We start from the raw sequence: 57,671 nt of genomic DNA, 5'->3' as shown, positions 1-57,671 counted from the left end.
AGCTATGATTCTCGTTCTACGAAATATTCAAGTGACCTTGCAAAAGGTTTCGATATTCCGATTGTTCACGTGAACGCTGATGATCCAGAAGCTTGTCTTGCTGCTGCTAACCTTGCGATTCAATATCGTACATTGTTCAAAAAAGACTTCTTAATCGATTTAATTGGTTACCGCCGCTACGGTCATAACGAAATGGATGACCCAGCAGTTACGCAACCACAAGTGTACAAAAAGATTAAAAATCACCCAACTGTAAGAGCGATTTATGCAGATCAATTACAAGCTGCTGGTGTTCTAAATGCAGATGAGGTTGAAACAATGACTCAGTTTATACAAGAGCAATTAAAATCTGACTATGCACAAGTACCGCCAGCTGATACGAGCGCTGCAACAATTGACGTTAAAGTGCCAGATGTTGTTGCAAAAGGCATTCAGCCAATTGATACTGGTGTTGAGATTGACTCACTTCGTGCAATTAATGAAGGTCTACTATCTTGGCCAGAAGGCTTTAACGTATATCCGAAAGTAAAGAAAATTCTTGAACGCCGTAAAGACGCTCTTGAAGAGAACGGTAAAATTGAATGGGCACTTGCTGAGTCATTAGCATTCGCTTCTATTTTACAAGAAGGTACGCCAATTCGTTTAACTGGTCAAGATTCACAGCGTGGTACATTCGCGCACCGTCATATCGTATTACACGATACTGATACAAATGAAACATATTCACCATTACATCGCTTACCAAACATTAATGCATCCTTCTCTGTTCATAACAGTCCGTTATCAGAAGCTGCTGTTGTTGGTTACGAGTATGGTTATAACGTATTCGCTCCAGAAACTCTTGTTATGTGGGAAGCGCAATATGGTGACTTCTCAAATACTGCGCAAGCATTATTTGATCAATATGTTTCAGCAGGAAGAGCAAAATGGGGTCAAAAATCTGGTTTAGTTCTTCTATTACCGCACGGTTATGAAGGTCAAGGACCAGAGCATTCTAGTGCACGTCCAGAGCGATTCTTACAGTTAGCCGCTGAGAATAACTGGACAGTTGCAAACTTAACGAGCGCGGCACAATACTTCCATATTTTACGTCGTCAAGCATCTATCTTAGGAACAGACGCTGTTCGACCATTAGTATTGATGACGCCAAAGAGTTTATTACGTCACCCACTTACGCTTTCCACTGCTAGTCAGTTAAGCGAAGGACGTTTCCAACCTGCTCTAGAACAAGAAAACCTTGGCATGAAACCAACTAAAGTAAAACGTCTTGTTTTAAGCACAGGTAAAATGGCGATTGACTTAGCAGCAGAAATTGAGTCTGGTAAACATGAGTATAACTTAGATGAAGTTCATGTCGTTCGTATTGAACAGCTGTACCCATTCCCTGCTGAGAAAGTTCAATCTATTATTAAACGCTTTAAAAACTTAGAAGAAATTATTTGGGTTCAAGAAGAACCTCGTAATATGGGCGCATGGCATTACATGGCTCCAATTCTGTTTGAACTTGCTGGAGATAAAGTGAAAACAGGTTACATTGGACGCCCAGATCGCTCTAGCCCATCTGGTGGCGATCCATTCGCTCACAAAGCTGAGCAAGAACTAATTGTTGCACACGCTTTAGATGTGAAGTATAACTTCCGTCAAGATAAACAAGAAATTGAAGTTTTCAGCAACTGAAAGTAATAATGAAGGTTTCTAGCTTGCTCCCCGGACAGATATTCTGCCCGGGGGCAGGCTAACAAATGGAGATTACCGAAGACAAAAGAAGAAAAAACACACCGTTAGGCAAATAAGGGGAGGACATTTAAAATGATCGAAATTAAAGTACCTGAGCTTGCAGAATCTATTACTGAAGGAACTATCTCACAATGGCTTATCAACGTAGGCGACAAAGTTGAGAAAGGTGGCAGCGTTGTTGAGCTTGAAACTGATAAAGTCAATGTAGAAATCATTGCAGAAGATTCAGGTATTGTATCGAAGTTACTAGGCGAACCTGGGGATACAGTTGAAGTTGGTGCAACTATCGCAATTTTAGATGCAAACGGAGCACCAGTTGCAGTAAGTACACCTGCACCGGCTGCTGAACAGCCAAAACAAGAAACAACTGAAGCACCGAAAGCTGCGGCACCAAATGCTGAGCAAACTACAACTTTACAAGGTTTACCGAATACGAACCGTCCTATCGCATCACCAGCTGCTAGAAAAATGGCTCGTGAATTAGGTATCGACTTAAACGACGTACGTAGCACAGATCCACTTGGACGTGTGAGACCACACGATGTACAAGCTCATGCTGCCGCACCAAAAGAAGCACCAGCTGCTCCAAAAAGTCCAGCTCCTGCTCCAGTTGCAAAAACGGAATTCGAAAAACCAGTTGAGCGCGTGAAAATGTCCCGCCGCCGTCAAACAATTGCAAAACGCCTTGTAGAAGTTCAACAAACATCTGCAATGTTAACAACATTTAACGAAGTTGATATGACTGCAATCATGGAATTACGTAAAGAGCGTAAAGATGCTTTCGAGAAAAAACATGATGTACGTCTTGGCTTCATGTCATTCTTCACAAAAGCAGTTGTTGCAGCATTAAAACAATTCCCGTTATTAAATGCTGAAATTCAAGGCGATGAGCTTATCATTAAAAAATTCTATGATATCGGTATTGCAGTAGCAGCTCCAGATGGATTAGTTGTTCCAGTTGTACGCGATGCTAACCAATTAAACTTCGCTGAAATCGAAAGCGAAATTCGTAATTTAGGTATGAAAGCACGCGATAACAAACTTTCATTAAAAGAGTTACAAGGTGGTACATTCACAATTACAAACGGTGGTGTATTCGGTTCTCTAATGTCAACACCAATCCTAAACAGCCCACAAGTAGGTATTTTAGGAATGCACAAAATCCAAGTACGTCCAGTTGCAATTGATGCAGAACGTATGGAAAACCGTCCAATGATGTACATCGCTTTATCTTACGATCACCGTATTGTTGATGGTAAAGAAGCAGTTAGCTTCCTTGTTGCTGTTAAAGATATGCTTGAAGATCCAAAATCATTATTATTAGAAGGTTGATAGATTAATAATCTATTACAGGCTGTAGAATGAATTATTCTACAGCCTTTTTTTATTGCATTCATATGGGACAAATTTCATAACATAAGCTAATAATGTATGCCTAAAACGTAAGGAGGATTAAAATGAATAACCTTCCAATTGATGCAAAACTTAAAGCAAATAAGGATACTTTTTTCCTCCCCGACTCAAACGGGGGTGTCTATTTTCGAAATAATGCCAGTTCATTTCGTATGGACGGTGATGGAATTTACAACTGGATTGAAAAATTAATGCCAATGTTTAACGGGAATTATTCTTTAGCAGAAATAACCGATGGTCTCCCTCTCCCCTATCAAAATCGTGTATTTGAAATTGGAGAGATTTTATATGCAAATGGTTTCGTTCGGGATGTAAGTCAAGATGCACCTCATGAATTAAATAGCGCATTACTTGATAGATACGCTTCACAAATTGAATTTTTAGAAGCTGATTCTCATTCAGGCGCTCTAAAATTCGAAACGTATCGCGCGGCAAACGTCCTTATAATTGGTTCTGGAGATATGCTTACTTCCTTAGTTTCTTCTTTATTAGAATCAGGATTACCTACCTTTCATTACCTTGTTACAGATTATGAGGAAACAAATTACAATCGCATTCATGAGCTAGTAGAACTTGCACATGAAGTTGATGATCATGTCCTTGTTCAGGAAGTAGATACGACAATTGATCGTCCCCTGCATGAAGTGTTCGAGCCTTTCGACTGGATTTTGTATGTTTCTCAAACTGGAGATATTGAAGGCCTAAGAGCAGTTCACACGATTTGTAGAGAAGTAGGAAAGAACTTCATACCTGCCGTCTGTTTATCAGCACTTGGTATAGCCGGCCCTATCGTAACAGCTAATCGTGAAGAATGCTGGGAATCCGCATGGCATCGGCTACATGAAACGACTTTACAAAATGAACATTCATCAGCATCATTTTCACCACTTCCATCTGCAATGTTAGCAAATATAATCGTATTTGAATTACTTAAGCATGTCGCTGATGATTCTTACCGAGAAAAAGAACCACAATTCTTTTTATTAAATTACGAAACACTCGAAGGAGCATGGCATCCTTTTATAAAACATCCTCTCGCAACTGATGAAAGTTTTACAATTGATACGATAGAAAATCTTTCTGAACAACTTGAGCAGCGGTCCAACCAACATACCTCAACTGATTTATTCCGCTTTTTCGACTCATTAACTTCTAAAGAAGCTGGTTTATTCCATGTATGGGATGAACAAGATTCATATCAATTACCGTTATCACAATGCCATATTCAAGTAGCTACTCCACTATCAGATGGTCCTGCTTCCCTCCTGCCTCTTATGACTTGTGGTGGTTTAACTCATAATGAAGCGCGCCGAGAAGCTGGTTTAGCAGGAATTGAAACATATGTAGCGGAAATTATGCACCGCCTTATTCCTGAACATAATGATATCGGTATTGGCGCTGGAGAAACGATGACAGAAGGTGTATACCGGGCGCTACAACAACATTTAAATAATAAATTGTATGAGCGGCAGTCACATATGCTAGAAGAAATTACGACGATTGATTTAACTGCAATTCATGATAAACATTGTAGATTTTATTACGATGCTCTCTCTACAATTCATGAACCTCCTAAAATAGCAATGAGTGAAGAGATTCTCAGCTTTCCTGTCGTTTGGGTTGGTATAAATGATCGCTGGTACGGTGCATCTAATATTAATATGACGTTAGCCTTACGAAACGCACTACAACTATCACTACTTCATATTCAAAATGAAGAGACTCCTTACAGAGCTAATATCTTGCCTGAATCCTCTATTATTTTATATGACACGGATTCTTTTAGAGTGGAAATACAAGCGGAAGAAGAAGTTCCAGGTGTGCAATCTGTGCAGCTTGCCTTGCAACATTTAGAAGAACATAATTTTTATCCATTCGTGTTTGATTTAACCATTGAATCATTTTTGAAAGAAAACTTAGATGGTGTGTACGGTGTATTAATTGCAAAGGAGGACAGTCTATGACTCAAAATATATTGCTTATAGGAGATGGCTTACTTGCAAACTATGTACATGATCAACTATGCAAACAATATTCTATCATTCGCCAACATAACCTTACAGAAGAACTCCCTGAAAATATTCATCTCGCTCTCGTATTACATGATGGCTCTCCTTCTACTATTCATCATGATGCCGAGCTAATGTTTCGATCGAATCATATTCCATGGCTACGTGCATTCACTTCATTTGGTGAAGGTATTATCGGTCCTTACATTCATCCTCTTGCAACTGGCTGTTCCAACTGCTCTGATGGACGCCGATTTATCGCTGGATTTGATCAACAAGAAATGTGGGCACTACAGCGGAAATATGCGTTAAAGGCAGATAATGTAACAAGGCGTGATGTACGTGCCACCCAAAATGGTATGTTACAAATGTGCCATCTTATTCGTGCAGAAACAGAGAAAATATTAACTCATAACCATTCTTCTTTAGAAAATGAACTCATTTTACTAAACTTACAAACACTGCAATGTACGCGGCATTCTTTTCTTCCCGATCCGCTCTGCCCTGTATGTAGCAATTTGCCTGATGATACGGCAGATGCAGCAGCGATTTCGTTACAACCGAGCTTAAAAACAAGCGAAGCAGCATATCGCTGTCGTTCCATTCATGAACTAAACACATTTTTAACGAGAGATTATTTAGATTATCGCGTCGGTATGTTGAACGGAAAAATGCAGCATTCTTTATTACCATTTGCTGACGTTATTATAAACATGCCATTAATGTTTGGAAATGAAGGTGTTGCAGGCCGAACTCATTCATTTGCAATGAGTGAAGCGACTGCTATTTTAGAAGGTTTAGAACGATATTGTGGTATGTCACCTCGAGGAAAAAAGACAAATGTACACGGCAGTTTTCGTGAGTTAGAGGATCATGCACTTAATCCCCTCTTGCTCGGTGTACATACAAATGAACATTATAATCGTAATAGTTTTCCGTTTAAACCGTTTGATCCTGACTATGAACAAAACTGGGTATGGGGCTACTCTTTATTACAAAACCGGCCACTTTTAGTTCCTGAATCAATTGCTTATTATAGCCTCGGTCATCGAGATGCTTTCGTGTATGAAACATCAAATGGATGTGCAATTGGTGGTAGTTTAGAAGAAGCAATTTTTCATGGCATTTTAGAAGTTGTAGAGCGTGACGCCTTTTTGCTCACTTGGTATGCCGAATTACCTCTCCCCCGCCTTGATCTTAGTTCAGCAAATGATACGGAATTACAATTAATGATTCAGCGGCTGTACACGATTACTGGGTATGAATTACATGCTTTTAACGCAACGATGGAACACGGTATCCCAAGCTTATGGGTAATTGCGAAAAATACGCGTGAAAATGGAATGAACGTTGTTTGTGCGGGAGGCTCTCATTTAGACCCTGTCCGCGCTTTAAAGAGTGCCATCCATGAAATAGCAGGCATGTTACTAATAGCAGACGATGAACTCGAACAAAAAAGAGAGCACTACGAAAACTGCTTACAAGACCCTTATCTCGTAAATAAAATGGAAGACCATAGTATGCTGTACGGATTAAAAGAAGCAGAAGAACGTCTTCACTTTCTTTTACGTGACGATGCCCCGGTGCAATCGTTCCAAGAAATGAATGCATTACAATCAGTTGATCTAGATTTAACATCCGATCTTCATCAACTTTTAAACCGCCTGCAGCAATCTGGACTTGACGTAATCGTTGTAGATCAAACAGTACCTCTTATAGAAAAAAACGGATTACATTGCGTAAAAGTCATTATTCCAGGCATGTTACCGATGACGTTCGGTCACCATCTCATTCGAGTTACAGGACTGGATAGAGTATATACTGTGCCGATGACACTTGGATATACAAACGAACCTTTAACGAATGAACAATTAAATCCACATCCGCATCCGTTTCCATAGTAAAGGAGAGGATTTTATGCAGCTGGATACTTTTTTACATCATCTCCATTTTTCTATCGATGAAATTATGCCGAATCATGAAGTGGACTGGGAAGATGCACCGCTTCCTTATAAATTATACCGAAATGTACCTATCATTCCTCTCTCTTTAGAAATCCCATTATCTTTACCTAACTCTTCTACTACACCTACTTTGAAGGAGATTGGTCATTACCTTTGGTCCTCATTTGGTTTAACACAGTTATGTCAGCTAAATAGCGAAAAAATTTTATTCCGAAGATCTATCCCTTCAGGCGGCGCTTTATATCCAAATGAATTGTATATATATTTAAAGATCGATGATTATCCAGACGGTATTTACCATTACGACGCTGCGCACCACCGACTTATTTTACTTCGCGAAGGAAATTTCGATTCTTACATTACAGAAGCACTTGGCAACCGTTGTAACATACAGTCTTGTTTTGGCGCTGCATTCGTATCCACTATGTTTTGGAAAAACTACTTTAAATACAATAATTTTTCGTATCGACTTCAAGGATTAGATAGTGGTGTTCTCATCGGACAATTACTTGCATGTGCCAAACAATTCGGTTACACAAATGGCGTATACTTTCAGTTTCTAGACCGTGCAATCAATCATTTACTCGGACTGTCAGAAGGCGAAGAAAGTGTGTATGCTGTCGTTCCTTTAAGTACAGAACCGCAAACAAATTGGTTTCACAATGATTACCGTGAAAATAAAACAGTTACTTCTCATGAGTTGTTACAGCAAATTCCGCCGTTAGCACACGAACATTTCGTTCGCTCAAAACATGTAAATGAATATCCAATGTTAACAAAAATAAATGAAGCTTCTATGATTGAATCGACAGCACACTTCCAAACACTACATCATGAAGAGCACTATCAACATCATGCGTACGCTGTACAGTTGCCGCAAGTAGAACGGTTATCGTATGATTTCTTACAACTTTGTAAAGAACGGTATTCCCCTGATGCTGACTTTACTTTCACGAAATGGGATACAGCCGAGCTCGCTACTTTACTACAAGAAGCGAGTCTCTCCTTCCCTTATTACAACGACCTTGATGGTCAGTATGTAAATGAAAATGCACGGGTCTCATTATATGGATGTTTTTATAACGTAAAAGATATAGAGAACGGTGCTTATTCTTATAACAGTAAAACACATTCCATACAGCCACTTCGATATGGAGACCTTCGTTATCCCCTTCAATCCAGTATGACGATGGATAACGTAAATCTTTTTCAAGTACCGCTTTGCCTACATGTAGTCGGAAAGAAAGATTACTATACAAATGCATTAGGCTATAGAGGATACCGTATTCACCAAATGGAAGCTGGCATACTCGTTCATAAACTCGTTTTCGCCGCAACCGCGATGGGGATGGGCGGGCATCCATTACTAAGTTTTAATACAAATTCATGTGATCAGTTATACGGGATAGATACTGGAAATGAAACGTCTCTCATTCAAATTCCTGTTGGGGCGTATCGAGCGCGGAATTGGTTAAAAGGGGATTTGCGTAATTAGAAGCACGCCGGTGGACGGCGTGCTTTTTTACTAGATTAATTTAAAAATACTCTTAATTTGTCTCGCGAATAACCAATTTTTCGTACCGTAGTTATCATTTAAACTATCTAGATTGATAGATTGTCCGTTAGCAAACTTTAATTCTAACGTTGTATTTTTGTCATTTGTTTTTAAGTTGCTATGTGTAATTGCTTCATACTTTAATTTTTCGATTTCAACATATTCATCTTTTTCTTGTCCAATCACGACATGATCTTGGAAGAAGAACAATACTTCTACTTTCTTACCGAAACAAAATACATTTTTCGTATAAATTAATGTCGCATTATCAAGTCCGACGCATACTTCTTTCATTTCTTCAACAACGTTTCCAAAGTCTTCTTCTTGTCTTGCGTTTGATTCAGCAATCCATTCTTCGATTGTTTTCATGTTAATTGCCATACTGTGCCCCCTGGTTCGATCATTGCTTTATTAAAAAATAAATACTATATGAAAATATAAGCGATAAGTACTATGTTTTCAAGGGCGAACGGTATATTCGAAATAAAGTGAAACTTTAATTAGTGGGGGTTTTCTTCATCCCCCACTGATTATCAGCCTTCACCAATCGGGCTTTTACGGGCAGCCCGCCCCCCACTTAGCTTCTTTGCTTTCGCTGAATTTTGAGGTGGGGGTCTTACTGCCCGTTAATGCAGGATAAAGTTAAATTTCAAATTAATCTACTAGAGGCACCGATTTCATTATATTTTAAACGTTTGAACGAGACATTCTTCATCATCGATTAACTGTGTTTTTTCATCAAATTCGATGTTTAGCTCCCTATATACTTTCTTCCAAAAAGAAACAGCTGGTACATTTTTCACAAGTTCGATAACGAAATATTCTCCTCGTTTCTCTTTTAGTACATTCTCAATAACTTGTTTACCGATTCCTTTTCCCTTGTACTGATTCAATATGAAAATGTCATTAATACAAAAGTCATTTTCTTTTTTCAAAAATGGACGTTCCAGTAGTAATAAAAATCCTACAATATCATTATTACTTTTAATAAAATACGGAGTGATTCCGTCATTTTCCCAAAACATGTACAAATCTTCGTATTCAAAAAATCCATTTGCCCCAATCTTTATATTAGGAGTGAATGTAGAGAGGTCATGAAGATATAGTGCATATAAATTACGTAATATTTCTTTTTCTGATTCTTGAACTGTTTGAAGTGCTACAAACATTTTTAATGATCCCCTTCCCTATATACAACTTTTTCCAATTCGCTTCTTTCGCCAAAAATAATGATTCCCCTTTAACGAAAAAAAATAGCACTTAAAAAGTGCTATTCTGCTCGCCTTGCCGCTTGCTGAATTGGATCCCAAACGCTGTTATATGGTGGTGCGTAACTTAAGTCGACATCTTCTAAATCGTGAATGCTCATTTTATTGAAAAGTGCCATTGCGATCACATCAATTCGTTTATCTACACCTTCTTCTCCAATTACTTGTCCACCTAATAATTGTTTCGTGTCAGAACGATATAATAATTTCAAGTAAAGTGGTTTCGCATTAGGATAATAGCCCGCCATATTTGTGGAGTCTACTTTAACTGTTTTATACGGAATATGTAGCCCTTTTGCTTCTTTTTCATTTAAACCTGTTCTTGCAAGCGTCAAATCCATAAATTTAATAATACCTGTACCTAACGTACCTTTAAATGCTCTTCGTTTATCAAGCATATTCAGTCCAGCAAGTCGCCCTTGTTTATTGGCAGTCGTTCCGAGCGGGATATGATCATGAATTTCCTTTATAACATGGTAATGTGTTGCGCAATCACCAGCTGCATATACGTCCTGCACATTCGTTTGCATATATGCATTTACTTCAATTGCCCCTTTATGATTTTTACGTATATTTGTTTCTTCAAGAAAATCAGTATTTGGCTGCACTCCAACCGATACTAAAACAAGATCTGCTTTATACGTACCTTTATCCGTTTCAATTTGTTCCACTCTTTCATTTCCTTTAAATGCTTTCACATTTTCATTCGTTAAAATTTCAATATTGTGTTTATCTGCTTCTTTATGTATATATTCAGCCATATCTGCATCATAAATCGTACCGATATGATCATTTCGCTCAATCATTCTTACTTTCTTACCAAGTTCGACGAATGTTTCTGCCATCTCCAGTCCAATCGCACCACCGCCAATAATGGTTACATCTTCAACTTTATTCGTTTCTAGCGTTTTTAATATACGCTCAGCATCAGGAATTGTTTTTAAAAGATGAACGCCTTGCAAATCTCGACCTTCCCATTCTGGCATAACAGGACGTACGCCAGTTGCAATTAATAAACGATCGTACGGAAATTCAAAAACATCTTTCGTCTTCGTATGCTCTGCGTACACAATTTTCTTCTCCGTATCTACTTTCGTTACTTCATGTCGTACTTTCGCATCAATTCCGTATTTATCACGAAATGTCTTTACATTACGCGCGACTAATTTTTCCGTTGAAGCAATAGCACCACTAATGACATACGGCAATCCACACTGCGCGTACGAATAAATTTCACCTTTTTCTAACGTTACAACATTTGCAGTTTCATCGTTTCTAACAATTTGCATAGCTGCGCTCATACCAGCTGCATCTCCGCCAATAATGACATAGTTCACTTTACCACTCCTTCTTTTCTACATACTCTTTACGTTTTCCATATTTTTCAGAAATAACACCTACTTCCATTGTAAAGAAAGAGCATTTCATCTTCAAATTTGGTGCACAAACCTATGCCTGAATAGGTAGCCGTCGTGTCTTATAAACAACATGTTTAATATGCTATAACAGTAACGATCGAAAGTAGGTGAAACATACATGTGCGCCGGCCTTCTCGCCCAGCTTCCAGAAGAACCGCAAGAACCAAAAGAACCGAAACCCGCCCTTTCACTTGACCAAGAATTTTCTATTAATGCAACAATCTACAGCGCTCGTGCTTGGTTATCTAGCGATGATACGTTTGCACAAGATATTTGGAAAGCTACCCAATTTGCTTCAGCATCACATGCTGGCAAATCCATCTTTCCAGTCGGTTCCGTTAAAATTTTGAACTTTTCTGATGATACAATAACTGTTACTGCTTCGCCAAATTCGGATCATGCGCTCAAAATAGTCGTACCACCCCATTCCGAGGCAGCTATAACGTCTGGTCCTTTATCACATATACAAGCTAGTACATCAGGAGGATCAAGTAAAGTCACATTTCTCTTTCACATCTTTTTCTCAAGGGATCCTGGTTCAGATAAATAACCATAAAAAAGGTACAGTTATGCACTGTACCTTTTTTACGTATTTATTCTCTTGATTTGATCAATTCAACATTATAAGTTTCAATATCTGTTAGCTTTCCTGTAAAATACGGATTTTCTCTATACCAAGACTGTTTTGAAAAGTACGCTTGCATATCTTTCGTTTGAAAAATATTTCCATGTCTTGCGTATATTTCATTTCTAGCAATTTTCAACTGTTCTTTCGATAAATATGTTAATTCTGCACTCGTTAGTTTTCGAATATCACTATCCGGGAAGATGAAACCATTATATACATACCGAGTCGTAGGCGGCGGAGTAACTGGTTTTTGATTCACATACAATGTTGCACCAGGCACGTTCGTTTGAACCGTAATATATTGTCCTTGCAACGTTAAATCTATCATTACGTTATTTTGACCTTGTTTCATAAGTACAACCTTTTCTTCACGTAATAGTTTCACATAATCATTTTTATATTCTGCTTGAAACACTTGAGTTCCTGGAAGAAACGGTCCATATTGCTTCTCAAACTTTTTGTCATCTGTTTTATCTATTTCTTTTCCGTTCATTTTTAAAGATGTACCTTTTTCATTTGTAAGCAATGTCGTATAATACGTCTTCGCTTTCAATTTATACCGATCAAATAAAAAGAAATACTTTCCATCTTTCGTTAACGAAAAGTCTGCTCTTTCGATTCCGTTCCCTTGTTTTTCACCTATCTTCAACTGTTCTTTCAATTCATTCACATAAGATGGATTTTCTTTTATATACGAAAATAGTGGCATTAGACTCTCTCTCGTTACAGTAACTGATGGATCATCTGCCGTGACGATTTCAGCTAACTTCTCCCCGTTCCTCTCTTGTAAAATAGTAATGATCCGATCTACTTGTGCCGCCTGCTTATAATACGATGATCCGTACAAATACAGTCCAACAATCACTACAGCAAGTAATGTTAAAATTGTAATGCCAACCTTTGTACCGCTGCTCATTTTCTTCTTTACTGCAAGACTCTCCCTCTTCCTCCCGCAGCTTTGACAAAATTGCACACCGTCTTCAAGCTGAGTCCCACACTTTGTACATACATTCATCCATTCAACCACCTTTTCTTTAGAGGCCCTTTAATCCCTGTGTAAAGGTTTGAATTATCGTGCTAATGTAAGACCACAGTACAATAAATGTTGCAATTCCAATGAAAATATTTGCGATAAAAAGAGTGTAAACAAGATCTAATCCACCGTTATCTAGTTTTACTGTAGCTACAATTATACTAATTCCCATATATGTTGTAGCCAGCCCTAATAAAATTGGTAAGAAAAAGATTAATAAAAAGCTAAACAGAAAAGAAAGCACTAATATAGCAATTACCGGAGTTGCTATCGTTCCCCATATTCCAAATACTTCAAGAAACGAAAAAGATGATTTCATCATCTTCCCACTGACAAAAATAATAAATCCGACAAATAAAGTTAAAATGAGTAAAAATAAAAAGACCGTTACAGAGTCCAAAAAGAATGTAGGAGTAGATATATCTGGTGCAAATGTTTTCGTAACAGCTGCTGCAGCACTCATCATTCTATAAAAAATACATGCCCCTAAAAAACAAATAAGAACAAGACTTACAATTCCATTTCGTACTTCAACCTTGCCACTTTTCATAATAGCTGTCGGTGCTTGTAATGCGTGTTTAAAAAACTGAAAGTAGCCACTTGCAAACCGCTTCGCTTGCTCTACCGTTTCATTTGATCGAGTTTCCTCTGCTGGTGCTACGCGTGCTTGTTGCTCACCTTCCTCCTGTGCACCACTCGCTACGGCTTCCTCCGTCAACGAATGTCCACAATTCCCGCAAAATTTTGCCTCTGCTGTATTTTCCGTATGACACGCCGGACATTTCATTCTCGCATTCCCCCCCTTAAGCAGATACCATATAGGGTGTTACAAATTCAATATATGACTTTGTACATAAAACATGACTACAAGAAAAAGATTATGAAATCCTTCTTTCAAATGAAAATATATGTGCTAGCAATCTTGAAAAATAATGCTATTATGAAACAGAACAAATAACATTTTTAACAGATTGGATGACTGGCAATGGAATTAGTAAACTCAATTTTTCAAATACTCCTTACAAGCGTAATCCAATTATTTTCTTTAATTGGCGTTATCATTGTAATTGGATTTCTATTAGGTTATTTAGAATCTCTCACACGCATGTATTGGTCAAGGGCTTTCGGAAGAAAAGGATTCCTTTTAACGGCGTGGATTGGTGTTCCTATTCATGAACTTGGACATGCCATTATGTGTGTACTATTTCGTCATAAAATTGTAGCAACGCAGTTTTTCCCAACAGATACAAGCCAAGGTGCTTTAGGCTACGTACAACATCAATACAATCAAAAAAGTGTATATCAACGAATTGGGAACTTCTTCATTGGAATCGGTCCTATTATTTCTGGTATTACTGCGTTAATCCTTTTAATGCGCTATTTCGTACCAAATTCATATTTCTTATTTAATACAACCCTCGAAAAAACAATCGCTTCTACTTCTATTAATATAGAAATGGTTCAAAACATGCTTTTATCGACGTTTGTATTATTGAAAAGCTTATTTACAATAAGTAATTTATTAAATCCTTCTTTTTGGTTATTTTTATTTATCGCCATTTGTATTTCTGCACATATCGCTTTAAGTAAACCAGATATTAAAGGATCAATAGACGGTGTTATCGTCATGTTTATCCTATTATTTTTATTCAATATAATAGCAGGACTATTTCAGTACGACAGTAACCAGCTAATCGGCAAAGTGATGAAGTATAATATGTACCTCATCGCATTTTCTAGTGTGGCACTACTATTTTCTTGTATTTCTACACTTGTTAGTTTTGGGTTTTATAAAATAAGAGGAGGGCGTTCGTTTTGAACGCTCTCTTCTATTTTCAGATGACTATTTATCCGATTTAATAAGCTATTGAATTGGAATAGATGGCCCAATTACTTCGTTTTCTTTCCCCGAATACGGTACAAGTAAATATTTTCCTACCGATACATTAATTCCATCGAATCTACTAAAAGAAATGTCTCCTTCTTTATTCGATGCAAATGCCTCTTTACATATATATGTTTTTCCAGATTCTGATTCAATTTTAAAATAAATATCTTCATTTGTACTTTGTGTTACATCATAATAAATTGTTGTAGAAATCGGTGTTGAAACTACTTTTTTAACATTTACTTTATTGCCATCGGATAAAACAATTGTTTCATTTAAATCAAACGTCTGCTTCTCTTTCATCAACTGAGCTTGCGATACTTCAATATCAAATATCCATGGTTGCTCAATTACAGTATCCCTGTTGAGTGTATCATAAGTAATTTCGATTTGAAGTTCGTCAGTTTTTGGCATTTCACTTAACTCAACACCACCGTAGATTGTATACATAGAATGATTTACTTCAATTGATTGTGCATCCTTTGTACTAGAAAAGTCACGGCCATTTATTCGTACCTGTGGGATTAAATATGTTTGATAATCAAATTCCACACCCTTCGCTGGCTCAAATGTTGAACTGATGAGTAGTTTATTATCATCAACTAGTACCTCGTTTAAAGTCAGTTTACCGTATTTATTTTCAGCAGTTTTTCCAATAGCTGTTTTATAGGGAGAATAGTCCCGCGGTTGCTGTTCATCAAGATATTTTTCAATCAATCCAGCAATAAATGGAGTATTTGCTAAAGAAGATTGTCCAAGTGGGACTGTAATACTGACCATTAACATGCAAGCTGCTGCAACTCCGAACCATCTTTTTGACTGTTTGTTTTTCCGGAGCTTATTTTTCACACGTTTTCCCCACTTCTTTTCCTCTAATTTGGTTAAGGGAATCTCTTCAAACTCTGTGATGTCCAGCTGAATATCATTTAACTCTTTATAAATAGACATGCCCTCACACTCCATTTTTAAAAATAAAAATCTGTTTGAGCTTTTTTCTTCCACGTGACAGTTTGTTATGAATCCATGACTCTTTCACATTAAGGTGGGATGCAATTTCACGAGACGGTACACCTTCTAGATAATACTTTTCAAAAATGTTCCGCTCCGTTGCTGACAGTTCACTGAGCAATTCTTGTACGTCTAAGAAATCGTTTTGTCTTCTTTGTTCTTGATACAGACGATCATTAATCTCCGTACAGACAGTTTGTTGCCGATTTCTCGTATTTTTCCGCTGATAATCAATTGCTCGATATTTAGCAATGGCTGCTATCCATTGTTTAAACGTATTTTTACTTGGATCGAATGAGTCGACATGAAACCAGATAGCTAGTAATACATCATCTAAACATTCTTCATAATCTTGTTGATTACTCTGTACATATCTTTTAATGATAGCGCTGAGTAAACTGCCGTATGTTTGAATAAAAAACGTAATGCTTTTCTCATTACGTTTTTTTATTTGTTGCACAACATTTTCTTCCGTTATCTTCAAAGCTAGACCTCCTTGTACTGCTAATTGATACCTACTTTCTAATACGAATAAAAATCAATAACTCTATCAAGATTTTTAATATTGCATACATAATCCCACCACTATATACCATTCATGTTGTTTACAATGAGAAGAGCTAGTTCATTACGAACTAGCTCTTCTCATCACTTATTGTTCTTATAATCACAATGCTCAACCGGAACACGAGCATGTCCTTCTTCATCTGTACACCATGACTGCGACTGGAAGGCAAGAAAGATACCAATCCATTCTTCTTCCTTTTCAAAGTGAATGAGTATTCCCCCGTCTTGCCATATACCATTATCACCTTTCCATTTCTCTACATTCCCTTGATTCATGTGAATATCGTGTATCCCGTTTCCTGGTTTGAAATGAAAATAGGAATCTGGTGTATTTTCTTCTGGTCCCCATCTTTCACCGAACGCATAAATAGTTGCCTTTTCTTCTATCGCTCGTTTTATATAACGTTCTATTTTTTCGTTTAAATCATTATCTGTTCCTGCTTTTTCGGGAGGTAAAGGAATCATTTGTTTTGAGTCAAATAGATTTCCTCTTACATAATCTAAAGCCACTTTCGGCTCATTATTTTTTACTTCCGTAAAACCAAATGGTAATGTCGGTAAAATATGAATCGCCTCTGACCTAATATTGTTACTCGCAAAATATAACACCTCTGACGGATAACTTTGCGATTTCACGTTAATTGCAATACGATAATCTACTCCTGCTTCGCCTTGTAAATGAACTTGATAATGAGGTGTTTTCCCTTTTCCAATCTTTGATTGTATAACTGTACCTTTTAACACGCCGTAGTTTTTTAGGGGCATACATTTCATCTCCTATTCATTTAGTAGAAGCTTTTCATACTTAAGGCATTATCCATATAAAAAGAAAATCCTCCTTTCTCAGGAGGATTTCTTATTTTCTCAACAGATACCAAAAAATAACCTCTACCACCACAAGCAACACCGCACCAAAAATCATTAACGTCGTCTTCTTTAATAGTTCATTTTCACGATACGGTATATTACATAAATAAGCACCTAACGTAATCCGTGACGGGCAAGCGATTGTCGCTACTGATGATGCGGTGTTTTGAAGTGTTGTGACGTATTGCCACGGAAGTGCTACGTTTTGCGCAGTTTGCATTTGTAGTTTTATGAACATCGCATTTGATCCTGCGTTACTACCTGTTAAAAAGCCACCGATTCCGCCGATAAACGGAGCAACGAAAACGAAAAACGTTCCAAATGTGTCACCAGCTGTTTTTGCCAGTAATGAATGCATGCCAGATGCACCCATTAGTTCTGAAATGGCGATAAACATCGTCGTCGTAATCGCAAAAGGAATCCATTGTTTTATCGTTTGCGAGAGTGATTGTTTCATAATATGAGATGGAATGCGGAAGAAAATAATAGTAAATAGGCAAGTCATACCGAGCCAAAATCCTGGTGAATATAGTAGCTCCAGTTTATAAGAGTATGATTTTAAATCAAGGACTGCATATGATCTGAATACATCATGTAATGCTGGTACGAGGCGAGAAAGTAAAATACAAACTGTTAGGAATATATAAGGGCTAATAATTTTTATAATAGATACTTCTCTCTCCGTTGCCGCAGCATGTTCTGTTATAAGATTTTGTTCATTTTTCCCTTTTAATTTAATGATAAGAAAGCCAAATGCAATTGTAACGATGGAACTCAATATACCTGCTAGTTCAACACTTACGTATGCGTTAGAAAGATAAATTCCGAGAGAAAATAATAGAAAGAAACCGAATCCTTCTTTCCACTTTTCAATAACAGCCTGCCAACCACCAACAACGTGTAAAGAAAGGATGACGAAATAAGCAAACATCGGAATGCTTAGTAGTGCCGTATTCGTGCCAAGTGTTGTAAGCGGCATATTTATAAGCTGCGAACCGATAATCGTACCAGTTGCCATTGCGCCCCATGAACTAGCTAGTAAACCAATAAATGAAAGTAGTACAGCTTGAAACGGTTTATAGCCTAATGATAGAAAGATAGGTGCTGCAACCATGAAGCCAATTCCGAATCCACTTACTGATTCGATTAGCGGACAAATACCAAAACACATAAGGAGCATTTGTAATAAACGATCGTGCGTCACTTCTTCTAGAAAACGTGCTACTTGATCGATGTACCCCATTTTATTCATGAGGTGAAATAAAAAAATACCGAAAAACAACACGTACCCGACAATAAAACAAATTAACCAACCTTTAATCGTTGCGTGCACAGTTTCACTTATCCCTAGTTGAAACGTTGGCGAGAGTAAAACGATTCCAACAGACACAACGTAAGCAATTAAAGAGGACCTTAATGACGTTTGTTTAAATAAAAATAAACAAATGAAAATCATCATAATTGGGATAAGTGCCAACAATATGGCCATGTTATCATCTCTTTTCATTAAAAATACAATTTTTAACTATTATATAACAGATGTCATAATTTTCAATTGTTTTTACTACAGATTCAAAAAAGGAGCCATTTAGCTCCTTTTTTGAATCACTCCCATTTTCTTTTATCCTGAAAAACGCTCTGCTGTCCAACTATTTTGTCTAATACAACAAACACAATATAAGCACATATTACTTGCAATACAACATTTCCAAATTTCATTAATTCAAATGAGTGGATCCAGCGAAATAATTCGTTTAATAATACAATCGAAACGATACTAAATAGTTCTATACTAATCGAAAATATACATATTTCTAAAATAGATTGCTCTTGAATGCGATTTAAGTTGGAAAAGATGAATACATATCCTAAAAATAGAGCCATCACCTCTATTTTCGTCATGCTAATAAGCCAAGCGTATAATGGTACAGTTAGAAGAAGATATAGTAGTTTCCGTCTTAGCATGCTTTCTCACCCTCTAAGTTATATGTATTTTCTGTATATTTTAACATTTATTACGTAAAACAAAAAGAAGAGACTTATGCCTCTTCTTTTTGTTTTGTTGCCTGTATTAATTCACATATTTCTTCTCGCTTTTCATTTTCTAACAGCTCGATGACTTTACTTCCAACGACTACTCCATCACATATTGTAATCATTTCTTCTACATGTTCCTTCGTTGAAATACCGAACCCTGCTACTACCGGTAAATGTGTATGTGATTTTACTTTTTCTAAGTAACTATGAATCTCACCTTTAAAGTTTTGACGTACTCCTGTTACGCCCGCTACTGTAACAGCGTAAACGAACCCTTCTGATTCACTCGTAATTTTTTCAATTCGCTCAATTGGGCTCGTTACTGTAACGAGTGGAATTAGCGCAATGTTTGCCTCTCGAAGTAACGGGGCAATAATATTTTGTTCTTCATACGGTAAATCCGGAACGATCATACCGTCTACACCTGCTTCTATACAGTTTTCGATGAATCGTTCTTTTCCGAATGCGAGTACTGGATTTAAATATGTCATGAGTACAAACGGAATTTGTACTTTTTTCCTTACCTCTATTAATGCTTGAAAAATACCTTTTACTGTTACACCGCTATCTAGCGCTCGTTTCCCTGCTCTTTGAATCGTTGGACCGTCTGCGACTGGATCTGAAAACGGAATGCCGATTTCAACGATACTCGCTCCTGCTTCGTCTAGAAAACAAATTCTTTCTTTTAATTTTTCAAGGCCACCATCTCCGCCCATTACGTACGGAATAAATGCTTTCTTACCATTTTCAAACGCTGCTTTAATTTTTTCTACTCCCATTTTTTACACCTCTTCCATATAACGTTTTATACTCTCTACATCTTTATCCCCGCGGCCAGATAAACAAATGACAAGTCCTTCGTCTTTCTTCATTTGCGGCGCTAATTTTAATGCGTATGCGATAGCATGTGAGCTTTCTAACGCCGGAATAATCCCTTCTTTTTTCGTTAATAATTGAAATGCTTCTAACGCTTCTGCGTCTGTTATCGAATGATAAGAAACGCGGCCAATATCTTTTAGCAAGCTATGTTCTGGCCCAACACCTGGATAATCAAGCCCCGCTGAAATAGAATGCGCTTCTTGAATTTGTCCTTCTTCATTTTGCAGAAGGTACATCATCGATCCGTGTAAAACACCAACGCTTCCTTTCGTTAAAGTAGCTGCGTGCTTTTCTGTATGAACACCTTTCCCAGCTGCTTCTACGCCGTAAAGAGCGACTTCTTCATCGTGTACGAACGGATAAAACATGCCCATCGCATTACTACCACCACCAATACATGCAACGACTGCCTCTGGTACTTTCCCTTCTAACGCTTCATATTGTTTTTTCGTTTCTTTCCCAATTACACTTTGAAAATCACGGACAATTTGCGGGAATGGATGCGGTCCGAGAACAGATCCCATAATGTAGTGCGTATCATGCACGTGTGAAACCCAGTAACGAAGCGCCTCGTTCACCGCATCTTTTAATGTGCCGCTACCTGCTGCTACACTTTCTACTTTCGCTCCGAGTAATTCCATTCGGAACACATTTAATTTTTGACGTCTCACATCTTCTTCTCCCATAAAGATGACGCATTCTAATCCGAGTAGGGCACATACAGTAGCTGTTGCAACTCCGTGTTGTCCTGCTCCTGTTTCAGCGACAACTTTTTTCTTGCCCATTCGTACTGCCAGTAGTGCCTGACCGATTGTATTGTTAATTTTATGAGCTCCTGTATGGTTCAAATCTTCACGTTTTAAATAAATCTTTGCACCCCCGCAATACTTCGTCATATTTTCAGCGAAATAAAGCGGTGTTTCTCTTCCGACGTACGTTTTTAAATAATGATTTAATTCCTTTTGAAACCCTACATCTTGCATCGCTTCTTTATATGCTTCTTCTAGCTCTAATACAGATTGCATTAACGTTTCTGGAACGTATCGTCCTCCGTATATACCGTAGTGACCTTTTTCATCTGGATATGCGTAATTCATTTGGAACACTCCTTCGCTTTTTTTATGAATTGTTTTATTTTCTCTACATCTTTCTTTCCTTCTGTCTCCACTCCGCTACTTACATCGACCATGTATGGCTGAATCGTTCGAATCGCTTCTTCTATATTAAGAGCGTTTAATCCACCAGCTAATATCGTTTTCTCTCGTAACTCTTTTGGCATATGCGCGAGTAACTCCCATGAAAATGTCTTTCCATTTCCTCCGTGAAACTTTTCCTTCGGGCTATCAAACAATATATAATCCGTTTCATATGCTTGAGCATTTTTCAAATCATTCTCTGAAGTTACTCCAAGTGATTTTATAGACGGAATATTCAATCTTTTGATTTGGTGATTATCTTCATCTCCATGTAGCTGCACATGTGTTAACCCGCTCTCATCTGCAATTTTCTGTATCACTTCTACTGATTCATTTACGAAAACACCAACCTTTAACACGTTTGTTGGAAGCTCCTGAATGATTTCTTTCGCTAGCACTGGAGTGATTTTTCGCTTACTTTCTGCAAAAACAAATCCGAGTGCATCAGCTCCGTATTCGCAAGCACGTTTTGCCGTTTCAACATCAGTGATACCGCAAATTTTCACTTTCATATGTTCACCTTACAATCTTCAAAAAAGGTATGAATAGAAGATGATGTCATAAGTACTTCTCCAACTAATACACCTTTCGCTCCAGCTTTTTTAACACGGATAATATCTTCCTTTGAATGAATCCCACTTTCACTAACCCAAAGTAATTTCTCCTCGTTTAATCGTTTTCCAAGCTTTTCTGTTTGGCTTAAATCGACTTCGAATGTTTTTAAATTACGGTTGTTAATACCGATAACGTGCGGATTTAATTGAATTGCAATTTCTAATTCCTGCTCATCATGAACTTCAACAATTGCCTCTAATCCTTTTTCTAGTACGTAGCTGTACAGCTCTTTTAATTTTTCTTTCGTTAACGCCGCTACAATTAATAAAATAATATCTGCTCCAGCTTCATACGCCCTATCAATTTGAATCTTATCAATTATGAAATCTTTACATAAAAGCGGAATGTTACTTTCTGCTCTTGCCGTTTGTAAATCGTGAAACGATCCTTTAAAAAATTGACCGTCTGTTAAAACAGATACTGCTCCTGCGCCGCATTCTTCATATATTTTCACTTGTTTTCGTACATCAACGTGTAAATTAATATCTCCTTTTGATGGTGATGCTCGCTTTACTTCTGCAATGACAGTAAACTGCTGTAATGCTTCTACAAGTGAAAGTGTCTTTCTACTTTCTTTTAATGGTGTATACGTTTCATATAATGCCGCAACTTCCTTTTTCTTTTGGTCTACAATTTTATCTAAAATCGTCCCCACGTTAATTCACCCTTTCTAATTTTTCATTACTTGCTGCAATTAATAAGTTTAGTTTGGCTAATGCTTTTCCAGAGTCAATGCTATATGCCGCTAGTGTAATTCCTTCTTCAATCGTTTCTGCTTTTCCATTTGCCAAAAGGGCTAGACCTGCATTTAATAAAACTGTATCGCGGTAAACATTCTTTTCTCCGCTTAATACTCCGAGCGTAATCTTTGCATTTTCTTTCGAATCCCCGCCTCTAATCTCTTCGTTTTTCACTATTGAGAAACCATATTTCTTAGGTTCAATACTCGTTTCTACTATTTCATTATCTTTCAAAATGACAACATAATTCTCTCCTTGTAATGATGCTTCATCTAAAAATCCACTTCCGTTTACGACAAGCGCTTGTTTTCTGCCTAGTTTCTGTAATACTTGCGCAACTGGTAGTAACATATCTCGTTTATAAATGCCGACAAATTGTGTTTCTAAATTTACCGGATTTGTTAAAGGACCAATTAAGTTAAAAATCGTCGGCACATTCAATTCTTTTCTTATTTTCATAATGCGTCTTAATGCTGGATGCATCGCTGGTGCAAATAAAAATGCGATGCCGACATGCTCTAATAAATAATCAATTTCGTTTGGCGTACTGCTAATATTTACACCGAGTTCTTCTAATAAATCTGCACTTCCTGTTTTACTAGAAACAGCTCGATTACCATGTTTTGCAACCTTTACGCCAGCTCCTGCCAGTACAAATGCCGATGTTGTACTAATATTAAACGTTTGGGCACCGTCACCACCCGTCCCACAATTGTCCATCGCTCCTTGTATATGGTTCGAAAACGGTAATGCCTTTTCACGAAGAGCTTGAACAAGACCGTATATTTCTTCTGCTGTTTCACCTTTTGCTTTCAGTAATACTAAGAAAGCTGCAATTTCACTCTCCAATATGTTTTCATTTAATAAAAGAAGCCCTGCTCTATACATCTCCTCTTCTGTTAAATGTTGTCTCTCCACTAATTTACGAAGATAGTTATTCATACTCTTTCCTCCTCCTTCACTTCTGTTAAAAAGGCACGTATTAACTTTCCACCTTCTTCTGTCGCGATTGATTCCGGATGAAACTGTAATCCGAATAGCGGATAATAATTGTGACGAACTGCCATAATTTCTCCATCGTCCATCGCTGTCGCTAGTATGTCAAAACACTCTGGCAAGCTCGTTTGCGCTGCAACAAGGGAATGGTAGCGCATCGCCGTTAATGGCTGTGTTACATATGAAAAGATTGAAGTTCCATTATGTTTTACACGTGATGTTTTACCGTGTTTAATGCGTCCTGCTCTTACAATGTCCCCTCCAAATGCTGATATAATTGCTTGATGACCAAGGCAAATACCTAATATGGGAACGTTCTTATAAAAATGACGAATCACTTCGATACAAATGCCAGCATCCTCTGGTTTTCCTGGTCCTGGTGATAGCACAATTCCTGTTGGATTCATCCCTTCTAACTGTTCTATCGTTATTTGATCATTTCTTACGACAACAATTTCTTCCTCGCATTCACCTAACAGTTGATACAAGTTATATGTGAATGAATCGTAATTATCAATTAGTACAATCATTTCATTACCTCCAATAGTGCTCTCGCTTTATTTAACGTTTCTTCATATTCAGCTACTGGGTCTGAATCATAAACAATTCCCGCTCCTGCCTGAACGTATGCTTTTTCATCCTTTACGACCATTGTTCGAATGGCGAGCGCCATATCAAGATTCCCTGAAAAACTAACGTATCCAACTGCACCTGCGTATACATTTCTTTTTTCATTCTCTAGCTCATTTATAATTTCCATCGCTCTAATTTTCGGAGCTCCCGACACTGTTCCTGCTGGTAGGCAATACGCTAATGCATCAAATCCACTCATTCTTTTTCGCAATATTCCGTAAACTTCAGATACAATGTGCATAACGTGAGAGTATTTTTCTACTTTCATATATTTATCTATCGTCACGGATCCAATTTCACTTACTCTGCCAATATCATTTCGCCCAAGATCTACAAGCATCATATGCTCCGCTCGTTCTTTCTCATTTTCTAACAGTTCTTTTTCAATTTCCGCATCTTGCTCCTTCGTTTTCCCTCTCGGCCTCGTACCCGCAATTGGATTCGTCATCACCTTATCTTCTCTAACTGATAACAAGCTTTCCGGCGAAGAACCGAGTACAACATAATCTTGAAAATCGATATAGAACATATATGGTGACGGATTGGCAATTCGAAGTTTTCGGTATAACGCGAATGGATCCCCAATACATTCACTTTGCAAACGCTGTGACAGTACGACTTGGAATATGTCCCCGGCTCTTATATGTTCTTTCGCCGTTTCTACCATCGCGCAAAATTCTTTTTCTGTTATAGAAGAAGTGAATGATAATGTTGATTTTATTTCAGTTACTTCCGCTTCTTCTCCCCTCAGCACTTCCTCTTTGTATACTTGCAATCTTTCATATACTTCTTCATAATCTGCTGAATCATCTTCCCTGCATACATATACAAATGATAATTTTTGACGTAAATGGTCATACACGATAAACTCACGATATAGTAAAAGGTGTACTTCTGGAATATTTAGTGGATCGTGTAAATCTGCTCCAATGTTTTCATATTGCCGAATGACGTCATAGCCAATATAACCAACTGCTCCTCCGCAAAATGGGAATGGACTGTCTACTTGAGCTGACGCGATTTCTTCTTCTAACACTTGTAGTACGTTACCTTGCAACTCTTCTGCCCGGCCGTAAATCGTTCGTTCTACTTCCGTACCAATACTTTTCACTTCACCATATGGATTACATCCTAAGTAAGAATAGCGTCCTTTATCTTGATGAAGCTGCGAACTTTCTAATAAAAACTTTTTCTTTCCCTTCATACGTCTATATAAAGAAATTGGCGTAATGCTATCTCCTTCTTCTTCAGCGATTACTAAAAATGCTCTTCCCTGTTCTTTTTGCTTCATAAATTCCTCTTTTGTCATCATGCCTTTCACCTCAATCTGAAAAATAAAAAAGTCCCCTACATATCGAAAATATGTAGAGGACGATAAATTTACCGTGGTACCACCTCATGTTGGACGCAAAAGCATCCCGCTTTATTCAGGTACAAAATATATACCTTATCCTTGTAACGGCGGAACCCGGGTTGCCTACTGAAAATAATTGTTCAGCATACCTCTCGTAAGCCCATTCCGTATATGGCACCGCACCGGGCTCCCACCTATCCCCGGTTCTCTGTAACGTCTCCAATATACGTACTCTTCTTACTTCAACGATTTCATTTATTTAATTTTTTGTACACAAAAAGGGAGTACTCATCCTATAGAAAGGACGGGTACTCCCGTGGTGCCACCTTAATTCGTTACGAATGTAACGCACTTTACCGTATCAAAAACAATACGTGTCTCTTGTATCGATGAGATCATGTCGCCAAAGCCTACTTCTTTCGTTTCGGTTTGGAAGCTCCGAAGCCCATTCCACATCAATTCCATACTGATTCGCACCAACCATCAGCTCTCTGACATGTTCATCATGTGTACTCTTCTTCATCAACGCTTGCATTTTTTTAAGTTGCACTCATTATAGACCTTACTTTTTTCATAAGTCAATACTTTTTAAAAAATTTTATTTTTCTCTCCTTTCAATATTATATTGACAAAACAACCTCTTTTTATGTAAATATAATAAATACTCTATTAAAAATAAGGTTTTTTGTATGAATATTATATATTAAAAAAGTAAAATGATATCAAAAAACGCTTACATTTCTGAAAATTCATATTTCTGTATGGATTTTTCAGAATAATCATGATAGATTATAAATATGCATAACGCATCAAAAGACATGACAAAAGGAAGGGGAACTTCATGAGTACGCAGATGTTAACTTTAACTTCAATCTCTATTTACATGCTCGGGATGTTAGTCATTGGCTATTTCGCCTATAAACGAACGTCCAACTTAACAGATTATATGCTTGGCGGGCGTACACTAGGCCCCGCAGTAACAGCATTAAGTGCTGGAGCATCCGATATGAGTGGTTGGCTTTTAATGGGCTTACCCGGTGCAATGTTTAGCGTTGGATTGAGTAGTAGTTGGATTGCGATCGGCCTAACACTAGGCGCATACGCAAACTGGCTTTATGTCGCTCCTCGCTTACGTACCTACTCTGAAATTGCAAACAACTCTATTACTATCCCAGAATTTTTGGAACACCGCTTCCACGACAAATCTCACATGCTACGCTTAGTATCCGGACTTGTTATTATGATTTTCTTTACTTTTTATGTAGCTTCAGGATTAGTTTCAGGCGCTGTATTATTTGAAAATTCATTTGGTATGAACTACCACTTTGGGTTATTCATTGTTGCTGGCGTTGTTGTCGCTTACACATTATTTGGTGGTTTCTTAGCCGTAAGTTGGACAGACTTCGTACAAGGAATCATTATGGTAATTGCTCTTATTCTTGTTCCTATCGTAACAATTATGAATTCGAACGGACTTGGGCCTGCATTTGATACAATTCGTTCTGTAGATCCAACACGTCTAGATATTTTTAAAGGTGCCTCTACTTTAGGAATGATTTCCTTATTCGCATGGGGCCTTGGTTATGTTGGACAACCTCATATTATCGTACGCTTTATGGCGATTTCTTCTGTAAAAGAGATTAAAAGCGCACGAAGAATTGGTATGAGCTGGATGATTTTCTCTGTTGTTGGAGCTATGTTTACTGGTCTTATCGGTATCGCTTACTACTCACAACAAGAGTTAACATTATCTAATCCAGAAACAATTTTCCTTGAACTAGGAAAAATTTTATTCCACCCACTTATTACTGGATTTTTATTAGCAGCTATTTTAGCAGCTATTATGAGTACAATTTCATCTCAATTACTCGTTACTTCTAGTGCTATAACCGAAGACTTATATCGTACATTCTTTAAACGCTCTGCTTCTGATAAAGAGCTTGTATTTGTCGGTCGTATGGCTGTACTTGTTATTGCATTAGTTGGGTGCGCATTAGCGTTTAAACAAAATGATACGATTTTAGCTCTTGTTGGATACGCTTGGGCTGGTTTCGGTTCTTCATTCGGACCTGCTATTTTATTAAGCTTATATTGGAAACGTATGACGAAGTGGGGCGCACTTGCTGGTATGATTTCTGGTGCCGCTACTGTTATTATATGGACTCAATTCGAATTCTTAAAAGATTTCTTATATGAAATGATTCCAGGTTTCGCTATTAGTTTACTAGCCATCGTAATTGTTAGTTTACTAACACAACCTTCAAAAGAAGTTGAAGAGCAATTTGAGAATTTCGAAAAACAACATAGTCATAATCTATAAAGGAAAAGCTCTGCTGTTATCGTATCAGCAGAGCTTTCTTTTTATGAAAGTTCGACAATCTTCTACTCGAATTTAACAATTTCTTTATGTTTCGTTAAATTAAACATAACACTAGTCCTTTATAGTAGTACTATCAGCACTTATACAGGAAGGGGACTCCAACATGTTAGCAGCTTTCCAGCAACAACAAACACGAAAATTTTCACCTATTACAAATACTTCTGCGTCTCGTTTGAACATACAACCTAATCCACCTAAAATTTCAATCGCTCCTTCTGTTATTTCAGTCATTGGTGTTCATATGAAAAAAAATAAGTTGAAAGTAAGAACTGGACAAAGCACTGAGTTATCAGCCTCTGTTTTGCCAGTGCAAGCAACGAATAAAGAACTTATTTGGACAAATATGAATGCTGATGTTATCACAATGTATCCAAAAGGTGATACGGTAACGATTACTGGAAAAAGTGCCGGAAGAGCAGTCATAATTGTCACAACTACTGAAGGAAAGTTCCGTGACCTATGTATTATTCATGTACAACCTTATATGACAAATCCAAAGTAAAAGAGTGGCTTCCTAGCCACTCTTTTACTTGATTTCAATGTTTGAATTTTTACTTGTAACAAGATTGATGAATTGGTCTTTATCTTTAGGAGAAATAACTTCTGTTTTATGTGCGCCGTAAACAATTTCAAGTCGATCCAATGACAATGCATGAGCAGCTATTGGATTTTTCGTATTTGAAATTTGTTTTATATCTCGTATAAATATGCTTTTTTTAACGAGACCTGATCTAATTGTAATTGTTTCTTCTCCGACGATGTATTTTGTCGAAAACCAACTCCACATAAATAATATTGCTAACGGAATTGTAAAAAATAAAAGAAAATACTCTTTTCCTGCAAATAGAGGAGCAAAACACGCTCCAATGACAACGAAAAAAATCGGATATAACCATATATCTTTTTTTGATGGAAATTCCATTAAACTTCCCTTCCTCCCCTATATTTCTGTAAAACAAAAAGAGAAGTATCACAACTTCTCTTTTCTCCTCTAACATTATAATTCCTGTGTATACGCCGGCTCGTTTACTACATTTTTTGCTGTTCGTTTTTGTTGCTGTAGTAAGAAAACAGATACACCAAACAATACGAGCATGCTACCGATAATTTGCATTACATTTAGTCTTTCACCGAGTAAGAAGAACGCTAATATAGATGCTCCAACTGGTTCACCTAAAATACTCATTGAAATTGTTGTTGCATTTACGTAGTTTAATAACCAATTATTAATGACGTGTGAAACTGTCGGCACAACCGCAAGTAAAAGAAAAACGGTCCAGTCCCACTTCGTATAACCTGTAAAAGGCACTTGCAATACTATATTATAAATCCCCATAAAAATACCTGCGAATGCAAAAACTGTAAAGCTATAAATCCAGTGTGATACTTTCTTTACTGTTGTTTGCCCGATAAATAAATAACCAACAACCGCTAGGACACTTAAAAAGGATAATATATCTCCATAAATTGCTTGTTCACTTAACCCTAAATCTCCCCACCCAATACACATTACGCCTAGTATCGCTATTCCCATTGTCGCAATGGCTGAGTATGTTGTTCTTTCTTTAAATAAGAAAAAACCTCCAACTAAAGATACGATTGGTTGAAGCGCTAAAATAATCGTCGAACTAGCAACTGTCGTATGCTTTAAAGATTCAAACCACAAAAGAAAATGAAGCGCTAAAAAGAAACCAGATCCAATTAAAAATCCCCAATCTTTTATTTGAATCTTACTAAACTCTTCCCGTTTTTTCCAAACGATAGGCAGCATAATAAGCACGATAATCCATAATCGATACATACTTAATATTGAAGATGGTGCTGAGGACATCTTTACAAAAACTGCTGCGAATGAAATGGCTATAATGGAAATTGCTAATGGTAGCGCGATTGATCTTTCTTGTTTCAAATTCCGTCTCCCCTCTCACCTGTCAAAAATCCCACTTCATTATATCCGTTTTCTTTCACAACTTAAATACTAATTTTTTAGATTCTTCGTACCATTATGGTAAAATAGAAACGAAAGCACCTATTAGTGAATATTTCTTTCTTTTTCACTACAAGTGTCGCTCTTACAATCATTACAGTAAATTTTTATTTAGGGGGATCTACATGAATCAAACAATAGGGAGAATTGAAGAAATTTCATTTTATAGCGCATCACTTCAAGAAGATGTTACACTTCTCGTTTACTTACCGGTAAATTACACACCACTACACAAACATACAGTTGTAATTGCACAAGATGGTAGAGATTATTTTCAGCTTGGTAAAGCGCACCGTGTAATTGAGCGCCTTCGTGAAACTGAAGAAATTGACCGTACAATTATTGTCGGTATTCCATATAAAAATGTACACGATCGTAAAGAAAAATATTTCCCAAATGAAGTGAAAAACGCTGCGTATATTCGTTTCCTTGCTCATGAACTTGCACCATATATCGATGAAAACTATCCAACGTACCAAATGGGAAAAGGTCGTGTGTTAATTGGTGATTCTCTTGGCGGGACAGTTTCCTTCATGACTGCACTTATGTATCCGCATACATTCGGTAAAGTCGTTATGCAATCACCATTTGTGGATGAAACAGTGATGAACTTAGCAAAAGACTTTAAAAATCCGGAGGCGCTAGACCTTTATCACGTCATTGGGACAGAAGAAACAGCTGTAAAACGCACTGATGGACAAGTATCCAATTTCGTTGGGCCGAACCGTGAGCTCAATACGCTTCTGACAGATAGAAATTTCATCACGCATTACGAAGAATTTGAAGGTAACCACACGTGGAAATATTGGCAAACTGATTTACCGAAAGCTTTCTCTCATATTCTATCAATGAAATAATAGAGAGCAGTATTCAGAATAATTTGATATAATAGATTAAGAGAGTTATTTTCTCAAAATCTAACTAGACTTACAAAGGGAGGAATTGGAACATGAAATTAGGCATTGTAATTTTTCCATCTAAAATGATTCAAGATAAAGCGAACGGATTGCGTAAACGTTATGATCCGCACTACGCATTAGTTCCGCCACATATTACATTGAAAACACCCTTTGAGACGCAAGATGAACAATTAGAATCGATTGTAAAAGAGTTACATACAATCGCAAGTAAAACGAACCCTTTCACCCTTCATGTCGGAAAAGTTGGTTCATTCGCACCGGTTAATAATGTTCTTTATTTTAAAGTAGAAAAAACACCTGAACTTACTTTCTTAAATGAGGAAATGCATAGCGAATTCTTTATACAAGAACGCGAGTACGCTTTCGTACCTCATTTAACAATCGGACAAGGCTTATCAGATGCAGAACATGCTGATGTATTAGGTCGATTACGTATGAAAGATTTCTATTATGAACAACCAATTGATCGCTTCCATCTTCTATATCAATTAGAAAACGGAACGTGGACTGTATACGAAACATTCCACCTTGGAAAGGGGAACAACTAATTTGCACGCACAGATCGTACAAACGGACGAACAACTAAGAGATGCATTCTCTGTACGTAAGCAAGTATTTGTGAATGAGCAACAAGTTTCTGCTGACGAAGAGTATGATGAGTTTGAAGAAACTTCAACACACGTTGTTATATATGATAATGATGTTCCAGTTGGTGCTGGTCGTTTTCGCATACTGGATGGAATAGGAAAAATGGAACGCATTTGCGTACTAGCTTCCCATCGTAAAAAAGGCATTGGAAAAATTGTTATGGATGCACTTGAAGCGTATGCGAATGAAAACTCGCTACCAAAATTAAAGCTGCATGCCCAAACACATGCTGAAGATTTCTATAAGAAGCTTGGATATGTAACGCATTCTGATGTATTCATGGAAGCAAATATTCCTCACATCGTTATGATAAAAGAATTGTAATTTGAAAACAGGAGGTATCCCCTCCTGTTTTTTACATTGCTATTTTCTTTTTCTTCCGCTAAAGTTAAATGTTGATGCTATAGTTTTGAAGGTGAATATATGACACAAGAAAAATTTTCACAAAAATCATTAACGCACGCTGACATTCCGCGTGCAACATATCATATTCCGAAAACATCTACCCATTTAATTATGGAAGAAGATGCAGATGCGGCGTATTTTCGCGCTCTCGAACAACAAAATGTTTTTTTAAATGAAAAACAATTAGAGGCTGTGCGAACGACAGAAGGCCCTGTCCTTACATTGGCTGGTGCCGGAAGCGGGAAAACATCTGTTTTAACAACCCGCGTAGGTTATTTAGTAAATGTAAAACAAGTTCATCCACGAAATATTTTATTGCTTACATTTACACAAAAAGCTGCTGAAGAAATCCGAAACCGTGTAGCAAATTTACCAGGTATGAATCGTGCTGCAAGTAGCTACGTTGTTGCTGGTACATTCCACTCTGTCTTTTTAAAATTGCTTCGTAGTCAAGGATATAATCAGCAAATTTTAGCAAACGAAAAACATAAACAAATTATGATAAAGAAAATCTTGAAAGAATTGCGTCTAAAAGACGATTATGATGCTGAAACAATGCTCGCTATGATTTCACTTGAGAAAAACAAATTGAATCGTCCGAAAGATGTAAAAGCAAAAACACCCGTTGAACAAGAATTTAAAGAAGTATACGAGCGTTTTGAAGAAGTGAAACAACGATATAATTATATTGATTTCGATGACATCTTATTAGAAACATATTATATGTTAGAAAATAACGCTCCTTTGCTTACCCAATTACAACAACGTTTCCACTATATTGAAGTAGATGAGTTCCAAGATACATCGTATGCACAATATGAAATTGTAAAATTGTTAGCCACGCCAAGAAATAATTTATTTATCGCGGGTGATGACGACCAGGCGATATATGGCTGGCGAGGAGCAAGTCACCAAATTATTTTATCTTTTCCAAAAGAATTTGATAACACTACGATTATCGCACTTAATACGAATTATCGATCCAATCCTTTTATCGTCGGACTTGGAAATGAAGTTATCAAACTAAATCAAGAACGTTTTGATAAAGAGCTATATTCTGTGCGTGAAGAAGGTGTACAACCTTTTTACGCAAGACCTGCTACGACTCTTGATGAAGCAAATCAAATTTTGCAGCTCATTCAAGAAAAAGTAGATAGCGGCGAACGCAACTATAAAGATTTTTGTTTACTGTATCGCACACATTCTGTAAGCCGTTCGTTACTTGATCAGCTTACAATTCACAAAATCCCATTTATTAAGCACGGGGCGAGTCAATCATTTTATGAACATTCTTTAATTAAGCCTGTATTAGATCATTTAAGACTGGTGATTGAACCGTTTCGACTAGAATCACTTTCAAATATATTGCCAACTATGTATATCGGGCGTGATGATTGTATTTCATTTATTGAACGTGAACAATGGAAATATGGTGAGGGGCGGTTCCCTTCTCTTCTTCATTTCTTATTATTAAATCCGAGCTTAAAACCTTTTCAAGTAAAAAAGGTAAATGAGCGTATCGATTTTATTAAATTTATAAAAGAATTAGAACCGAAAAAAGCATTAAAAGAAATTATTCATGGTAAAGGAAAGTATTTAGAGTACTTACAAAGTAACGATCGTTCTTCCTTTACGATGCATAAAGATATACAAGAAGAAATGTTAGAAGAATTAATGGAGTCCGCAACTCGTTTCACCGATATTCCAGCTTATTTACAATTTATTGATGAAGCAATTCAAGGTCAAAAAGAAATGGAAGCATTAAAAACAATGCCGGAAAAAAATGCTGTTTCGCTTATGTCTATTCATAACGCAAAAGGCCTTGAATTTCCATGCGTCTTTTTACTTGGAGCGAGCGATGGTATTCTTCCCCATACTTCTTCTTTAAAAGATGCAAATGATCGTGTTACAGAGACTTCTGAAGCTTTAGAAGAAGAACGTCGACTACTTTATGTCGCAATTACACGTGCGAAAGAAGAACTTTACATTTCCTCTCCGCAATTTTTTAGAGGAAAAAAATTAGATATATCTCGTTTTTTATATACTGCGCGAAAAGATTTACCTGAAAAGACATCCACTAAATAAGGATGTCTTTTTTTATATTGCATTATGTACATCCCTACTATATAAATTCCCTGCTTTTATCGTAAGAATTAACGTAATATCAACCATATCTCATTCATATTGTAATAGTGTATGTCAGAACTCACGATAAGGAGTGAACATAATGAGCTGCAATTGTAACGAAGACCATCATCACCATGATTGTGATTTCAACTGTGTATCGAATGTCGTTCGTTTTATACATGAATTACAAGAATGCGCAACTACAACATGTGGATCCGGTTGCGAAGTTCCATTTTTAGGTGCACATAACAATGCATCAGTAGCGAATACACGTCCTTTTATTTTATACACAAAGACTGGAGAACCTTTTGAAGCATTTGCACCATCTTCAAGCCTTACTAGTTGCCGATCTCCCATTTTCCGCGTAGAAAGTATAGATGATGATGACTGTGCTGTACTCCGTGTATTGACTGTAGTTTTAGGTGATGGTACCTCTGTACCACCTGGTGACGACCCAATCTGTACGTTTTTAGCTGTACCAAATGCAAGGTTAGTATCGACATCTACTTGTATTACTGTTGATTTAAGTTGTTTCTGCGCTATTCAATGCTTACGTGATGTTTCTATATAAAACTAAATATTAATTTAAGCATGGATTGGGTGGCAGAGTTTTCTGCCACCCAATCCATGCTTAAAAGCTATTATTATGTATTTTTCATAAAATTGGGAACTTGTCTAGAACATAGAACCTGTCCTTTTCATTAACTGAAAGTAGAAACAGATAAAGGAGTGAAAAACATGTTCTCTTCTGATTGCGAATTTACTAAAATCGATTGCGAGGCGAAACCAGCTAGTACACTACCTGCCTTCGGTTTTGCTTTCAACGCGTCTGCACCTCAGTTTGCTTCACTATTCACACCATTACTATTACCTAGCGTAAGTCCAAACCCAAATATTACTGTTCCTGTAATAAATGATACAGTAAGTGTCGGAGATGGTATTCGAATTCTACGAGCTGGTATTTATCAAATCAGTTATACATTAACAATTAGTCTTGATAACTCACCTGTTGCACCAGAAGCTGGTCGTTTCTTCTTATCATTAGGTACGCCAGCTAACATTATTCCTGGATCAGGTACAGCAGTTCGTTCTAACGTTATTGGTACTGGTGAAGTAGACGTATCCAGTGGTGTTATTCTTATTAACTTGAACCCTGGTGATTTAATTCAAATTGTACCAGTTGAGTTAATTGGAACTGTGGACATCCGTGCTGCAGCATTAACAGTTGCACAAATTAGCTAGTAAAAAGCGGTATTTCTTCATTAGAAATACCGCTTTTTACATGTATAATAAAAAACACTCACAGTAACATGAGTGTTTCATTCTTCATAGTGTTTTATTGTGTTCTTCTTTTTCCCACAATTACATCCCTTTTTCTTCACAAATCCTTGTTGTTGCAATTGTTCTTGATATGCCTGTTGTTGCAATTGGTGTTGTTGCTGTATATGATACCATTGCTGCAGATCATATGAATTTTGCCTTGGATTATTGCTCACAGCAAACATCTCCTCTACTTTAAAATCTGTCAATTTACTATATGAACAACTTCTTATTTCCGTTCCCTCATTCTTTTAAACTCCGCTTTTTCTCGTATTATGAAAATATATTATTCTCCTATAAAATATCCTGTAATTGTTTCAATGATTGCCGCTGCACCTGCAATGGCTAATAATGCAAGTAACGGCTCTGCAACGATAGGAATCCAATTATATACACCTAATAAAAAAGCACTAACCCATACACCTGTACACCAATAACAGCTTAATAATTCACCAACCCACTTTCTTAATCCTTTACCTTTTACTTTTGTAAAGGTTGATACACTTCCATCAGGCTCCGTAATCTCTAGCTCATCAATAAACGGTCTTCGCAAAAAGGCTGTAATTTTATCATAAACAATTAAACGGGTGAGCCTAAAAGCAGCTAACGCAAAAATAAAAAATAAAAGCCAGCTTGTAAACAGCATGATTCCACCTTCCCTTATCTTCTTCCGCCTATTTAAAAAAAAAGGTCTTGAGATTGTGACCAAATCTCTCCGACTCCAATATCTTATTAATGTAAATACAAACAAGAAGATAAGGAGTGACATTAATGAGTTGTAACGAAAATAAACACCATAGCTCTTCTCATTGTGTAGTTGACGTTGTAAAATTCATCAATGAATTACAAGATTGCTCTACAACAACGTGTGGATCTGGTTGTGAAATTCCATTTTTAGGAGCACACAATACTGCAGCAGTAGCGAATACACGCCCTATTATTATATACACAAAAGTTGGATCACCTTTTGAAGCATTTGCACCATCTGGAAGCCTTACTAGCTGTACTTCTCCGATTTTCCGTGTTGAGAGTGTAGATGATGGTAGCTGTGCTGTGCTACGTGTGTTAACTGTAGTATTAGGTGATGGATCCCCTGTACCACCTAATGATGACCCAATTTGTACGTTTTTAGCTGTACCAAATGCAAGACTAGTATCGACATCTACTTGTATCACTGTAGATTTAAGCTGTTTCTGTGCGATTCAGTGCTTACGCGACGTTTCTATCTAATAAGTTAAGTAAACTAAAAAACTATTGGGGTGGTAGAAGATTTTCTACCACCTTTACATATTTAAAAACCTGCCATACTAATCGATTGGATATCATCTATAGATAACCGAATATCTCTCATACTATTTGGCGGCATAATGGCTACAATGCCATTACGATACGATATGATCGATCCAACATATGAGACTGTAGCTGTTTTTATTCTGCACCTTACTTTCGGAATGTAATGAGGGCGGTTTAATAAAAAATGAATTTTCTCTTCATTATTCATATCCTTAAATGATTTATTATACGGGACAGTTCTCACTGGCTCTTGCTGTTCTTTCTGTTCTTGTTGCTCTTGTACTTGTTCCTCTTCTTCTATTGTTTCTTCTACTTGTTGCTCTTCTTGCTGTTCTATTACCTCTTCCACAGCACTACTTACAACATTTTCGTTTCTATTACTTTCCTCTTTTCGATCCTCATTTTCAAAGTTTGTTAAGATAATTCTTTTTATTTTCGGTGCAGCAAGTTCCAAATTTACTTGCGCAATATATAACAACGGTTTTCCAACTGTTGAACTTTTATTTTTATTCTTCACACTCGTCCCTCCCACTTCCATACGTAGCTGAATAAATCGTGTACTATTATAGTTATATTCATAACGTGGTAAGAACTTTCGTTAAAAATCGTTCTTTCTAAGAACAAATAAAAAGGACAATCTCAACATGTAGAGATTGTCCTTTAAAAATTAATATTATATTTATCCTAGGATATGATACCCTGAATCAACGTGAATGTTTTCTCCTGTTACGCCGCGTGCTAAATCACTGAATAAGAATACTGCTGTATCCCCAACTTCTTCTGGAGTTGTTGTACGACGAAGTGGTGCGCGCTCCTCAATTTCTCTTAAAATTGAGTTAAAGTCGCCTACGCCTTTTGCAGATAACGTACGAATTGGTCCTGCAGAAATAGCGTTAACGCGAATGCCGTGTTGGCCTAAATCGTTAGCTAAATATTTTACGCTCGCTTCTAATGAAGCTTTCGCAACACCCATAACGTTATAGTTTTTCACAACGCGCTCGCCGCCAAGGTATGTTAACGTTAAAATATTTCCGCCTTCTGTCATTACTTTCTTCGCTTCTCTTGCTACAGCTGTTAAAGAGAATGCACTAATATTTTGTGCAAGTAAAAATCCATCGCGAGAAGTATCTACAAATTCACCTTTTAAATCATCACGATTTGCAAAAGCAATACAGTGTGCAACACCGTGAATTGTACCAACCTCTTGCTTGATTGTTTCAAAGCAAGCTGTAAGTTCTTCATCATTTGTTACATCACAAGGTAATACAAGTGATTCTTGTCCTTCTAATGTGTCCGCTAATTCACGAACGTTTCTTTCTAAACGTTCTCCTGCATATGTGAATATTAATTTTGCACCTGCATTATGCAAAGAGCGAGCAATTCCCCACGCAATACTTCTTTGGTTCGCAACGCCCATAACAACAAATGTTTTCCCTTGTAATAGTTCCATGATATATCCTCCCAGAATTGCTTATACTTGTTATTAGTACCTGATACTATAATTATAGTACCATAAAACCTCTTAAAGGCAAACAAAAAAGTCATTAACTTAAATTTTGTTAATGACTTTTTGTTTCTATAAAAAACCGCTCTAATCCTTCTTCCCAAGAAGGCATTTGTGAAAAACCATTTAATCGTAGCATGTTATGTTGGAAAACAGAATATTTTGGTCTAGCTGCCGCCGATCCAAATTCTTCGGTTGAAACAGGTAATACATTCACTTTCATATTTGCATCCGAGAATATTTTTTTTGCAAATTCAAACCAAGAACATGAGCCTCTATTTGATACATGATACGTACCGTATAAAGAAGTGTGAATGAGCTTATTAATCATCACATTTAAATCCGCCACATAAGTAGGAGAACCAATTTGATCCGCTACAACAGATAATTCTGCTCTTTCTTTTCCTAACCGCATCATCGTTTTCACAAAATTGTTTCCATACTTACCATATAACCACGATGTTCGAACGATAAAATATTTATTATGTAACTCTTTGACAAACTGCTCTCCCGCATACTTAGAAGCCCCGTATACATTTATCGGTGATGGATTATGAAACTCATGATAGCCATCTGGTCTGTCACCTTGAAATACATAATCGGTACTAATATAAACTAATTTCGCCCCTACTAATTGTGAAGCAACCGCTACATTTCGAGCTCCTATTGCATTTATTACATAAGCAAGGTCTTGTTCTTTCTCAGCATGATCAACCTTCGTATACGCTGCACAATGAATAATTATATGTGGCCTTATTTCTTGTACCACTTGCTGCATTCGGGATATATTTGTTATATCTAGTAACTTTTTATCAAATGGATATATGTCATATTCTTCAGCATTTAACTCTTCTTGTAGTTGCTTTCCCAATTGACCATTTGCTCCCGTTATGATAATCCGTTCTTTCATTTATATGCCCCTTATTTTTCTTTTAGTGGTTTCCACCATTCTATATGATGTTCATACCATTCCACCGTTTCTTTTAGCCCCTGTTCAAACGTATACTGTGGTTCCCACCCGAGCTCATTCTTCATCTTTTGTGCATCAATCGCATAACGACGATCATGCCCTAAACGGTCTGTAACATATGCAATATCTTCTTTCGTTTTTCCTAAGAGAGAGATAATTTGTTCCACAACATCTACATTGGTTTTTTCATTATTTCCACCTATATTATATACTTCTCCTATACGTCCCTTATGCAGAACAACGTCAATCGCACTACAATGATCCGTTACATGTAACCAATCTCTTACATTTAATCCATCGCCATATAACGGTAGTTTTTTTCCTTCCAGCGCATTCGTAACCATTAACGGAATTAACTTTTCAGGATATTGATACGGCCCATAGTTATTGGAGCAACGCGTTACTATAACTGGTAATTGATATGTTTTATAATAAGATAAAGCTATCATGTCGGCGCTCGCCTTGCTTGAAGAGTATGGACTATTTGGAGCTAACGGGGTTTCCTCGGTAAATCGCCCTGTTTTCCCTAAAGAGCCGTACACCTCATCTGTTGATACTTGCACGAGTTTAATATGTGGATATTTTTTTACTAATTCTAATAATGTGACTGTCCCAATTACATTTGTATCATAAAAAGGGATCGGATTTTCAATACTACGATCCACATGTGATTCAGCTGCGAAATTTACAATCACATGGACGTCTCGCTCTTTTATGACATGCTCTAGCAGCTCTCCATTTTGAATTTCCCCTTTTACAAAAGAGTAATTAGGATGCCCTTGAAGAGACTTCACATTATTTAAATTCCCGCTATATGTTAATGCGTCGTAATTAATAATTTTATATGTTTCATAGCTTTGTAACATGTAATGAACAAAGTTACTTCCAATAAATCCAGCCCCACCTGTTACTAATATATTCATAAACAACTCTCCTACTCAAAAGCTATCTTCACATTCCTGAAGCAACGGTAATATTCGATCTTTGTCAGACAAAATAGGATTTGTTACCGGCCATGGAATTGCTAATTCTTTATCTTCCCAAAGTACCCCTGAGTCATGATCGGCACTATAATACTCATCTACTTTATACATAACAATAGTATGCGGTACAAGTGTACAAAAACCATGTGCAAATCCTTTTGGCACTAACAATTGCCGATGATTATCCGCGCTTAAAATATATCCTCTCCACTGTTTAAACGTTGGTGAATCTTTTCGCAAATCAACGATAACGTCATAGATTGCTCCTTGCATAGCTTGAATAAGTTTCGTTTGTGCTTTCGGATTTTTTTGAAAGTGTAATCCCCGAATCGTTCCCGCTTCTGCTGAATAAGAAATATTATCCTGTACAAATGAATACGTAATCCCTAATGTTTCTAGCACCTTCTTATTATAACTTTCAGTAAAAAAGCCCCGCTCATCTCCAAATAACCTCGGTTCCAACAATTTTGCGTCGGTAAAGTTTGTTTCTAGAACTTTCATATTCTCACCTATTCTCCGTTAAACTGTTTACCAAAGTTTATATCCCGCGCTAACGTATTCGCCCTTTGAAGAGAAACATGAGTTCCCGCATCAGTCCACCAACCACTCATTTCATTATAAGTAAGTACCCCTCGCTTTAAATACCAATTATTGATATCTGTAATTTCAAGTTCTCCCCTTGCGGAAGGTTTTAATTCTTTTATATAAGAAAAGACTTTCGGGTCATACAAATAAATTCCTGTAACTGCATAGGAACTTTTCGGCTCTTTCGGCTTTTCTTCAATTTCAATTATTTTGCGGTTTTGAATATTTGCTACACCAAATCTCTCCGGATCATCTACAGATTGCAGCAGTACTTTCGCACCTTCTTTTTGATTTGCAAACTCTTCCACGTACGGACGAATGTCATCTGAAAAGATATTATCCCCTAATATAACTACCATACGATCATTCCCAACGAAATCTTCACAAAGCCCTAATGCTTGTGCAATTCCGCCAGCCTTATCTTGCACACGATACGTAAAGGACACGCCAAACTCTTGACCGCTTCCTAAAAAACTAACAACATCTCCCATATGCTCTTTACCTGTAATAATCATAATATCTGTAATTTCGCATTGTTTTAGCTTATATACTGCATGATAAATCATTGGATAACGTCCAACAGGAAGCAAATGTTTATTCGTTACTTTCGTTATTGGATATAGCCTTGATCCAGTACCGCCTGCTAAAATAATCCCTTTCACTCCGCATCTCTCCCTTATGATGGAGATAATATATCTTTATACTGTTCTACAAACACTTTTCGATCTTTCTCATATGTATCCGCATCAAATTCATCTCCGTTATAATGAATACACCATAAATTTGATTGATTTGGGATACCAATTAAATAACCAGCCCTTTGAAACTCTAAAGACTGTGATACATCATAAAAGTGGAACCCTTGAAACAAATCTTCTCGCCATGGAATATCATACTGCGTTGCCATGAATAAGCCATCAATTGCCTGCACCGACATAAAAGATTGGCTTCCATAAAACCCCTGATCTAAATTTAATAATTGATAATTCCGTCTTCTATGCTCAATCACTTTTCCTACTAAATTTTTCCCTTCCCACCATATCCCGTTACTCGGTAAAAACTGTGCACCAGCTACCCCAATTAAACCAAGTTTTTCGTTATCTTTAAAAAGAGAAATGAGTGTATAAAACATCTCTCGATTAATAAGATAAGTATCCTGATGTATATAAACCTTATACTTCGCGGGATATGAAAGTGCTCGGTTATATGCACTTGCCATACTTTTTGCATCTCGTATCGGAAAAATTTGTACAACATAATCAGGGGGAACAAAAAGGTTTCTTATTTGTCTCTCGCATTGTTCAAATAGCTCTTCATTATTTACACAAACAACAACTAATATTGTACGATCCTTCATTTTGTAGCCCCTCTATTCGTCTTGATTTACATCTGACATATAGTTCTCCACAAATATCTTTCTATACTTGTCATAGTTGGTCATATTCACATCAATATGATAGTGAATGCACCACGCATCACGTTGTACAGGAACCCCAACTGTATAGCCAGCTTTTCTAAATTCAAATGACTGAGATACATCATAATAGTCAAACCCATCAAACAAGTCTTCTCGCCACGGAATATCGTATTGCGTTGCCATCAATAAACCGTCGATACATTCCACAGGCATAAATGTTTTTGACTCATGGTACGGCTGTTCTTGAGTTGCCATATAAAATAAATCGTTCATATAACCAATTACTTTCCCAACAACTCCTCTGCCTTCATTCCATATCCCGTTTGGAGGAACATATTGGGCTCCAATCATTCCAATCATTCCAAGATGTTCATGTTCGTTAAATAATTGAAGTAATCCATATAAAAATGCCACATTCATAATGAAAACATCTTGGTGTATATATACTTTATATTTCGCTGGATGCGAAAGTGCTTGATTATATCCGCTCGTCATACTTTTCGCATTCCGAATTGGCATAAATTGTACAATATATCCTGGAGGCACTCCCAATCTCAATATATGCCGCACGCACTGTGCATACATTTTCCGATCATTTATACACGTAACAAATAATATTGTTTTTTCAGCAGCACTCATAACTGCGATTTTTCTGCTTCAATAATATACTGAAATACGACCGTCTCAGCCATGAAGCCACTTCCAAGACGATATTTCTTACAAATTCCATATAACTCCTCAATTAACGGTTCATACATTTTGTGATCAATATATACACGATCTACTTTACTAATCGAATATCCTGCTTTTAAAAACATTCGGAGCATTTCATTAAATGTAAAGAAACGAATATGCGTTTTATCTAATAAACCATATTCTGTATACGTCCAATTTCCAGCAAGTAACGGCGCTAATACTGAAATATGAGCAACGTTTGGTATACTTGCTAAAATCACACCATTTTCTTTTATATATGGCTTTACTTTTTCTATTACAGCCCACGGATCAAATAAATGCTCTAATACGTCTCCGAATATGACGCAATCAAATTGCTCCTCCTCATAAGGGAGATCTATTTTCTCTATATCCCCTAAAATAACATGATCAAGTCTTTCTTTTGCTTTTTCTGCCGCCTCTGGGAATGCCTCAATTCCGGATACACGTATGCCATTTTCTTTTATAGCTGCTCCCAATGCACCGCCCGAGCAACCAATATCAAGAACTTCTTTCCATTCCTTTTTTATATGCTTTAATAAATTCGGATTCGCTGCATTGTAATAATGCTCGGACTTTTCTTCATATAGAGAACTTTTTTCACGATTCATTTTACACACTCCTTATGCAAATTGAATTTGAAATATAAATCTCATTCACCAAATATTGGTTCCATTACTGATACACTAATATATAACCAATCTATTAGTGTTAGAATAACGATAAATCATTTCTAACAAAACGAAACTTATTACACTTTATATTGTTTATCAAAAACATCCCGAAAATATTTGCGGTTATATTCAATTGCAGCATTATTCGGAACATAAGAAGCTGCTAGTTCATTGTAATAATAAGCTTTATCTTGCTCTCCTAACTTGCTATAACAAATACACATTTGTAAATAGGGAAGCCATGTGTAGCTCGCTGGACTATGAAACGGACTCTCCGTCGCCATTGGTACTTCCGTTGCAAGTTTAAACCAAAATATCGCTTCGTTATATTTTTGTTGTTCCATATATATATATCCTATTCTTGTACAATTCTCTCCTCTAGGAACATCATATCGAAACGACTTCACGCAAGATTCAACTGCTTTCTCCCACATTCCAATCTTTGCATAGCAATCTCCTAACTTACCACATGCATAAATTTTCTCTTCATACCATCCTTCGTCTTGATTAAGAAATGTTTCATATAGTAGAACTGCATCATCATATTTTTGATTATCCATAGATTCATTCGCGTAATAAAATAAATCTCTCGGACTCAATTCTTCTCCAGCTGCTACAGCATCTTGAAAAATTTTCAAATTACGATTTGTTACCTTTTTTTCTTTTTTATGTGTAATAGCAACATTACTACTAAAAGTTTCACCAGAAATAGCTAAATATTCATGAACCTTTCCAAACCATTGAAATTGTTTTTCACGCTTTACAAGTCGATTTCTTTTTGTACAATATAAAGGTTTCCCGTTAGAATCCATTGCAAGATGATACGGCATCGAAACTGCATCCACATTAGGATCTAATTCTCTTTTTAATAGGATCAATGCCTCTTGAGCATCTTCTAATAACACATCATCAGCATCTAGCCATAATATATATTCTTGTGTTGCTTTCGAAAAAGAAAAATTTCTAGCTGCCGCAAAATCATTAATCCATGGAAAGTCATATATGTTGGAAGTATATTGAGCTACAATTTCTTTCGTTCGATCAATGGAACCTGTATCAACTACAATAATTTCATCAACAATTTTTTCTACTGCCTCTAAACATCGACCTATTGTATCTTCCTCATCTCGAACAATCATACATAAACTAATTGTGATTCCTTGCTTGTTCAACATAATCACCCTCTTCCAAATCAATCATATGTTATACATACAATAAACTTTCCACTTTTTTAACTTACACAAGCAGTTTAAGATTTCTTTTCAATAATTCAAATGTCCGTGTCATTTTCTTCCGGTTTTGCATCTACTATATAATGAACGCTTTATGGAGGTGAATTTATGTCAAATAATAATTATTCAGATGGATTGAATCCCGATGAATCTTTATCAGCTAGTGCATTTGACCCTAATCTTGTAGGACCAACATTACCACCAATACCACCGTTTACCCTTCCTACCGGACCAACTGGGCCGACTGGGCCGACTGGGCCGACTGGGCCAACTGTACCAACTGGACCGACTGGGCCGACTGGACCGACTGGACCAACTGGACCGACTGGACCGACTGGACCGACTGGACCGACTGGACCGACTGGACCGACTGGACCGACTGGACCGACTGGAGACACTGGTACTACTGGACCAACTGGGCCAACTGGAGACACTGGTGCTACTGGACCAACTGGGCCAACTGGAGACACTGGTACTACTGGACCGACTGGGCCAACTGGAGACACTGGCGCGACTGGACCAACTGGTGCTACCGGACCGACTGGACCAACTGGGCCAACTGGACCGACTGGACCGACTGGACCATCAGGGCTAGGACTTCCAGCAGGATTATATGCATTTAACTCCGGTGGAATTTCTTTGGATCTTGGACTTAATGCTCCAGTACCATTTAATACTGTTGGATCTCAGTTCGGCACAGCAATTTCTCAATTAGATGCCGATACTTTCGTAATTAGTGAAACTGGATTCTATAAAATCACTGTTATCGTATATACTGCAGCCGTAAGTCTATTAGGAGGACTTACAATCCAAGTAAATGGGGTACCTGTACCTGGTACTGGAACGACTTTAATCTCAGTTGGAGCACCTATCGTTGTTCAAGCAATTACGCAAATTACGACAACTCCATCATTAGTTGAAGTAATTGTTACAGGACTTGGGCTATCATTAGCTCTTGGTACGAGTGCATCCATTATTATTGAAAAAATCGCTTAATTTTTTCCTTAGCAGTAAAACTGATATCAGTTTTACTGCTTTTTCATTGGTAAATTCAATCATTAAATCCTTCTTTTCTACATAGTCATAATGTTGTATGACATTCTTCAGGAGGCAATTATATGGAAAATAAATCGGCTGTCCAGCTTTATCTTGAGTTATTAAAGAAAACAATTTTATTTGAAATATGGCTAGAATACGAACCATACTTACCTGCTTCTTTACATATATCTAAAGAACTATCATATGAACCAGTTACGGTTCCACTTCCTTTATTTCTTAAGCAGTATATAGAAAATCACAATTTAAAAATCGTTAATCCTAATGTTTCAAACGATGAGCGTCAAGGTGGCAAGGATTGGCCAAGAGCTGCACACAGTATGGTTGGTCGAAAACGTATGAATCAATTACAAGAGGCGATGGAAACTGTAGTCAGGGAAAATATAGAAGGCGATTTTATTGAAACTGGTGTATGGCGCGGAGGATCATGCATTTTTATGAATGGGTTTTTACAAGCAAACAACATTAAGGATCGTACTGTATGGGTTGCCGATTCGTTTGAAGGTCTGCCCGCACCTAACTTAGAACAATATCCGAAAGATTACGGTGATTATTTGCACACATTCGATTACTTACGAGTTTCTTTAGAAACAGTGCAAGAAAACTTTAGAAAATATGATTTATTAAATGATCAGGTGAAATTTTTAAAGGGTTGGTTTAAAGATACATTGCCTTCAGCACCGGTAGAAAAAATTGCAATTGCTCGCCTTGATGGTGATATGTATGAATCAACGATGGATAGTCTTGTAAATTTATACGATAAAGTTTCAACAGGTGGCTTTATTATTATTGATGATTATGGATTGATAACATGCGCAGAGGCTGTAACAGATTTCAGAAGTGAAAGAAACATAAAAGCTCCTATGACTCAAATTGATGATTTCGGTATTTATTGGCGAAAAGAATAGGATACAATTTTATTTTTTTGAGGGGTTCTATCACACTACTTATTCATAAGGACCTATCATGTAAAGTTCCCCTCACTATAAATGATTAACTTATATATGCAATAAAAATCTCTTACTTTACTACAAGGACGGAGTGAATGTATGAACGAAAATGAGAAAAAAATCACATTAATTCCACCCCCAGAACTCGTTCAATATGTAGGTGGTGACTTTGAAGAAGTTGGAAAAGAGTTTATACAGTATTTTATTGAATTTGGAAATTTAAAATCAAATGAAACAGTGTTAGATATAGGCTGCGGCATCGGCCGAATGGCGGTTCCATTAATGAATTATTTAAGTGATGATGGTACTTATTATGGATTTGACTTATTCAATGCGGGAATTACATGGTGCAAAAATAACATTTCAACACGCCGTAACAATTTCCATTTTGAACATGTCGATATATATAATCAATTCTACAATCCCGAAGGAAAAGAAGATGCTTCCGAATACAAGTTTCCATATGAAGATGAATCATTTGATTTTATTTTTTTAACGTCAGTATTTACCCATCTCCTTCCGAAAGAATTAGAACATTACGTATGCGAGATTGCACGAGTTCTAAAAAAAGATGGGAGATGTTTTATTACTTTCTTTTTAATTAATCCTGAATCTTCCTATTACTTAAACGCAGGACTAAGTACGTTAGGTTTTTATCATCAAATTGACAATTGTTATGTTCTAAATAAAGATATCCCGAACTTCGCAGTTGCCTATCCTGAAGAAGATATTCGTATCCTATTAAATAAGTATGGGCTAGAAGTACAGACTCCCCCTCATTATGGTTCATGGTGTAGCAGAACTAAACACACAAGTTATCAAGATATTATTCTTACACAAAAAACTTCTGAAAGGTAGTTGTATATGAATAATATTAAAAATCCGCCTCTCGTTTCCATCCTTATTCCCACCTATAATCGACCACATTATTTTAAAATTGCTTTAGAAAGTGCATTAGCACAAACGTATTCAAATATTGAAATTATTGTAGGAGACGATAGCACAAATAATGAAACAGAAAAATTAATATACAGACATTATTTACATAAGCATAAACATATAACGTACATTCGAAATGCTTCTACTCTAGGACAATTTCATAACGCCCTTATGCTCTTAGAACAGTCAAATGGAGAGTACATAAATTTCTTAATGGACGATGATATATTTTATAATAATAAAATCGAAAAAATGATGTCTTATTTCCAACAAGACTTAAATAAAAATCTCGCGCTTATCACATCCTATCGCACTTGGATTAATGATAATGGAGATATAATTGAACAACATCCCTCCATGAAAAAATTATATGATGAAGATACTCTACTAAATGGGAAAGCTTTTGGAAACCGTATGCTTATACTGGGACAAAACATTATTGGTGAACCTACGACTGTACTCTTTCGAAAAGATCTATTAGCAGAACCATTCGGCACTTTAAATGGTAGAAAATATGGTTGTAGTGTTGATATGGCCTCTTGGATAAGTTTACTGTCAAAAGGTGATGCAATGTATATAACTGAGCCCTTAAGTTCATTCCGCCTTCATACGGGACAGCAAGTACATTACAAATTCCTTGAAGGCTGTGAAGATTTTTCTCACCTCGTTTTAACCTCGAAAAAGTATGGTTTCTTACAAGACGCCAAATATTATAAAAAAGGTTTAATAAGAGCTTACGGATGGTATAAAAATGCGACCAAATTTTACGATTTATTTCCAAACCTCATTCCAGATAAAAATACACATGCACGACTTTCTTATTGTTTAAATATCATTACAAAAGAGCTCCGTGCAATATAGTCCATCACAAGGGAGGAGCTATTCCTTCCTCGTGATGTATGACTTCCCACAAATAGTGGAATAAATGTATGCATAGTCTGCTTGTATATTATTTTTCTCATGACATAATCCATATACTTACTAGGCGATAGAAAGGAATACATACATTGAAAGATCCAAATTCTCAATATCAAATAGACTACGTATTACTATTCATCTTATTTGCCATTGGGACTGTTAGTTGCTTTGCAATTGCAAGTGCACAAGCCTCTTTACCACCATTTTTGCAAAATGTAAATTTTGTATTAAAGCAAATCCAATGGTACTTCATTGGATTTATAGCCATCGGTTTTATTATGATTATCGATTTCGATCGTTATCAAAAAATTGCTTGGTATTTATATAGCTTTGCATTGGTACTACTAATTGGACTAGAACTTCAAGTACCAGGTGCCGTTACAATAAAAGGTGCGACCGCTTGGTACAGGCTTCCAGGTATCGGAAATTTCCAGCCTTCTGAAATTATGAAATTGTTTTTAATTATCGTCACCGGACGAATTATAGCAAATCACAATGAGAAATATTTTTTCCGAACAATACACGGCGATTTTTTATTACTCGGAAAAATATGTGCAACAAGTTTGCCACCCCTACTACTTATTGCAAAGGAACCTGATTTAGGAAACACAATGGTAATTTCAGCTATGCTCGCAGCAATGATACTAGTTTCTGGTATACGTTGGCGTTTTATTTTCGGATTAGTTTCTGGTATTTTTGTAGCTGGCGTTACATTAACGTATATTTTTTTTACTCATACAAAATTCTTTAAAGCACACATTTTACAAGAATATCAACTAAATCGCTTCTACGGCTGGTTAGCGCCATACAAATATGATGCGCAAGGCTATCAATTAAGACAAGCTTTCTTAGCTACTGGATCAGGGGAAATGCAAGGAAAAGGTTGGGAAAATGGACAAGTATACTTTCCAGAACCACATACAGATTTTATTTTCACCAATGTCGCTGAGCAATTCGGCTTTTTAGGTGCAAGTGTCATTATTTCACTTTTTTTCCTACTTATTTTCCGCATGATTCATATCGCTTTAGAAAGTAATGATCCTTTCGGTAGTTACATCTGTGCTGGTACAATCGGAATGTTTACCTTTCAAGTATTTCAAAATATCGGGATGACCATCGGATTACTACCTATTACAGGAATTACATTACCCCTTATGAGCTACGGAGGAAGTTCTTTACTCACATACATGATAGCGATTGGATTCGTTTTAAACGTTCGCTCAAGAACGAAAATCTTTATGTTTAAATGACGAGCAAAAACAGTATATTTTTATCTCTATCCTTTTTTAGATATACTAATGAAAAATATGGTGGAGGTTTAAATATGAAATTTGACATTATAGGAGATATTCATGGATGCTTTCAAGAGTTTCAAGATTTAACGACGAAACTCGGATACAACTGGAATAGTGACCTGCCGTTTCACCCTGACCAACGTAGGCTTGCTTTTGTTGGTGATATTACAGATCGCGGCCCTCATTCATTACGTATGATTGAAATTGTATGGGAACTTGTCATAAATGAAAAAGTAGCTTATTACGCTCCGGGAAATCACTGTAATAAACTATACCGTTTTTTCCTCGGGCGTAATGTGACAATCGCTCATGGACTCGAAACAACTGTTGCCGAATATGAAGCACTGCCTTCTCATAAACAAAACATTATAAAAGAAAAATTCATCACACTTTATGAGCAATCCCCTTTATATCACGTACTCGATGAGAAAAGGTTAATTGTATGTCACGCTGGAATTCGGCAAGATTACATAGGAAGACAAGATAAAAAAGTACAAACCTTTGTATTATATGGCGATATTACAGGGGAAAAACATGCTGACGGCTCTCCTGTCCGTCGCGACTGGGCACAAGAATATAAAGGAAAAGCTTGGATTGTATATGGACATACACCCGTTAAAGAACCTCGCTTCGTAAATCATACAGTCAATATTGACACTGGCGCTGTATTTGGTGGCAAACTAACCGGACTACGTTATCCTGAGATGGAGACCGTTTCCGTCCCTTCCTCCCTGTCTTTTGTCCCTGAGAAATTTCGCCCAATTTCATAACGACCCTTATTTAGATATCATTCACAAATTACGAGGATTATCGTATCATTTAGGCGGCTCTCCTATAAAAACTAGGTAAAGTAATTAAAAAAAGATGCAATAAAGTGCATCTTTTTTTAATTACACGGCATATACTGTCGCAGGAGGTGACAGAATGAAGAAAAAATCTTCTAAACAAAAAAGAAAATGCCCGCCTTTTTATCTGCCCATGTACGGAATTAACAACTGGTGCAGCATTCGATCTGCAGCTTTAGAAGAACCGGACGGACAAGGGGCTTCCCCCAAAAACAAAGCTAAACCAAAATATGTCTCTTTAGAAAATGCTGTAATGAGCCGCATAATCGATAATAGAAAAACAAAGATGCAGCAAAAAAATAAACCTCTCTCTACTCACACTGAACAGGTTGTGCCTTCTGAGCAAACAGAGAAAAATACAGAAGAAGACATCCCTGTAGCAATAAATAAAAAAGCAGAATCAGAAATTCCAGCTGCTATTATAAATCAAGTGAAAAAAATAAGAGAAGCATTAGCACCATCCAATGATATACAAACAGAAAAAACAATCATAATTCAAACTCCTACACCTGAAAATACAAAAGTAAAAAAAGGGGGACGATATGCACATGCAGAGGGGCTTCACTCTAATGCAGAGGGTACAGCTTCACATGCAGAAGGACTTCTTACACACGCAAAAGCTTCTTTCTCTCATGCGGAAGGATCAAAAACGAAAGCAACTGGACATAGTTCCCATAGTGAAGGAAGTGAAACGACAGCAGGTGGCTCTTATTCTCATGCGGAAGGTAAACATACAATCGCTTTAGGCGAAGCAGCACATGCAGAAGGAACCGCGACTATCGCTAACGGATTCTCTTCTCATGCGGAAGGTAATCATACATCAACAGCTCATTTTGCAGGTAGCCATATTATGGGGCGCTTCGGCACAGCAGAAGAATCTTATTCTTGGTTTATTGCAAACGGCACAAATGAAACCGATCATAATATCGGTGCAAAGTGGCTTGCTCATAATGGGGAAATGTATATTGATGGCGCTTCTTACAATGCAAGTGGAACTGATTTTGCACAAATGTTTGAAACAACAGACAATAATTTTATTGATGTAGGTTATTTCGTTACATTTAGTAGCGAAGAAAAAATTCGGATCGCTACTTCAAACGATTCATTCATTTTAGGAATATCTAGTGCAACCCCCGCCCTTATAGGAAATAGCGGTGCTTTAAGTTGGCAAAAACGCTATAAAACAGATAACTTTGGAAAACGCCAATATGTACGTACGGAATCGCAAGACATACAACCTCTTTTAAATACAGAATGGGATCCAACTTGCAAATATATAGCAAGAAAAGATCGTACCGAGTGGCTTCCTGTCGGATTAATTGGACAAATGTTAGTACGCGATGACGGCACTTGCGAAACGCATGGATATTGTCGTCCAAATAACGATGGCATTGCTACAAAATCCGAAAGTGGCTTTTTCGTTATAAAGCGCACGGGTGAAAATCAAATTTTAATATTATTCCGCTAAGAAAAAAGGGAACAAAATTCTTATGTAACGAAGAATTTTGTTCCCTTTTTAAGTATACCTTAATACCTCTTCCATATCGCTTGGAATCGTTGTAGTGAAAGACATTTCCTTCTCTAAAATAGGATGATAAAACGTCAAAGATGTACTATGAAGTGCTTGACGTTTTATCACATCTCTTCTTCCTCCATATAAATCATCACCAAGTAACGGGTGGCCTATATGAGCCATATGTACACGAATTTGATGCGTTCTTCCGGTCTCAAGCTCAAGTGATACATGCGTCTTATGATTGGCGCTATCCATCACTCTAAAATGAGTAACAGCTCTTTGCCCATTTTCACAAACGGTTCGCTCAATAATGCTATCCGATTTTCGTCCAATCGGTGCATCAATCGTTCCTTCTCGTTCTATCATCTCACCGTGAACAATTGCTTCATATGTTCTTTTCACAGCTTTTTGTTGATGCTGTTTCGATAAAAGATGATGCACGAAACGATTTTTTGCAATAAGCATAAGCCCTGAAGTATCACGATCTAATCTTGTTACGATATGCACCGTACTTGCAAGATGCTGCTTATCATAATGAGATAAGAGCGCATTCGCAACACTACCTGCCGGATGTTCTCTAGACGGAATCGTTGACATGTTCGCCTCTTTGTTTATGACAAGAACCGCATCATCTTCATATACAATACATAAAGGGATATCTTCTTTAATCATCCCTTCACTTCTTTCTTCCACTGGAAAAAAGACACGTAATTCTTCACCAGCTTGCAACTGATGACGAACACTGGCATGTTGATTATTTACTTCAATAGCTCCGCCGCGAAATTTTATATCCGTTAAGGCGGCTTTAGAAATCCCTTTTGTTTTTAAAAATTCTCTAACTAAAGTTCCCTCTTCAGCCGATTCTATATCCCATTTCAATGTAAATCTGTTCAAATATATAAACCCTTTCTATTTATCTGCAACAAACGAGTCACGAACTCGTTTCCAGAACGGGAACGGACGGAAACGAACAAATCGTACTTTCTCGTTTGCAACGCGATACTGGATTGATTTCACATCTTGATGAACCATCGTTAAATGGTCCACCGTAATTTGTAAGTTCATTCCTGCAGCCGGCTTCAACACACATGTATGATGCTTCGGCAATACGAGTGGCGAGCCTACAGTACGAAACACACGGTTATTAATAGATGCCATTTCTGCAATTTGAATCGCTTCAATAGAAGGGTGAATAATAGCTCCGCCAAGCGCCTTATTATACGCAGTACTTCCCGAAGGAGTAGAAATACAAAGGCCATCCCCGCGGAACGTTTCAAAGTACTCTCCGCGTATTTCCACTTCTGTTACTAATGTACCTTCCGCACTTTTAACAGTTGCTTCATTCATCGCCAAATACTGTGACTCTTTACTCCCATTCACATAGCGAATAATCACTTCTAAAAGCGGATATTCCACCACTTGGAATGGTGTTTTAGCAATTGCAATTACTAATTTCTCTACTTCTGTCGGTAACCAATCTGCATAGAAACCTAAATGCCCTGTATGTACACCAACAAATGCTGTTTCATCCAATCGATTATAATAACGATGAAATGCATATAAAAGCGTTCCATCTCCCCCAACAGAAATTACAATATCGGGTTCCTTTTCATCCATTATAAATCCAAAATCTAGCAAGTATTCTTTCATCGTGCTTGCCAGTGTATCTGATGATTGATCTCCCTTTGACATAATTGTAAATTTCATCGCCCAACACCCTTTAGTTTATGATTCGGAATCTTTCGTTTCTTGTTTTCTTGAAAAAGCTTTCTGCGCTTCTTGAATCTCAAGACGAATAGAAGACATTTCTTCATCTAATAAAAACGCCGCTTCCGCTGCGCGTTGCAAGCGTATTTTAATATCTTCAGGAAAACGTCCACTATATTTATAATTTAAAGAATGCTCAATTGTTGCCCAAAAATTCATTGCTAACGTGCGTATTTGGATTTCTACCAATACTTTTTTTTCTCCCTGAATCGTTTGAACGGGGTAACTAATGACAACGTGATAAGAGCGATAGCCGCTATCTTTCTTTTGCGTGACATAATCACGTTCTTCCACGATTTCAAAGTCATTTCGTTTTCGAAGATATTCTACAACAGGCTTAATCTCATCAACAAATTGACACATCATTCGAAGACCCGCGATGTCTTGCATATCTTCTCTCAGCCGATCTAGCGGTACATTTCTCTTCTCCGCTTTATCAATAATACTAGCAACCGACTTTACCCTTCCTGTTACAAACTCAATTGGAGAATGCTCTGTTAACATTGCAAATTGAGTACGCATTCCTTTTAGTTTCACTTTCAGCTCTGCCACCGCTTGATGGTAAGGTGCTAAAAATTCTTCCCAATTTCGATTCATTTCAACCACCACCAAAATCAATCCATTTGCTTATAGAAATACTTTTTCTACAGCAGTTACTAGTTCTTCTCCGTAATTTGCATTACCTTCAATATTTTCAACTAAATATTCTACTTCTTCTTTTAAATTTTCTAATTCCATTTCAACGTCATTCACACGAACGAACATTACTATATCGTTATTCATCGCTTCATGCATTGCTTCCCAGCATGTGTGCGGAATACTTACATAAATGAAAGATGATTCGTTTTCTAAAATATATAAAAATGATAAATTGTCTGAGTCTACAAGTACGTGATTACGCGCACTTAACTCCTTTACCTCTATTTCATTATTTTCCGCACAAAAAATAAGCGCATTCTCTCTCTTTTCTACGCTCTTAACTTGAATTTTATTTTGCATGCTCTAACTCCTCCATCTCAACTTCCTGTCTTACTTAACAGTATTATTGTATCATAACATGGACGCAAACAAATAAAACATTGAACCAAATTTATGAAAAAGCGATAATGTGTAAAGAATTATTTTTTAAAAGGAGCGCGCATACAATGACACAAGAAATTGAAATTGAATTTAAAAATATTGTTACAGAAGAAGAATTCGATACATTATGTAAATCATTCTCTATTGAGGTATTTACGAAACAGGTGAATCACTACTTTGAAACACCGGGCTTCTCGTTAAAAGAAGCTGGCTCTGCACTTCGTATTCGTCATAAAGGAGAAACTTATACATTAACATTGAAACAACCTGCAGAAATCGGCTTGTTAGAAACGCATCAAGTCTTAACAGAAGACGAAGCAAGAATGATGATGGAAACAAACGTAATCATTCCAGGGGCTGTAATGGATCAACTACACAAATTACAAATTCCTGTTTCCACTTTAACTTATATGGGTAGTTTAACAACTGAAAGAGCCGAAACACTATTTGAAGGCGGAACGCTTGTCTTTGATCATAGTTTCTATTACAATCACGATGATTATGAAATTGAATTCGAAGTGCAAGATGAAGAAACAGGAAAAGCTGCATTTATTCATTTATTAAAACAGCACGACATACCAATCCGTCATACAAATAATAAAGTAAAACGCTTTTTCCTTGCCAAACAAAACAAAGCACGCTAAAGTGAAAATTCCACTAGTGAATACGTTCTACTAGTGGATATATCTCACTTTTTAAAAGGAAAAGATTCTTTTACATTTGAAAACTAAGCAAAGAACGTTATGAAGGCTGTTTATTTGCCCTCTAGAACATTCCATTGCTACAATAGATATACATTTCATGGAAAAAGGAGTTTATAAAGGATGAGCAAGCAACCGATGACACCATTTGAAGCAATTGGCGGTGAACAATGCATTGCAATATTAGTAGACACGTTTTATTCCTATGTCAGTAAACACCCTGACCTATCTCCCATCTTCCCGGATGATTTAACAGAAACCGCTAGGAAGCAGAAACAATTTTTAACGCAATATTTAGGTGGTCCTAATTTGTACACTGAAGAACATGGTCATCCTATGTTAAGAGCACGCCATCTTCCGTTTGAGATTACTCCAAAACGAGCAGAGGCTTGGCTATCATGTATGGAGCAAGCAATGGATGACACAGGAGTGCACGGTCATATAAGAGAGTTCGTTTTTGAACGTTTAGCGTTAACTGCTCAGCATATGGTTAATACTCCAAACGAAACAGGTGAAGTGTAATGGATAAGCAGGAAGCAACGCATATAAATATGCCATCTCCTTCCGCATGTGAGCATAAGTCTGTAGAAGCATATTTATTTATTGATCCACTTTGCAAAGATTGCTGGGAAATTGAGCCCTTTATTATTAAACTATGGCTTGAATACGGGAAATACTTCTCTATTCGTCATATCGTAACAGGAAAAGTGGATGGAACGAACGCTTCCTCACACAAATGGAATAAACCTGCTAATATTCGATTTGTGTGGGAAAAGACAACAAGTTTACAAGGTTTTTCATGTGATGGAAAGGTACATATGCAAGAAGCATCGTCAACACCATATTTAGTTTCGATGGCAATTAAGGCAGCGGAGTTACAGGGCCGAAAAGCAGGTTCGAAGTTTTTGCGAAAACTCCAAGAATACATTTTCCTTGAAAATGTATCAAATCCTGACTGCGAATTATTACTTGCATGTGCAAGAGATAGCGATATTGATGTAGAAGAATTTAAAAAAGACCTACATTCCGCTAGCGCAAAAAAAGCTTTCCAATGTGACTTAAAATTTACAAATGAGATGCACATTACAGAAATACCTTCTCTCGTATTCTTTCATGCGAATTCAGATGAAGAAGGTATTAAAATCGCTGGAACTTATTCCTACGACGTATACGTACAATTATTGAAAGAACTTGTAAAATGTGACATCGAGCCAGAACCATTACCACCTTTAGAAGTGTTACTAGAAGCAACGCAATTTATATCTTCAAAAGAAGTAGCATTTATATATGACTGCTCGCAGCAAGAGATCGAGCGTGAACTGAAAAAATTACAACTAAAACGAAAAGTACAAATGATTGACGTAAAATGTGAACGTTATTGGAAATGGATAGCAAAAGAAGAAGACCTGGTGTAAAACACCAGGTCTTCTTCTTTACGGCTTATAAAAATATTAAAGGGGATGGGAGAAATTTTCACGTTCAAACAAAGGGGTATATGTTTGTATGTGAATTCGTTCACGCTTATTATATTACAAGATTCGACGTCAGATGACAACCCCTTTTGTCGAATTTCACACTTTTGTCACATTCTAAACGTTTTCATTTCTGAATAAGCTATAAAAAAGCTATTTTGGAGGTGT

General features: G+C 36.9%; 61 protein-coding genes and 2 other annotated features (1 of these 63 only partly in view). Of the genes, 26 read left to right on the top strand and 35 right to left on the bottom strand.

Annotated features, from left to right (window positions below):
* The 5 genes from odhA to ACSG5Z_RS18970 form a co-directional block, all read left to right on the top strand.
* Positions 1–1,677, top strand: partial view of a 2-oxoglutarate dehydrogenase E1 component gene (gene odhA / locus ACSG5Z_RS18990; RefSeq protein WP_435711967.1) — the 3' portion only. It extends 1,191 nt beyond the left edge of the window; 1,677 of the gene's 2,868 nt are visible here — the last part of the coding sequence; its start codon lies off the left edge, out of view; the stop codon is at positions 1,675–1,677.
* Positions 1,678–1,809: 132 nt separating this feature from the next.
* The gene (gene odhB / locus ACSG5Z_RS18985) at positions 1,810–3,069 is read left to right on the top strand and encodes a 2-oxoglutarate dehydrogenase complex dihydrolipoyllysine-residue succinyltransferase (RefSeq protein ID WP_000569906.1); all 1,260 of its coding nucleotides are present in this window, start codon (positions 1,810–1,812) and stop codon (positions 3,067–3,069) included.
* A 125-nt stretch (positions 3,070–3,194) separates the two neighbouring features.
* Positions 3,195–5,114: a putative thiazole-containing bacteriocin maturation protein gene (locus ACSG5Z_RS18980; protein ID WP_435711966.1), complete on the top strand. Its 1,920-nt coding sequence runs from the start codon at positions 3,195–3,197 to the stop codon at positions 5,112–5,114.
* Positions 5,111–7,060, top strand: a complete 1,950-nt coding sequence (locus ACSG5Z_RS18975; protein ID WP_097857474.1) for a TOMM precursor leader peptide-binding protein — start codon at positions 5,111–5,113, stop codon at positions 7,058–7,060. The genes ACSG5Z_RS18980 and ACSG5Z_RS18975 overlap by 4 nt, the downstream gene beginning before the upstream one ends.
* Positions 7,061–7,076: 16 nt before the next feature.
* Positions 7,077–8,618, top strand: coding sequence for a SagB family peptide dehydrogenase (locus ACSG5Z_RS18970; protein ID WP_435711965.1), 1,542 nt, complete (start codon positions 7,077–7,079; stop codon positions 8,616–8,618).
* Between the two features lie 30 nt (positions 8,619–8,648).
* On the opposite strand, the gene ACSG5Z_RS18965 is transcribed toward ACSG5Z_RS18970, so the two are convergent.
* From ACSG5Z_RS18965 to ACSG5Z_RS18955, 3 genes are all read right to left on the bottom strand, one after another.
* Positions 8,649–9,059: a DUF3908 family protein gene (locus ACSG5Z_RS18965; RefSeq protein WP_000996802.1), complete on the bottom strand. Its 411-nt coding sequence runs from the start codon at positions 9,057–9,059 to the stop codon at positions 8,649–8,651.
* A 299-nt stretch (positions 9,060–9,358) separates the two neighbouring features.
* Entirely contained in the window at positions 9,359–9,847 is a 489-nt protein-coding gene (locus tag ACSG5Z_RS18960; RefSeq protein ID WP_435711964.1) for a GNAT family N-acetyltransferase, read from the bottom strand.
* A 101-nt stretch (positions 9,848–9,948) separates the two neighbouring features.
* Positions 9,949–11,283: an FAD-dependent oxidoreductase gene (locus ACSG5Z_RS18955; RefSeq protein ID WP_262748652.1), complete on the bottom strand. Its 1,335-nt coding sequence runs from the start codon at positions 11,281–11,283 to the stop codon at positions 9,949–9,951.
* A 199-nt stretch (positions 11,284–11,482) separates the two neighbouring features.
* Between ACSG5Z_RS18955 and ACSG5Z_RS18950 the strand changes: the two genes are divergently transcribed.
* Positions 11,483–11,914, top strand: a complete 432-nt coding sequence (locus tag ACSG5Z_RS18950; protein WP_435711963.1) for a hypothetical protein — start codon at positions 11,483–11,485, stop codon at positions 11,912–11,914.
* Positions 11,915–11,957: 43 nt separating this feature from the next.
* Here the strand turns inward: ACSG5Z_RS18950 and ACSG5Z_RS18945 are convergent, their stop codons facing one another.
* Entirely contained in the window at positions 11,958–13,007 is a 1,050-nt protein-coding gene (locus ACSG5Z_RS18945; RefSeq protein WP_435711962.1) for a YARHG domain-containing protein, read from the bottom strand.
* Positions 13,008–13,026: 19 nt separating this feature from the next.
* Positions 13,027–13,812 carry a zinc ribbon domain-containing protein gene (locus ACSG5Z_RS18940; RefSeq protein ID WP_088062522.1) on the bottom strand — a complete coding sequence of 262 codons (786 nt, stop codon included), beginning with the start codon at positions 13,810–13,812 and terminating at the stop codon, positions 13,027–13,029.
* Between the two features lie 198 nt (positions 13,813–14,010).
* On the opposite strand from ACSG5Z_RS18940, the gene ACSG5Z_RS18935 reads away from it, so the two are divergent.
* Positions 14,011–14,844: a hypothetical protein gene (locus ACSG5Z_RS18935; RefSeq protein WP_097907860.1), complete on the top strand. Its 834-nt coding sequence runs from the start codon at positions 14,011–14,013 to the stop codon at positions 14,842–14,844.
* A 45-nt stretch (positions 14,845–14,889) separates the two neighbouring features.
* On the opposite strand, the gene ACSG5Z_RS18930 is transcribed toward ACSG5Z_RS18935, so the two are convergent.
* The 12 genes from ACSG5Z_RS18930 to trpE form a co-directional block, all read right to left on the bottom strand.
* A complete protein-coding gene (locus ACSG5Z_RS18930) occupies positions 14,890–15,861 on the bottom strand; it encodes a DUF4179 domain-containing protein (RefSeq protein ID WP_435711961.1) in 972 nt (323 codons plus the stop codon).
* 4 nt (positions 15,862–15,865) lie between these two features.
* On the bottom strand, positions 15,866–16,405 hold the full coding sequence (locus tag ACSG5Z_RS18925; RefSeq protein ID WP_435711960.1) for a sigma-70 family RNA polymerase sigma factor: 540 nt from the start codon (positions 16,403–16,405) through the stop codon (positions 15,866–15,868).
* A 164-nt stretch (positions 16,406–16,569) separates the two neighbouring features.
* Complete coding sequence (locus tag ACSG5Z_RS18920; protein ID WP_435711959.1) at positions 16,570–17,253, bottom strand: DUF2278 family protein; 684 nt, start codon at positions 17,251–17,253, stop codon at positions 16,570–16,572.
* 91 nt (positions 17,254–17,344) lie between these two features.
* The gene (locus ACSG5Z_RS18915; RefSeq protein ID WP_087984760.1) at positions 17,345–18,844 is read right to left on the bottom strand and encodes an L-lactate permease; all 1,500 of its coding nucleotides are present in this window, start codon (positions 18,842–18,844) and stop codon (positions 17,345–17,347) included.
* 116 nt (positions 18,845–18,960) lie between these two features.
* Positions 18,961–19,320: a DUF4029 domain-containing protein gene (locus tag ACSG5Z_RS18910; RefSeq protein ID WP_087984759.1), complete on the bottom strand. Its 360-nt coding sequence runs from the start codon at positions 19,318–19,320 to the stop codon at positions 18,961–18,963.
* 74 nt (positions 19,321–19,394) lie between these two features.
* On the bottom strand, positions 19,395–20,171 hold the full coding sequence (gene trpA / locus ACSG5Z_RS18905) for a tryptophan synthase subunit alpha (RefSeq protein WP_098077783.1): 777 nt from the start codon (positions 20,169–20,171) through the stop codon (positions 19,395–19,397).
* Between the two features lie 3 nt (positions 20,172–20,174).
* Entirely contained in the window at positions 20,175–21,368 is a 1,194-nt protein-coding gene (gene trpB, locus ACSG5Z_RS18900; RefSeq protein ID WP_087984757.1) for a tryptophan synthase subunit beta, read from the bottom strand.
* Positions 21,365–21,979, bottom strand: coding sequence for a phosphoribosylanthranilate isomerase (locus tag ACSG5Z_RS18895; protein ID WP_435711958.1), 615 nt, complete (start codon positions 21,977–21,979; stop codon positions 21,365–21,367). The genes trpB and ACSG5Z_RS18895 overlap by 4 nt, the downstream gene beginning before the upstream one ends.
* The gene (gene trpC / locus ACSG5Z_RS18890) at positions 21,976–22,737 is read right to left on the bottom strand and encodes an indole-3-glycerol phosphate synthase TrpC (protein ID WP_435711957.1); all 762 of its coding nucleotides are present in this window, start codon (positions 22,735–22,737) and stop codon (positions 21,976–21,978) included. Before trpC ends, ACSG5Z_RS18895 begins: the two co-directional genes overlap by 4 nt.
* Before the next feature lies 1 nt (position 22,738).
* Positions 22,739–23,764: an anthranilate phosphoribosyltransferase gene (gene trpD, locus ACSG5Z_RS18885; RefSeq protein ID WP_435711956.1), complete on the bottom strand. Its 1,026-nt coding sequence runs from the start codon at positions 23,762–23,764 to the stop codon at positions 22,739–22,741.
* The gene (locus ACSG5Z_RS18880) at positions 23,761–24,348 is read right to left on the bottom strand and encodes an aminodeoxychorismate/anthranilate synthase component II (RefSeq protein WP_000636313.1); all 588 of its coding nucleotides are present in this window, start codon (positions 24,346–24,348) and stop codon (positions 23,761–23,763) included. Before ACSG5Z_RS18880 ends, trpD begins: the two co-directional genes overlap by 4 nt.
* A complete protein-coding gene (gene trpE / locus ACSG5Z_RS18875; protein WP_435711955.1) occupies positions 24,345–25,763 on the bottom strand; it encodes an anthranilate synthase component I in 1,419 nt (472 codons plus the stop codon). Before trpE ends, ACSG5Z_RS18880 begins: the two co-directional genes overlap by 4 nt.
* Positions 25,764–25,815: 52 nt before the next feature.
* Positions 25,816–26,060, bottom strand: a binding site (T-box leader).
* Between the two features lie 42 nt (positions 26,061–26,102).
* Positions 26,103–26,340, bottom strand: a binding site (T-box leader).
* 306 nt (positions 26,341–26,646) lie between these two features.
* On the opposite strand from trpE, the gene putP reads away from it, so the two are divergent.
* Both putP and ACSG5Z_RS18865 read left to right on the top strand, forming a co-directional pair.
* Complete coding sequence (gene putP / locus ACSG5Z_RS18870; protein ID WP_087984752.1) at positions 26,647–28,125, top strand: sodium/proline symporter PutP; 1,479 nt, start codon at positions 26,647–26,649, stop codon at positions 28,123–28,125.
* Positions 28,126–28,288: 163 nt separating this feature from the next.
* Entirely contained in the window at positions 28,289–28,687 is a 399-nt protein-coding gene (locus ACSG5Z_RS18865; protein WP_435711954.1) for an Ig-like domain-containing protein, read from the top strand.
* A gap of 24 nt (positions 28,688–28,711) precedes the next feature.
* On the opposite strand, the gene ACSG5Z_RS18860 is transcribed toward ACSG5Z_RS18865, so the two are convergent.
* Together ACSG5Z_RS18860 and ACSG5Z_RS18855 are read right to left on the bottom strand one after the other, a co-directional pair.
* Positions 28,712–29,107 (bottom strand): PH domain-containing protein, encoded by a 396-nt coding sequence (locus ACSG5Z_RS18860; RefSeq protein ID WP_147786906.1) that lies wholly within the window; start codon positions 29,105–29,107, stop codon positions 28,712–28,714.
* Positions 29,108–29,182: 75 nt separating this feature from the next.
* Positions 29,183–30,094: a DMT family transporter gene (locus tag ACSG5Z_RS18855; RefSeq protein WP_098802251.1), complete on the bottom strand. Its 912-nt coding sequence runs from the start codon at positions 30,092–30,094 to the stop codon at positions 29,183–29,185.
* Positions 30,095–30,297: 203 nt separating this feature from the next.
* Here ACSG5Z_RS18855 and ACSG5Z_RS18850 point away from each other — a divergent pair, with 203 nt between their 5' ends.
* From ACSG5Z_RS18850 to exsF, 6 genes are all read left to right on the top strand, one after another.
* Positions 30,298–31,029: an alpha/beta hydrolase gene (locus tag ACSG5Z_RS18850; protein ID WP_435711953.1), complete on the top strand. Its 732-nt coding sequence runs from the start codon at positions 30,298–30,300 to the stop codon at positions 31,027–31,029.
* Positions 31,030–31,121: 92 nt separating this feature from the next.
* The gene (locus ACSG5Z_RS18845) at positions 31,122–31,640 is read left to right on the top strand and encodes a YjcG family protein (protein WP_000765870.1); all 519 of its coding nucleotides are present in this window, start codon (positions 31,122–31,124) and stop codon (positions 31,638–31,640) included.
* Position 31,641: 1 nt separating this feature from the next.
* Positions 31,642–32,064, top strand: a complete 423-nt coding sequence (locus ACSG5Z_RS18840) for a GNAT family N-acetyltransferase (protein WP_046957039.1) — start codon at positions 31,642–31,644, stop codon at positions 32,062–32,064.
* Positions 32,065–32,163: 99 nt separating this feature from the next.
* The gene (locus tag ACSG5Z_RS18835) at positions 32,164–34,230 is read left to right on the top strand and encodes an ATP-dependent helicase (RefSeq protein WP_087984751.1); all 2,067 of its coding nucleotides are present in this window, start codon (positions 32,164–32,166) and stop codon (positions 34,228–34,230) included.
* Positions 34,231–34,372: 142 nt separating this feature from the next.
* Entirely contained in the window at positions 34,373–34,843 is a 471-nt protein-coding gene (gene cotY / locus ACSG5Z_RS18830; protein ID WP_001277699.1) for a spore coat protein CotY, read from the top strand.
* Between the two features lie 167 nt (positions 34,844–35,010).
* Positions 35,011–35,514 carry an exosporium protein ExsF gene (exsF, locus tag ACSG5Z_RS18825; RefSeq protein WP_000492937.1) on the top strand — a complete coding sequence of 168 codons (504 nt, stop codon included), beginning with the start codon at positions 35,011–35,013 and terminating at the stop codon, positions 35,512–35,514.
* A gap of 77 nt (positions 35,515–35,591) precedes the next feature.
* On the opposite strand, the gene ACSG5Z_RS18820 is transcribed toward exsF, so the two are convergent.
* Positions 35,592–35,777, bottom strand: coding sequence for a hypothetical protein (locus ACSG5Z_RS18820; protein ID WP_063224588.1), 186 nt, complete (start codon positions 35,775–35,777; stop codon positions 35,592–35,594).
* A 101-nt stretch (positions 35,778–35,878) separates the two neighbouring features.
* On the bottom strand, positions 35,879–36,238 hold the full coding sequence (locus ACSG5Z_RS18815) for a DUF1360 domain-containing protein (protein WP_075308459.1): 360 nt from the start codon (positions 36,236–36,238) through the stop codon (positions 35,879–35,881).
* 125 nt (positions 36,239–36,363) lie between these two features.
* Here ACSG5Z_RS18815 and ACSG5Z_RS18810 point away from each other — a divergent pair, with 125 nt between their 5' ends.
* On the top strand, positions 36,364–36,822 hold the full coding sequence (locus ACSG5Z_RS18810; protein ID WP_075308457.1) for a CotY/CotZ family spore coat protein: 459 nt from the start codon (positions 36,364–36,366) through the stop codon (positions 36,820–36,822).
* Between the two features lie 61 nt (positions 36,823–36,883).
* Here ACSG5Z_RS18810 and ACSG5Z_RS18805 read toward each other — a convergent pair whose 3' ends face one another.
* The 10 genes from ACSG5Z_RS18805 to ACSG5Z_RS18760 all read right to left on the bottom strand — a co-directional run bounded on the left by ACSG5Z_RS18805 (position 36,884) and on the right by ACSG5Z_RS18760 (position 44,907).
* A complete protein-coding gene (locus ACSG5Z_RS18805; protein ID WP_435711952.1) occupies positions 36,884–37,423 on the bottom strand; it encodes a spore coat CotO family protein in 540 nt (179 codons plus the stop codon).
* 141 nt (positions 37,424–37,564) lie between these two features.
* A complete protein-coding gene (fabI, locus tag ACSG5Z_RS18800) occupies positions 37,565–38,335 on the bottom strand; it encodes an enoyl-ACP reductase FabI (protein ID WP_000421885.1) in 771 nt (256 codons plus the stop codon).
* Between the two features lie 109 nt (positions 38,336–38,444).
* Positions 38,445–39,299: a dTDP-4-dehydrorhamnose reductase gene (gene rfbD / locus ACSG5Z_RS18795; RefSeq protein WP_046958302.1), complete on the bottom strand. Its 855-nt coding sequence runs from the start codon at positions 39,297–39,299 to the stop codon at positions 38,445–38,447.
* Positions 39,300–39,310: 11 nt separating this feature from the next.
* Complete coding sequence (gene rfbB, locus ACSG5Z_RS18790; RefSeq protein WP_060489360.1) at positions 39,311–40,282, bottom strand: dTDP-glucose 4,6-dehydratase; 972 nt, start codon at positions 40,280–40,282, stop codon at positions 39,311–39,313.
* A gap of 15 nt (positions 40,283–40,297) precedes the next feature.
* A complete protein-coding gene (gene rfbC, locus ACSG5Z_RS18785; protein ID WP_087984748.1) occupies positions 40,298–40,843 on the bottom strand; it encodes a dTDP-4-dehydrorhamnose 3,5-epimerase in 546 nt (181 codons plus the stop codon).
* An 8-nt stretch (positions 40,844–40,851) separates the two neighbouring features.
* Positions 40,852–41,589 (bottom strand): sugar phosphate nucleotidyltransferase, encoded by a 738-nt coding sequence (locus ACSG5Z_RS18780; RefSeq protein WP_087984747.1) that lies wholly within the window; start codon positions 41,587–41,589, stop codon positions 40,852–40,854.
* A gap of 14 nt (positions 41,590–41,603) precedes the next feature.
* On the bottom strand, positions 41,604–42,284 hold the full coding sequence (locus ACSG5Z_RS18775) for a glycosyltransferase family protein (RefSeq protein ID WP_087984746.1): 681 nt from the start codon (positions 42,282–42,284) through the stop codon (positions 41,604–41,606).
* 12 nt (positions 42,285–42,296) lie between these two features.
* A complete protein-coding gene (locus ACSG5Z_RS18770; RefSeq protein ID WP_001271201.1) occupies positions 42,297–42,983 on the bottom strand; it encodes a glycosyltransferase family protein in 687 nt (228 codons plus the stop codon).
* The gene (locus tag ACSG5Z_RS18765; protein WP_435711951.1) at positions 42,980–43,669 is read right to left on the bottom strand and encodes a class I SAM-dependent methyltransferase; all 690 of its coding nucleotides are present in this window, start codon (positions 43,667–43,669) and stop codon (positions 42,980–42,982) included. The genes ACSG5Z_RS18770 and ACSG5Z_RS18765 overlap by 4 nt, the downstream gene beginning before the upstream one ends.
* A gap of 140 nt (positions 43,670–43,809) precedes the next feature.
* Complete coding sequence (locus tag ACSG5Z_RS18760) at positions 43,810–44,907, bottom strand: glycosyltransferase (protein WP_435711950.1); 1,098 nt, start codon at positions 44,905–44,907, stop codon at positions 43,810–43,812.
* A 165-nt stretch (positions 44,908–45,072) separates the two neighbouring features.
* Here ACSG5Z_RS18760 and ACSG5Z_RS18755 point away from each other — a divergent pair, with 165 nt between their 5' ends.
* From ACSG5Z_RS18755 to ACSG5Z_RS18725, 7 genes are all read left to right on the top strand, one after another.
* Positions 45,073–45,960, top strand: coding sequence for a BclA C-terminal domain-containing protein (locus ACSG5Z_RS18755; RefSeq protein WP_435711949.1), 888 nt, complete (start codon positions 45,073–45,075; stop codon positions 45,958–45,960).
* 122 nt (positions 45,961–46,082) lie between these two features.
* Complete coding sequence (locus ACSG5Z_RS18750) at positions 46,083–46,928, top strand: TylF/MycF family methyltransferase (protein WP_088062481.1); 846 nt, start codon at positions 46,083–46,085, stop codon at positions 46,926–46,928.
* A gap of 141 nt (positions 46,929–47,069) precedes the next feature.
* A complete protein-coding gene (locus ACSG5Z_RS18745; protein WP_088121629.1) occupies positions 47,070–47,828 on the top strand; it encodes a class I SAM-dependent methyltransferase in 759 nt (252 codons plus the stop codon).
* Positions 47,829–47,834: 6 nt separating this feature from the next.
* Positions 47,835–48,770, top strand: a complete 936-nt coding sequence (locus ACSG5Z_RS18740; RefSeq protein WP_435711948.1) for a glycosyltransferase family 2 protein — start codon at positions 47,835–47,837, stop codon at positions 48,768–48,770.
* Positions 48,771–48,916: 146 nt separating this feature from the next.
* Positions 48,917–50,077, top strand: a complete 1,161-nt coding sequence (locus ACSG5Z_RS18735; protein ID WP_060489343.1) for an FtsW/RodA/SpoVE family cell cycle protein — start codon at positions 48,917–48,919, stop codon at positions 50,075–50,077.
* 74 nt (positions 50,078–50,151) lie between these two features.
* Complete coding sequence (gene prpE / locus ACSG5Z_RS18730) at positions 50,152–50,892, top strand: bis(5'-nucleosyl)-tetraphosphatase PrpE (protein WP_098857319.1); 741 nt, start codon at positions 50,152–50,154, stop codon at positions 50,890–50,892.
* A 154-nt stretch (positions 50,893–51,046) separates the two neighbouring features.
* The gene (locus ACSG5Z_RS18725; RefSeq protein WP_087984737.1) at positions 51,047–52,435 is read left to right on the top strand and encodes a peptidase G2 autoproteolytic cleavage domain-containing protein; all 1,389 of its coding nucleotides are present in this window, start codon (positions 51,047–51,049) and stop codon (positions 52,433–52,435) included.
* A 48-nt stretch (positions 52,436–52,483) separates the two neighbouring features.
* Here ACSG5Z_RS18725 and ACSG5Z_RS18720 read toward each other — a convergent pair whose 3' ends face one another.
* Genes ACSG5Z_RS18720 through ACSG5Z_RS18705 form a run of 4 tightly spaced genes read right to left on the bottom strand, consistent with a single transcriptional unit; the run spans position 52,484 to position 55,249 of the window.
* Positions 52,484–53,377 (bottom strand): RluA family pseudouridine synthase, encoded by an 894-nt coding sequence (locus tag ACSG5Z_RS18720; protein WP_087984736.1) that lies wholly within the window; start codon positions 53,375–53,377, stop codon positions 52,484–52,486.
* A 15-nt stretch (positions 53,378–53,392) separates the two neighbouring features.
* A complete protein-coding gene (locus ACSG5Z_RS18715; RefSeq protein WP_000673190.1) occupies positions 53,393–54,190 on the bottom strand; it encodes an NAD kinase in 798 nt (265 codons plus the stop codon).
* Between the two features lie 18 nt (positions 54,191–54,208).
* Entirely contained in the window at positions 54,209–54,847 is a 639-nt protein-coding gene (gene yjbM, locus ACSG5Z_RS18710; protein ID WP_001081480.1) for a GTP diphosphokinase, read from the bottom strand.
* A gap of 30 nt (positions 54,848–54,877) precedes the next feature.
* Positions 54,878–55,249 carry a UPF0738 family protein gene (locus ACSG5Z_RS18705; protein ID WP_001179996.1) on the bottom strand — a complete coding sequence of 124 codons (372 nt, stop codon included), beginning with the start codon at positions 55,247–55,249 and terminating at the stop codon, positions 54,878–54,880.
* A gap of 146 nt (positions 55,250–55,395) precedes the next feature.
* On the opposite strand from ACSG5Z_RS18705, the gene ACSG5Z_RS18700 reads away from it, so the two are divergent.
* From ACSG5Z_RS18700 to ACSG5Z_RS18690, 3 genes are all read left to right on the top strand, one after another.
* Positions 55,396–55,974 (top strand): CYTH domain-containing protein, encoded by a 579-nt coding sequence (locus ACSG5Z_RS18700; RefSeq protein WP_435711947.1) that lies wholly within the window; start codon positions 55,396–55,398, stop codon positions 55,972–55,974.
* Between the two features lie 180 nt (positions 55,975–56,154).
* Positions 56,155–56,553, top strand: coding sequence for a globin domain-containing protein (locus ACSG5Z_RS18695; RefSeq protein ID WP_000043382.1), 399 nt, complete (start codon positions 56,155–56,157; stop codon positions 56,551–56,553).
* Positions 56,553–57,446: a ClpXP adapter SpxH family protein gene (locus ACSG5Z_RS18690; protein ID WP_435711946.1), complete on the top strand. Its 894-nt coding sequence runs from the start codon at positions 56,553–56,555 to the stop codon at positions 57,444–57,446. The genes ACSG5Z_RS18695 and ACSG5Z_RS18690 overlap by 1 nt, the downstream gene beginning before the upstream one ends.
* The last annotated feature ends 225 nt before the right edge of the window (positions 57,447–57,671 follow it).

Source organism: Bacillus pretiosus (assembly GCF_051294775.1).
Classification (GTDB): Bacteria; Bacillota; Bacilli; order Bacillales; family Bacillaceae_G; genus Bacillus_A; species Bacillus_A wiedmannii.
Note: the sequence above shows the minus strand (reverse complement) of the source record. Positions and strands in the feature narration are given on the sequence as shown.

What these genes read in the sequence shown, in the direction of transcription:
- odhB (WP_000569906.1), top strand. Translation starts at nt 1,810, where the DNA reads ATGATCGAAATTAAAGTACCTGAGCTTGCAGAATCTATTACTGAAGGA.
- ACSG5Z_RS18980 (WP_435711966.1), top strand. Translation starts at nt 3,195, where the DNA reads ATGAATAACCTTCCAATTGATGCAAAACTTAAAGCAAATAAGGATACT.
- ACSG5Z_RS18975 (WP_097857474.1), top strand. Translation starts at nt 5,111, where the DNA reads ATGACTCAAAATATATTGCTTATAGGAGATGGCTTACTTGCAAACTAT.
- ACSG5Z_RS18970 (WP_435711965.1), top strand. Translation starts at nt 7,077, where the DNA reads ATGCAGCTGGATACTTTTTTACATCATCTCCATTTTTCTATCGATGAA.
- ACSG5Z_RS18965 (WP_000996802.1), bottom strand. Translation starts at nt 9,059, where the DNA reads ATGGCAATTAACATGAAAACAATCGAAGAATGGATTGCTGAATCAAAC.
- ACSG5Z_RS18960 (WP_435711964.1), bottom strand. Translation starts at nt 9,847, where the DNA reads ATGTTTGTAGCACTTCAAACAGTTCAAGAATCAGAAAAAGAAATATTA.
- ACSG5Z_RS18950 (WP_435711963.1), top strand. Translation starts at nt 11,483, where the DNA reads ATGTGCGCCGGCCTTCTCGCCCAGCTTCCAGAAGAACCGCAAGAACCA.
- ACSG5Z_RS18945 (WP_435711962.1), bottom strand. Translation starts at nt 13,007, where the DNA reads ATGAATGTATGTACAAAGTGTGGGACTCAGCTTGAAGACGGTGTGCAA.
- ACSG5Z_RS18940 (WP_088062522.1), bottom strand. Translation starts at nt 13,812, where the DNA reads ATGAAATGTCCGGCGTGTCATACGGAAAATACAGCAGAGGCAAAATTT.
- ACSG5Z_RS18935 (WP_097907860.1), top strand. Translation starts at nt 14,011, where the DNA reads ATGGAATTAGTAAACTCAATTTTTCAAATACTCCTTACAAGCGTAATC.
- ACSG5Z_RS18930 (WP_435711961.1), bottom strand. Translation starts at nt 15,861, where the DNA reads ATGTCTATTTATAAAGAGTTAAATGATATTCAGCTGGACATCACAGAG.
- ACSG5Z_RS18920 (WP_435711959.1), bottom strand. Translation starts at nt 17,253, where the DNA reads ATGCCCCTAAAAAACTACGGCGTGTTAAAAGGTACAGTTATACAATCA.
- ACSG5Z_RS18915 (WP_087984760.1), bottom strand. Translation starts at nt 18,844, where the DNA reads ATGGCCATATTGTTGGCACTTATCCCAATTATGATGATTTTCATTTGT.
- ACSG5Z_RS18910 (WP_087984759.1), bottom strand. Translation starts at nt 19,320, where the DNA reads ATGCTAAGACGGAAACTACTATATCTTCTTCTAACTGTACCATTATAC.
- trpA (WP_098077783.1), bottom strand. Translation starts at nt 20,171, where the DNA reads ATGGGAGTAGAAAAAATTAAAGCAGCGTTTGAAAATGGTAAGAAAGCA.
- trpB (WP_087984757.1), bottom strand. Translation starts at nt 21,368, where the DNA reads ATGAATTACGCATATCCAGATGAAAAAGGTCACTACGGTATATACGGA.
- ACSG5Z_RS18895 (WP_435711958.1), bottom strand. Translation starts at nt 21,979, where the DNA reads ATGAAAGTGAAAATTTGCGGTATCACTGATGTTGAAACGGCAAAACGT.
- trpD (WP_435711956.1), bottom strand. Translation starts at nt 23,764, where the DNA reads ATGAATAACTATCTTCGTAAATTAGTGGAGAGACAACATTTAACAGAA.
- ACSG5Z_RS18880 (WP_000636313.1), bottom strand. Translation starts at nt 24,348, where the DNA reads ATGATTGTACTAATTGATAATTACGATTCATTCACATATAACTTGTAT.
- trpE (WP_435711955.1), bottom strand. Translation starts at nt 25,763, where the DNA reads ATGATGACAAAAGAGGAATTTATGAAGCAAAAAGAACAGGGAAGAGCA.
- putP (WP_087984752.1), top strand. Translation starts at nt 26,647, where the DNA reads ATGAGTACGCAGATGTTAACTTTAACTTCAATCTCTATTTACATGCTC.
- ACSG5Z_RS18865 (WP_435711954.1), top strand. Translation starts at nt 28,289, where the DNA reads ATGTTAGCAGCTTTCCAGCAACAACAAACACGAAAATTTTCACCTATT.
- ACSG5Z_RS18860 (WP_147786906.1), bottom strand. Translation starts at nt 29,107, where the DNA reads ATGGAATTTCCATCAAAAAAAGATATATGGTTATATCCGATTTTTTTC.
- ACSG5Z_RS18850 (WP_435711953.1), top strand. Translation starts at nt 30,298, where the DNA reads ATGAATCAAACAATAGGGAGAATTGAAGAAATTTCATTTTATAGCGCA.
- ACSG5Z_RS18845 (WP_000765870.1), top strand. Translation starts at nt 31,122, where the DNA reads ATGAAATTAGGCATTGTAATTTTTCCATCTAAAATGATTCAAGATAAA.
- ACSG5Z_RS18835 (WP_087984751.1), top strand. Translation starts at nt 32,164, where the DNA reads ATGACACAAGAAAAATTTTCACAAAAATCATTAACGCACGCTGACATT.
- cotY (WP_001277699.1), top strand. Translation starts at nt 34,373, where the DNA reads ATGAGCTGCAATTGTAACGAAGACCATCATCACCATGATTGTGATTTC.
- exsF (WP_000492937.1), top strand. Translation starts at nt 35,011, where the DNA reads ATGTTCTCTTCTGATTGCGAATTTACTAAAATCGATTGCGAGGCGAAA.
- ACSG5Z_RS18820 (WP_063224588.1), bottom strand. Translation starts at nt 35,777, where the DNA reads ATGTTTGCTGTGAGCAATAATCCAAGGCAAAATTCATATGATCTGCAG.
- ACSG5Z_RS18815 (WP_075308459.1), bottom strand. Translation starts at nt 36,238, where the DNA reads ATGCTGTTTACAAGCTGGCTTTTATTTTTTATTTTTGCGTTAGCTGCT.
- ACSG5Z_RS18810 (WP_075308457.1), top strand. Translation starts at nt 36,364, where the DNA reads ATGAGTTGTAACGAAAATAAACACCATAGCTCTTCTCATTGTGTAGTT.
- ACSG5Z_RS18805 (WP_435711952.1), bottom strand. Translation starts at nt 37,423, where the DNA reads ATGGAAGTGGGAGGGACGAGTGTGAAGAATAAAAATAAAAGTTCAACA.
- fabI (WP_000421885.1), bottom strand. Translation starts at nt 38,335, where the DNA reads ATGGAACTATTACAAGGGAAAACATTTGTTGTTATGGGCGTTGCGAAC.
- rfbD (WP_046958302.1), bottom strand. Translation starts at nt 39,299, where the DNA reads ATGAAAGAACGGATTATCATAACGGGAGCAAATGGTCAATTGGGAAAG.
- rfbB (WP_060489360.1), bottom strand. Translation starts at nt 40,282, where the DNA reads ATGAATATATTAGTAACAGGTGGGGCTGGATTTATTGGAAGTAACTTT.
- rfbC (WP_087984748.1), bottom strand. Translation starts at nt 40,843, where the DNA reads ATGAAAGTTCTAGAAACAAACTTTACCGACGCAAAATTGTTGGAACCG.
- ACSG5Z_RS18775 (WP_087984746.1), bottom strand. Translation starts at nt 42,284, where the DNA reads ATGAAGGATCGTACAATATTAGTTGTTGTTTGTGTAAATAATGAAGAG.
- ACSG5Z_RS18770 (WP_001271201.1), bottom strand. Translation starts at nt 42,983, where the DNA reads ATGAGTGCTGCTGAAAAAACAATATTATTTGTTACGTGTATAAATGAT.
- ACSG5Z_RS18765 (WP_435711951.1), bottom strand. Translation starts at nt 43,669, where the DNA reads ATGAATCGTGAAAAAAGTTCTCTATATGAAGAAAAGTCCGAGCATTAT.
- ACSG5Z_RS18760 (WP_435711950.1), bottom strand. Translation starts at nt 44,907, where the DNA reads ATGTTGAACAAGCAAGGAATCACAATTAGTTTATGTATGATTGTTCGA.
- ACSG5Z_RS18755 (WP_435711949.1), top strand. Translation starts at nt 45,073, where the DNA reads ATGTCAAATAATAATTATTCAGATGGATTGAATCCCGATGAATCTTTA.
- ACSG5Z_RS18750 (WP_088062481.1), top strand. Translation starts at nt 46,083, where the DNA reads ATGGAAAATAAATCGGCTGTCCAGCTTTATCTTGAGTTATTAAAGAAA.
- ACSG5Z_RS18745 (WP_088121629.1), top strand. Translation starts at nt 47,070, where the DNA reads ATGAACGAAAATGAGAAAAAAATCACATTAATTCCACCCCCAGAACTC.
- ACSG5Z_RS18740 (WP_435711948.1), top strand. Translation starts at nt 47,835, where the DNA reads ATGAATAATATTAAAAATCCGCCTCTCGTTTCCATCCTTATTCCCACC.
- prpE (WP_098857319.1), top strand. Translation starts at nt 50,152, where the DNA reads ATGAAATTTGACATTATAGGAGATATTCATGGATGCTTTCAAGAGTTT.
- ACSG5Z_RS18725 (WP_087984737.1), top strand. Translation starts at nt 51,047, where the DNA reads ATGAAGAAAAAATCTTCTAAACAAAAAAGAAAATGCCCGCCTTTTTAT.
- ACSG5Z_RS18715 (WP_000673190.1), bottom strand. Translation starts at nt 54,190, where the DNA reads ATGAAATTTACAATTATGTCAAAGGGAGATCAATCATCAGATACACTG.
- yjbM (WP_001081480.1), bottom strand. Translation starts at nt 54,847, where the DNA reads ATGAATCGAAATTGGGAAGAATTTTTAGCACCTTACCATCAAGCGGTG.
- ACSG5Z_RS18705 (WP_001179996.1), bottom strand. Translation starts at nt 55,249, where the DNA reads ATGCAAAATAAAATTCAAGTTAAGAGCGTAGAAAAGAGAGAGAATGCG.
- ACSG5Z_RS18700 (WP_435711947.1), top strand. Translation starts at nt 55,396, where the DNA reads ATGACACAAGAAATTGAAATTGAATTTAAAAATATTGTTACAGAAGAA.
- ACSG5Z_RS18695 (WP_000043382.1), top strand. Translation starts at nt 56,155, where the DNA reads ATGAGCAAGCAACCGATGACACCATTTGAAGCAATTGGCGGTGAACAA.
- ACSG5Z_RS18690 (WP_435711946.1), top strand. Translation starts at nt 56,553, where the DNA reads ATGGATAAGCAGGAAGCAACGCATATAAATATGCCATCTCCTTCCGCA.